Here is a 56,995-nt window from a genome sequence, read left to right on the forward strand (position 1 = left end):
CACCCAGTAGGAGCGCGGGACCGGGATCAGGGACACGAGGGCCTGGGCGATGCCGATGCAGACGGCGAGGCGCAGGCCGTAGCGCCAGGAATTGGCGGAGAGCACGACGTTGCGGGCGGTTCGGGCGGTGCGGATGCCGAGGGCCGCGGGGCGGCCCAGGCGGTCGTCGATGCCCCGGGGGTCCACGTCGGGGACCGTGACGACCTCGGCCGTGTGGCGCACGGCGTGGTCCACGGCCCGGGCCGTCTCCGTCACGGGAACGGGGAGGTCCAGGGCTATCGGGCCCGTGTAACCGGTCTCCACCGCGTGCGACAGGTGGCGGACCGTCTCCGGGATCTGGGGCGGCAGCGGCCGGCCTGCCAGCTGGGCGGCGGGGGCGGCCTCCACCACGGGGGTGACGGCGTTCAACTGGGCGAGCAGCCGGGTGAGTTCGCGGCTGCGGCCGTGGTGGCGGGCGCGCCGGGCCAGGATCAGGTCGTAGGACTGGTTGAGGGACTGGGTGACCGCCCGGCGGGCCTCGTCGTACTCCTCGGTCCGGTCCGTGCCGGAGACGGCGAGGAGCGCGGCGACGGTGCGGTAGGTGGCGGCCACCGCCGCGCGTTCGGGCACGCCGGAGCGCAACGGCCAGGCCAGCAGGGCGAGGAGGAGGACCAGCAGGCCGCCTCCCGTCATCAGGGCCGGGGCCAGCCACCAGGGGCGCGGGAGCGGCAGGCCCGCGCCGACCACGCAGTTCAGCAGGAGGAGCAGACCCGAGACCGAGGCCACCGCGCCGATCGTCGAGATCATCCCGGAGACCAGGGCGGTCGCGGTCACGACGGCGACCGCGTACCAGCCGTGGTCGTACACCAGCGCGCCCAGGGTCACGCCGATCGCGCCGAAGAGCTGCGGGACGGCGATGTTGAGGATGCGCATGCGGTAGGCGTCGGCGGTGTCGCCGATGACACCGGACAGGGCGCCCATGGAGGCGAGGGCGCCGTACGCCGGGTAGCCGGTGACGAGGCCGACCGCCAGGGGAACGCTCATGCCCGCGGCGGCGCGGGCCATGGCGGCCTTGTTGACGGGGGCCTGCTGGGGGCGGAGGTTCCTCACCAGCCAGCCGGGAGGGGTGAGACCGATGGGGAACTCGCGCGACATGGGGTCATTATCGCCGGTCGGCTCCGGACCGTCCGGAGTCGTCCCCGGCCCGCGTCCTGCTCCACCCGGCTCATCGGCGCTGGTAGAGGACGAGATCCACGACGAGGGCGCGGTGGTCGCTGCCGGTGACGCGCAGGAAGCGGGCGCCGGTCGCGGTGAAGTCCCGGGAGAGCAGTACGTGGTCGATCTGGGCGCCGATGACGGAGGCCGTGCGCGCGGGCCAGCTCGGGGTGCGGCCGTGGCCGGCGAGAGGGGCGGCATCGGACAGACCGGTGTCGAGGATGCGGCGGAAGGCCGCGTGGTCCTGGGTGGCGTTGAAGTCGCCGGCGAGGATGGTGGGTGTGTGCGGATCGGCGGCGGCGAAGGCGCGGAGCCTGCCGAGTTCACGGTGCCACAGGCCGACCTGCCGGGGCAGCGGGGGCATGGGGTGGGCGAGTTGGATGCGTACGGGGTGCCCGTGCACGTCGGCGACGGCGCCGGGCATGCCCATCGTGCCGCGGACGCCCGCGGTGGGCCGGAGCGGGAAGCGGCTGAGAATGAGGGAGCCGTGCGAGCCGGCCGCGCGGACCGCCCGGCGGTATCCGTACGTCCCCGCGAAGTCCTTTTCCAGGGTGGCCTGGCAGGTGTACTCGCACTCCTCGACGAAGACGACGTCGGGGCGGCGGTCGCGGATCCACGGGACCAGGGCGGGGGTGCCGCGGCCGAACTCCACGTTGGAGGTCAGCACCCGCAGCGTGGTGACCGGTGGACCGCCGGGTTCGCCGGTGCGGCCGTAGGGGTCCAGGTACCAGGCGAGCACGCCGAGTACGGCGACCCCGCACACCAGTCCCGGCCACCAGCGGGCGAGCAGCGCGCACAGCAGGGCGAAGACGGTCGGCACCAGCAGCCAGGGCAGGAACGCGAGGAGCTGGGGAACGGGGGTGACGCCGTCGGTGTCGGCGGCCCGGCAGCCGGCCACCACGCCGACTCCGGCCAGCAGCAGTCCGGCACACCAGGCGCCGAGCCTGCGTCCGGGGCGTCGGTTCACGGGCCGAGCCTACGACCCGCTGTGCGCCGGGCGCCAGGAGATCCCGAGTGCCCGATTCGACTCGCCCGCACCCTTCGCATGGGGTGGGCGGTGCGGATGCCGTCGAGCGTGGAGGCGCCGGCGCCGGCACCGGCTCACGCATCCACAGGCTGGGGACGGCGCGGCGCCGAGTCGGGTGCCGGGCCGTCAGGTCTGGGCACCAGGCGGACCGAACGCCGCAGCCGGCGGGTGTGCGGTGTGGGTGCCGGGCCGTCAGGCCTGGGCCCGGCTGGGTGTCTGGGCTGGGGCGGGAGCCGCGGGGGACACCGGTGTGCCGGACGTGTGCCCGATGCGCACCAGGCGGACCGAACGCCGCAGCCGGCGGGTCAGCCACGCGGTCAGCGCCACGGTGAGACCGAGGCCGAGCAGCAGCCAGGAGACCGTGCGCAGGGTGCCCGTGAGGGCGTCGTACACCGCACCTGCCGCCGGGTGGGGGACGTCCGCGGGCAGGCCGGCGAGGCTGAGGCCGCGGCCGACGGCGACGGCCAGGGCGAGCAGCCCGCCGCCCAGGGCCGTGCCCAGCGCGGTCGCGGTGACGGCGCGGCGGCGGTGGACCGCCAGGGCGATGCCGGTCGCGGCGAAGGCGACAGCCGCCACCGGCAGCCAGAATCCTGCGACTTCGAGCACGTGGAAACCCTTCCGGAGTGGGACCAGTTCGCCCGCCGGGAGCACGGAGACCGCGGTGTGCTCCACCGGGATCCGCGCAGCGAGCGGCACATGATCCCGGGTCAGCTGACGCTTGACCTGGTCGGTGACGGGGGCGAGGTCGACGGTGACCGGGCGCCGGGCGCTGTCGTCCCCCTCGTCGCGCAGGGCGCGCAGGACCGCGTCGTGGATGACCCGGTTGCCGGTGTCCCAGGCCAGCCGGAAGGCCTCGGTCTGGGTGAAGGAGCGCACCGCGTCGCGTACGAACGGCCGGACGGAGCCGCCCGCCGGGCGGACGTCCAGGTGCTGGTCCACCGCCCGCATGATGCCGTCCCCGACGGTGTCCGCCACGGCCTCCCGTACGTTCGGGTCGGCGGCGAGCGGTGCCATCGTGGTGACGTACCGGCCCGTGTCGGCGAGCCCGTACGCCGCCCAGGCCGCCAGCGCGCCGAACGGCACGAGGAAGCAGGAAAGGGCGAGCAGTGCGGCCGACAGGGCGCTGCGGAGACGTGGGGGCACGCTTCCAGGCAACGGCCTGCGGAGCGCGGGCGCGAGCGGAGCGCGTGCGTTCGGGCGACGGGCCTCACCCCTTGACGGAACTGGGGTTTCCGCTCTCCGGTGGAGGGTTCGCCCGAACGGGTGTTTCCTGGTGTGGGGGAAGGAGGCCGGCGCTGAGCCGGGTGAGGGAAGCGGGGAACACACGGAGCGTGGGCTCCGGCCGGGACCCACGCTCCGTCGTCGCGCCGGGCGCGCTCAGTGGATCCGGCGCCCGGAAGCGTCCTCACGCGTGTAGTAGCGGTAGAAGAATCCGGCGAACGTGCACCCCGCGATGACCAGCGAGATCAGTACGGTCCGCCAGACCGAGTGCGGCGACTGGATGTACAGGAAGCCGAACGCGACGCCGGCGAACGCCGACCACAGCAGCGCGTGCAATTCCCGCGACATCCGCGGAGCCAGCGTCAGCAGGGCGATGCACACCACCGCGAACACCAGCGCGCTGATCCAGCCGAGCAGCATGTTCCCGCCGGTGATGGGGCCGCCCTGGCGGTTGTCTGCCGCGACCCAGTAGCCGTAGAGCAGGCCCAGCGCCACCGGGACGGCGATGTGGCCGATGCGGTGGCTGCGCTCGTCGAAGATGTCGGGCGGACGGGCGCGCCCGTAGGAAGCCCGTTCGCCGATCTCCGGCCGGCCGCCGGGACGGGTCGTACCGCCGGGCGCGGGTGCCGCTTGAGCCATGAGAGCACTCCTCTCTCCCTGCCCCCGCCTTCCAGAGCACACCTGGGGACAGGGCCTGGCAAGTCGGCCAGGAGGGTGACGGGTGCCCGGATGCGGCCGGTCCTCTCCCGTGCTTCGCTGGGAGGCGCCGAGAAACATGGAGGGCTGCCCGCCGTGACGGACGTGGAGTACGGCCGGCGGCGTCAGCTGCTGCGTGTGCGCGGCCGGAACGCCGTCTGGAGCGGCAGGCCCTGCACATCCAGGACATCGCCGAGACCACCCGCCGCACCGTGCTGCGCCCGCTGCCGCCGCGCTGGGGCGGTCTGGAGCACGCCGGCGTCTATCTGGCGGCCGAGGCCGACGCCCGGGTCGGCGGCGACTTCTACGACATCCAGCCCGGCCCGCACGGCACCCGCCTGTTCGTCGGCGACGTCCAGGGCAAGGGCCTCGGCGCGGTGGAGACGGCCGCCGCGCTGCTCGGTACCTTCCGTGAGGCCGGATACCACGAGAGGGACCTCGCGACCGTCGCCGAACGCCTGGAGACCCGGATGCTGCGGCACTGCCTGCACACGGCCGCCCTCGGCCGCGACGACGGCGACCGGTTCGCCACCGCCGTGCTGATCGGCTTCCCCGAGGACCCCGTGGAAGCCGTCGAGGTCGTCAACTTCGGCCATGAGGCCCCGCTCGCCGTCGGCCCGCACGGCGTCCGCGAGCTGCCCAGCGGGGACGGTCTGCCGCTCGGCCTGGGCGAGCTCGCGGGCGGTCTGCCGTCCGTGCACCGGGTGCCGTTGGCCGCCGAGGAGACCCTGCTGCTGGTCACCGACGGTGTCACCGAGGCGCGCGGCAGAAGAAGCGGCTTCTATCCGCTGACCCCGGACATCGCCGACGCGTTCGCCGCAGAACCGGGCCGGACCGAGCCCAAACGGCTGGTCCGCCGGGTACGCGACGGCGTCCTGCGCCACAGCGGCGGCCGCCTGGGCGACGACACCACGGTGTTCGCCGTGCGGCGGATCCACGAGGCGGGCGAAGGCGGCGAAGGGGGACGTTTGCTGTCCTGAGGCGCCGGTTTGCAGCCGCAGCGGTTACGGTGCTGGCTGGAGAGCCGACCAGGGTCGGCAGGGGGGGAGGGACGATGCCCGGAACCGTGCTGCTGCTCGCGGCCTCGCCGCTGGGGCGGGGACGCCTGGTGGACGCGGCCGGTGTGCTGCCGGTGCTGGCCGCCGTCGCCCCCGCCGTGCTGTCCGGCACCGAGACCGCCAACGTCGTCGAGCTCGCCGACCCGTTGGAGCCGCAGGCCGTGCTCACACGTCTGCGCGCCGCCGCGGCCGCGCCCGGACCGCTGACCGTGTACATCGCCGGACAGCTCCAGCTGGACCGCCGGCAGCGGCTGCCGCACCTGGCGCTGGCGCGCACCACCGCCGCCACCGTCCGCTACACCGCGCTGCCCTGGCACTGGATCCGGGAGGAGCTGCGGCTGCGCTCCGCCGCGGACACGGCGCTCGTGGTGGATCTGCACGCGAATGCGGAGGCCTTCGGCCAGGTCGCCGAGCGGGGACTGGACTGCGGTCCCAACGCCGCCGTGTACGGACGCGTCGCGCCCGCGCCCGGCCGGCGGGGCCCGGCCGAGCCGGCGTACATGAAGGCCGTGGCGACGCTGTTGCGGAGCGGTCACCGTCCGCCGCTCGCGGCGTTGCACGAGCAGGCGTCGGCCCGGGTCGCCGAGGCAGGCGCGGGCCGGGACCTGGTGCTGGCCGTGCCCGGCGGCTTCGCCCCCGGGCACCCGCTCGCGCATCCGCCCACCGGTCCCGGCCGGCCGGACGGGCGCTCCCGGAACCCGGTCGCCGACCCCCACGCCGTCATCAGCGCGGCCGTGCAGGCCGGGCGGCACGGAGACGCCGATCTCATCGCGGCCCGGCACGAGCAGCTCGCCGTACGCGCCCAGGGCCCCGCCTCAGACGAGGCCCTGCACTGGGCCGAGGTCCGTGCGGACCTCGCCATGTTCGCGGGGGACGCCGTGCGCAGCTGCCGGGCGTGGCTCGCGGTCGCCGGGGTGCGGCTGGCCGCGGGGCAGCCGGTGGACTCGCCCGCCGTGGAGGCGGCCGTCGACCGGGCGCACCACCAGTGGACCCGGATCAAGGACGCGGTGCCGGCCCGCGAACTGGGTGCCGCACTCGCGGAGTTGCGGTTCAGGGTGCCGGGGCGCCGGCAGGGTGCGCTGGAGAACGTCCAGCGGCAGCTGCGGCAGCTCCAGGCGGCACCGTAGGCCACGGCACCCTAGGCCACGGTCCCCGTTCGGTGCGCGAAGGTCGGGTCAGGCCGCGGACAGCAGCGCCAGGGCCCCGGAGACGAGCGTGCGCACGCCCGGGGCGATCGTGGACAGATCGGGGGCGAAGTGCGGGCTGTGGTTGCTCGGCACGGCCGCGAACTTCTCCGGAAGGCTGTCGCCCGGGGCCCGGTCCCACACCTCGGCGGGCGTGGTGGTGACGAACCAGTACGAGTACGGGATCGAGCCGAGCGCCAGCTCGGGGAAGTCCTCGCTGCCCATCGCCGGGCCCGGGTCGAACACCGTGCCCGCGCCGAAGACCTCCCCGTGCACGGCGGCGACCGAGGCGTCGGTGGCCGCGTCGTTGACGGTCACCGGGAAGGTGTTGCCGACGGTGACCTCCGGCTCGCGCGGGCAGCCGGCGGCCAGGCACTCGCCGTGCGCGATGCGCCGGACGGCCCCGAGCATCCGCTGCCGGACGGCCTCCGACTGACTGCGCAGATTCAGCGAGATCCGCGCCTGGGACGGGATGATGTTGTGCCGGGTGCCGGCCTCGATGCGGCCCACGGTCAGCACCGCGGACTCGCCCGCGGCGATCTCCCGCGAGACGACGGTCTGCAGCCGGGTGACGAGATAGGCGGCGGTGACGACCGGATCCACGGTCGACTCCGGACGCGAACCGTGCCCGCCCCGCCCGTGCACCACGATGTCGACGTCCGTCGCGGCGGACATGATCAGCCCCGGTGAGTGCGGGTACAGGCCCGCCGGGCCGGGGGCGGCATGCTGTCCGAGCAGGACGTCGGGCCGCCCGAACCGCTCGTACAGCCCGTCCGCGAGCATCCGGGTCGCGCCCTGCCCGGTCTCCTCGGCGGGCTGTCCGAGGACCAGCAGGGTGCCGTTCCAGGCGTCCCGCCCGGAGGCCAGTGCGCCGGCGGCACCCGCCAGCCAGGTGACGTGCAGGTCGTGCCCGCAGGCGTGCATCACCCCGTCCGTCTGCGAGGCGTACGGCAGCCCGGTCTCCTCCGGCACCGGCAACGCGTCCATGTCGGCCCGCAGCAGCACGGTCGGGCCGTCACCGTTGCGCAGCCGGCCCACGACTCCGGTGCCGCCGACGCCCTCGGTGGTCTCGAACCCGGCGTCCTGCAGCCGGCCCGCCAGCGTCCCGGCGGTGCGGTGTTCGCGCAGCGACAGTTCGGGGTGGCGGTGCAGGTCCCGGTACAGGTCCTCCAGGTCCGTCACCGGGAGGTCGGAGGTCAGGTCCAGGGCGGTACGGGCGGCGGCAGAGGTCATGGCCGCAGCGTAGGCCTGCGGCGGGGCGGGCGGGAGGGGCCCTCGGGCGGATCCCGGCGAGCGGGGAACGGCTGCTTGCGGTACCGCCCGGGTCAGGGCCGCGCCGGTTGCGTGCCGGGCGCCGCCTGCCGGGCCGGGGCGGCCGGTCCGGTGTCCGCCGCGTGGGCCGGGCCCGCGTTCGCCGCGACGAGCAGGGCCGCCGTGGCGATCACCGCGGCGGCGACGGCCCTGCGTGCGTTGGTGTTTCCGTAGGGTGCGGATGTACGTCCGGGCACGGCGACCTCGCAACACAACAGCGACGTATTAAGCAGACTTAATCCGCCGTTTAACCTAGGGGCTGCGCCGGGTCAACGGCAAGAGGTGCCAAGGGAGTTGGGGGGACCACAGGATGCACGAGCGGGACGATCCGGCGGTCATCGGACGGCGCGTACAGCAACTGCGCACCCAGCGCGGGCTGACCCAGCGGCAGCTGGCGGAGCCCGCCTACACACCCGCCTACATCTCCACCCTGGAGGCGGGCCGGGTGCGGGCCTCCGACGAGGCGCTGCGGCACATCGCGGGCCGGCTCGGCGTGGCGTTCGAGGAGCTGGCCGTCGGCCGCCCCGCCCATCTCGCCACCGACCTGCGGCTGCGGCTCACCGAGGCCCACCGGGTCCTCGCCGACGGCCGGGCCGAGGAGGCCGCCGGCCGGTACGCGGCGCTGCTCACGGAGGCCGAGACGCACGGGCTGGGCGCCGAGCAGGCCGGCGCGCTGATCGGGCTCGGTGAGTGCGCCCTGGAGACCGGCGAACTGACGCGGGCCCGGGAGTGCTTCGAACGCGCCGAGGCGCACCTCGCGGACGCGTCCCTCCCGGTGCGCGTGCCGGCCGTCCGCGGTCGCGCGGTCGCGCACTATCTGGCGGGTGAACTCCGGTACGCCGTCTATCTGCTGGAGTCCGCCCTCGACGAGCTGAACCGTGGCGGACTGCACGACCCCGACGCGCTGCTGCTGCTCTACGCCAGCGTCATCGGCCCGTACATGGACATGGGGGCGCACGCCCGGGCAGCCCAGGCCGCCGAGTTCGCGCTCGCCCTCGCGCCGCAGGCGGGCGACCCCGCGCTCATCGCCCGGATGCACCGCTCGGTGGCCCGCACCCTGATCGCCGAGGGCCGGGTCGCCGAGGCCGACGCCTCCCTCGCCAAGGCCGCCGAGCTGTACCGCCGGCTGTGCCTGCGCACCGAGCTGGCCAACTGCCACTGGATGCGCGGCTACATCTGCGCCCAGAACGGCGAACTGGAGCGTGCCGAGGCCGAGTTGCGCCAGGCGCACACCATGCTCGCCGAGTCCCGGGCCGCCCTGTACCGCAGCCAGGCCGCCGTGGAACTGGCCGACGTGCTGCACCGCCGCGGGAAGTCCGCCGAGGCCGCCGCACTCCTCGAGGACGTCCTCGGGCACTTCTCCTCCGAGCGCGGCGCGGTGCACTCCGCCGCCGCCCACCGGCTCCTCGGCATCATCGCCGAGGACGCCAGGGACACCGAGGCCGCCGAGGAGCACTACGTCCGCGCGCTCAGCCTGCTGGAACGCGCGGGCGCCGCCGGCGACCTGGCCGACCTGTGCCGCCTCCTCGGCGACCTGCTGCGTCGCACGGGCCGCGTCGAGGCCGCCCTGGACGCCTACCGCACGGGTCTCGGCCACCGTAGGACCCCGGGCACGACGACGCTGGGTCCGGCGCCGGCCCAGCCACCGCTGTGAGACCTCCGGATCAGACCTGGGCCCGCCCCTGTCTGCGGATGTCCGCCAGGCGCATCGCGCCGATCTGGACGGCGGCCTGGGTGGCGTCGTTCGGTACGTCGCCCAGGCCGCCGTTGGTCAGGGCGAACGCGTCCTGGCCGACCCGGACGGCGGCCACGTCCAGCGTGAGCAGGGCCTGCCGGCCGTTCCGGTCGGTGGCGGCGAGGCGGACCCGCAGGCCCTGCCGCGCGTCCCCGACCTTCGGCAGCGGGGCATCGGTGACCTGGACGTCCTCCGTGATCCCGGTCTGCGTGGTGGCGGTGAACCGGGCGCAGCGCGCCGGCATGGTGCCGAGCCAGGCGAGCGCCTTGTCGACGTCGGCGGGGCGGCGGGCGGCGATCTGGTAGCGCAGCTGGGCGTCGGTGTCGGCGTCGTCCAGGCCGACGGCGACGCGGGCGGGAGCGCCGAGGAGTTCGTCGCTGTAGAGGGCGTCCAGCAGCGGCTGGCAGTCGCCCGCGCCGGTGGTCGCCTTCAGCAGCTGGTCCCGCCAGGTGGCCGCGCCCCGGGTGGCCGTCCAGGGGGCGCCGAGGTCGGTCTCGTGGATGAGTGCCGCCTGCGCCTGCTCGTCGGTGAGCGTGGAGCCGTCGCCCCGCCCGGGCGGCTTGCGCGTCGGGCTCGGCTTGTCGATCACCGGCAGCGGTGGGGTCGCGGTCTGCTGCTGGTGCAGGCCGAAGGCCGCGCAGCTGCCGATGGCGATGAGACCGGCGGCCATGAGGGTGAGCCGGAGGCGGCGGCGGGTGCGTATCGCGTCGGTCAACGACCTCATCGACATCATCGAGGTGCCTCCTGAGCTGCGGGCCGGTGCGGTGCCTGCTCTCACGCCACCACCGCCCCGACCGCCCCACCAGCGCTCCGGGCCGTCCGGGTGAGGGGCTCGCACAAATGCCTCGCCCCGTTGCTTCGCCGGCTGCTACGTTCGGCCTATGCAGCGCGCCCCGCAGTGTCCGAAGAGCACGACGACGCCGGAGACCGTCCCGGCGCGCTGACACCTGACCAGCATCGAAGCCCCGGGGCGAACGCCCCGGGGCTTGCGTCTGCGTGGGTGTTCGCCTCCCTCGGTGAGGAGCCCACCCATGAACGACGCACTCCCCGACCACCGCCGCCTCGGCCGCGAACTCGGCCTGTTCGACACCGATCCGCTGATGGGCGCCGGCCTGCCGTACTGGCTGCCCGACGGCGCGGTCGTCCGGCACACCCTGGAGGAGTACATCCGGGAGGCCGAACGCCGGGCCGGGTACCGGCACGTGTACTCGCCCGCGCTCGGCAAACGGGAGCTGTACGAGATCTCCGGACACTGGGACCACTACAGCGACGACATGTACCCGCCGATGAAACTCGGCGCCGAGGAAGTCGTCCTGCGTCCCAGCCTGTGCCCCCACCACGCCCTGATCTACCGCTCCCGCTCCCACAGCTACCGCGAACTCCCCTTGCGGGTCGCGGAGCTGGGCAGCATGCACCGCGCCGAACTCTCCGGCGTCCTGGGCGGCCTGACCCGCGTGCGCGCCATCCAGCTCAACGACGCCCACATCTTCTGCACCCTCGACCAGGCGGTCCAGGAGGCACGGGCGGCGCTGGAGCTGATCGCCCGCGCCTACGCCGACCTCGGCATCGAGGCCGTACGGCACCGCCTCTCGCTGCCCGGCGAGGGCGGCGAGTACGTCGCCGACCCCGCACTGTGGCGCCGGGCGACCGAACTGCTGCGGCAGGTGCTGGACGAATCGGGCATCGGCCACGAGGAGGCCGAGGGCGAGGCGGCCTTCTACGGCCCCAAGATCGACGTGCAGATCGCCGACCCGGCCGGCCGCGAGTCCACCCTGTCCACCGTGCAGATCGACTTCCACCAGCCGGCCCGCTTCGACCTGCACTACATCGGCGCGGACGGCGCGAAGCACCGCCCGGTGATGGTGCACCGCAGCATCATCGGCAGCGTCGAGCGGGCCGTCGCCCACCTGATCGAGGCGCACGCCGGTGCCCTCCCGGCCTGGCTGGCCCCCGTCCAGCTGGTCGTGCTGCCGGTCGCCGGGGAGCAGGTGGAGCAGGCGGCGGCGCTCGTCCGCGAGGCCCTCGCCCTGGGGCTGCGGGCCGAACTCGCCGGTCCCGAGGAGGGCACCCTGGGCGCCCGCATCCGCGCCGCGCGCCTGGTGCCGTACCAGGCGGTGATCGGCGCCCGTGAGGCCGGTGCGGGGCTGGCCGCCGTACGCCTGCGGGACGGGCGCAGGCCCGGCGGGCTGCCGGTGCCGGAGCTGCTGTCCCGGATCGCGCAGCGGGTGTCGGCGCGCGGCACCGCCCTGTGGGAGTGACCGTACTGATCTAAGGTCGGCGTGACGGAAGGAGTCCGCCGTGACCGGTCAGCCCAATCCCGTGATCATCGACTGCGACACCGGGGTCGACGACGCCCTCGCCCTGCTGCTGGCCGTGCGCCATCCGGGCCTCGATCTGCGGGCGGTGACCTGCGTGGCCGGGAACACGGACGTCGACGGCGTGGTCCGCAACACCCTGACCGTGCTGGAGCGGGCGGGCGCCCCGGACATCCCGGTGGGCCGGGGCGCCGAACGCCCGCTGATCGAACCGGCCCGCTCGGCACGGCACGTGCACGGTTCCGACGGCATGGGCGACCTGGGCCTGCCCGCGCCGACCCGGGCTCCGGCGGCGGTGGACGCCGTCACGCTGCTGCACCGCGAGATCCTGGCCTCGCCGCGTCCGGTCACCCTGATCCCGACCGCACCTCTGACGAACATCGCCCTGCTGCTGCGCACCCACCCGGAGGTGACCCGCAACATCGAGCGGATCGTCTTCATGGGCGGCGCGGTGGCCACCGGGAACGCCACGCCGGTCGCGGAGTTCAACGTCTGGCACGACCCGGAGGCGGCGGCGGTCCTGCTCACGGCCGGTGTACCGATCACGATGTACGGCCTGGACGTCTTCAGGCAGGTCGTCGTGCCCGCACCCGAGGTCCACCGGCTGCGCGCGAGCAGCGACCCCGGCACCCGCCTGGCCGGCGATCTCCTCGCCCACCGGCCGACCGCGCAGGGCGAGGCCCCGCAGGCGGAGGAGGCGGGCGGCCTCGGCGACGCGGGCGCGGTCTGCGCGGTCGCCGACCCGCAGGGCATCACCACCCGCCTCCTCCCGGTCGAGGTCTCCCTCGCCCCCGGCCCGACCCGGGGCCAGACGGTAGTCGACCGCCGCCCGCGCCCCGGCGAGTCCGAGATCCACGAGGGCAGGCGCGAACAGACCCTGGTCGACGTGGCGTTGGAGGTCGACGTGGACCGTTACGTGAAGCTGTACCTGGAGGCGGTGGAGCGCCCCTAGGCCGCGTTGCGCCACAACGGGCGCGTCCCCGCACCGAAGGTTCCCTTTCCGGGCAATGTGGACAGATTCTCTGTACTGTCGTCCTTTCCGAAGGGAGCCCGCATGGCGGACCGCTCGCCGGACCTCTCCTCCAAGAACCCCGACTGGTGGCGCCGGGCCGTCATCTACCAGGTGTACCCCCGCAGCTTCGCCGACGCGGACGGTGACGGCCTCGGTGACCTGCGCGGCATCACCCAGCGCCTGAACCACCTCGCCGCCCTCGGTGTCGACGCCCTGTGGCTGAGCCCCTTCTACCCCTCGGAACTGGCCGACGGCGGCTACGACGTCGCCGACCACCGGGACGTCGACCCGCGTCTGGGCACCCTGGACGACTTCGACGCGCTGGTCGCCGAGGCGCACCGGCTCGGTCTGAAGGTCGTCGTCGACGTCGTCCCGAACCACACCTCGCACCGGCACCCGTGGTTCCAGGAGGCCCTGCGCGCCGCCCCCGGCTCACCGGCCCGCGACCGCTACGTGTTCCGGCCGGGCCGGGGTGCGCACGGCGAACTCCCGCCCACGGACTGGCAGTCCGTCTTCGGCGGCAGCGCCTGGAAGCGGACGTCCGACGGCGAGTGGTTCCTGCACCTCTTCGCCCCCGAACAGCCCGACCTCAACTGGGACAACGAGGAGGTCCGCGGCGACTTCCGCAGGACCCTGCGCTTCTGGGCCGACCGGGGTGTCGACGGCTTCCGCGTCGACGTCGCGCACGGCCTCGCCAAGGACCTCACCGAACCGCTGCGGGACGTCGGCGACATCGGCGCCACGGGCGAGACGGCCCTGCCGCTCGTGGAGCCGGGCAGCCACCCGTACTGGGACCGCGACGAGGTCCACGAGATCTACCGGGACTGGCGCAAGGTCCTCGACGCCTACCGCCCGCCGCGCAGCGCCGTCGCCGAAGCCTGGGTCCCGGGCGCCCGCCGCGCGCTGTACGCCCGCCCGGACGAACTCGGCCAGGCGTTCAACTTCGAGTACCTGGAGACGCGTTGGGATGCCGGTGAGCTGCGCCGGGCCATCGCCGACGAGCTGGCCTGCGCGCAGGCCGCCGGTGCCGCCGCCACCTGGGTGCTGTCCAACCACGACGTCGTACGTCACGCCTCCCGCCTGATGCTCCCGCCCGGCACCGACCCCGCTGCCTGGCTGCTGTCCGGGGGCACCGCGCCCGCGATCGACGCGGAGGCGGGTCTGCGCCGGGCCCGCGCCGCCACCCTCCTCATGCTCGCGCTGCCCGGGTCGTCGTACCTCTACCAGGGCGAGGAACTCGGTCTGCCCGAGGTCGCCGACCTGCCCACCGAGGTGCTCCAGGATCCGATCTGGGAGCAGACCGGGCATGTCCGCAAGGGCCGCGACGGCTGCCGGGTGCCGCTGCCCTGGACGGCGGGCGGGCCGTCGTACGGCTTCGGGCCCGGTGGCGCCTGGCTGCCGCAGCCGCCGTCCTTCGCGGCGTACGCCGTCGAGGCGCAGACGGGGACGGAGGGCTCGACGCTGGAGCTGTACCGCGCCGCCCTGCGGCTGCGCCGCAAACTGCTGGAGGGCGAGACGCTGACGTGGGCGCCGGACGCCCCCGCCGGCGTCCTGGACTTCACCCGCTCCGGCAGCTGGCGCTGTGTGACCAACCTCGGCGGGGCGGCTGCGCCGCTGCCGCCGGGGGAGGTGCTGCTGGCGAGTACGCCGCTGCCCGACAGCCGGACCCTGCCTCCCGACACGACTGTCTGGCTCGCCTGAGCACCGCTGCCCGCCGTCCGATCGCGCGCGGCGTCGTCGTGGCTGGTCGCGGTTCCCTTCGCGGCGCGGTCAGCCGCCCGTCGGGCCGGGGCTGGGCGCTGCCGGAGCGTTGCCGCCGAGCAGTCCGCTCAGGTCGACCGGCGTCGACGTGGGGTTGGGCGGCGGAGTGAGCACCACCTCCGGCTGGCCGGCGGCCGGGGGCGGCGGGGTCAGGTCGGAGGCGGGCAGCTTCGGCGGGGTCGTCTGCTGGAAGATCGTCTGGTCGAAGTCGACGAAGCCGGTCTTCTCCATCACCGTCATGTGGTCCAGCACGGTGTTGTTGGCCTGGTCGGCGAGGGCACGCACCAGCGAGTTCTTGGTCGTGGACCGGATCTTCGAGATGGTGTTGAAGATCGCGCCGTGCGTCATCCGCAGGATGTTGGCGAAGTCGCTGTCGAACTTCTTCCCGCTGTCCGCCTTCAACTGGCTGACGAAGCCCTGCTGCTGGGGGCTCGGGAGGTCGGGCAGCGTGATGTTCAGCATCGGAGCGATCTTGCGGCAGGTGGTGTCCAGCGCCGCGTGCCCGTCGACCAGGTGCTTGCTGGCCGTGATGACGCCCGGTGTGCTGCCCTTCTGCAGCCCCATCTGGCCCACCGGGTACTCCCACAGACCGGCGGCCCGCACCTTCACCACGAAGTCCCGGTCCTGCTCGGTGAGCGGACCCCACTGGGTGTTGGCGATGACACGGTCCTGGGCGGTGGTGGCCTTCGTCAGACCGAGCATGCTCGGATAGGCGAGGGCCGCGAGCGTCATGGCCATCGCACCGCCCACGAAGAGAGTTCCCGTCGCGTTCCGCGAAAAGCGCACCGTGCCTCCTGCCCGGTCGTGGATCCCGCCCACGATGACGACGCGGGACGGTTCGGACGCACAGCAGTACGTACGGGGGAGCGGTTCGTCTCTGCGGTCCGGGTAAAGAAACATCAACAAGCGGGGCGGGCGGGCCGATTGCCAAGCTTTGGTGTACATGACAGATGGTTGGCGAAAGGTTGACCCGTCCTCGGGAGAAGGCGGACGAAAACCGGTCCTAGATTCGCCGCATGCCCCCACAGCCACCGCCCCGCATGCCCGCGTCCCGGCCCCCGGCTCCCGCCTCCCTTCCCGTCCTGCCCTACCGCAAGCCCACCAAGGGCCGCGACTACTGGGTCTTCGACGACGTCCTGCCCGAGGCCGACGCCGTACGTGAGCGGTGCCTGGCCAAGGACGACTGGGTCAAGGGCTACCCGTACACCTCCGAGACCTGGCCCGGCCTGCGCGCCATGCCCGGGCTGGAGCCCGGCGAACTCGCGCGGGTCGAGCGGCTGGTGAAGCAGGCCACCGGTGCGAAGGAACTGTGGGTGCAGCAGGCGCCCGGCGGCGGCACCCTGAACCACAACTGCGTCCAGGTCGTCGGAGAGGGCGAGAGCGAGCCCCGCCCGCACACCGACTCCCGCGCGCTGTGCCGGTACGCGGCCGTGCTCTACCTCAACCGCGGCGTGCCCAAGGACTGCGGCACCGCCTTCTACCGCCAGTCGCTGCCCGGCGGCCGGCTCGGCGGCAACATCGTCCAGGCCCCGCACAACAACCTCGTCGAGGCCCTGGGCACCCGGTTCGTGCCGGGTGACCACTTCGAGGAGGACGTCCGGGTGCCGCACAGGTACAACCGCCTGCTCCTCTACAACGCCAACCTCGTGCACAGCGCGACCGGCTACTGCGGCACCACCCTGGAGGAGAAGCGGATGACGGCGGTGTTCTTCTGGATGGCCTGACCGGGGTACGGCCGTTTGGGTGGCCCGACCGGCGTACGGCCGTTTCGTCAGGCGGTCACAGGACCAGCAGCAGCGTCACCAGGGCGGTGCAGCCGGCGCACACGGCGAGTGTGAGGGCCACGCAGCGGCGGCACAGCTCCTGGTAGCGGTGTTCGTACTCGGCACGCAGGGACGCGCAGCGCGCCGCGATGCGTTCCAGGTCGGCGCGGGCCCGGGCGAGGCTGTCGGCGGTGTAGCGGTGCTCGATCTCCTCGCGCTGCGCGGTGGTGAGCCATTCCAGCGGCCCGGTGAACTCCCGTGCCCGCTGCTCCGCCTCGGCGATCCGGGCCTGCCACAGCAGGTACCCCTCGACCTCGTTGGCGAGCGCGTCCCCGGCGCCCTGCCTCGCCGGACCGCTCACACCTGTCCTCGGCCGGTGGGCGACGGGGCGGCGAACGCGTGCTCCTGCATGGCGATGTCGGGGTGGTGCAGGTCGAAGGCCGGGGACTCGCTGCGGATCCGCGGCAGGGTGACGAAGTTGTGCCGCGGCGGCGGGCAGGACGTCGCCCACTCCAGCGAGCGGCCGAAGCCCCAGGGGTCGTCCACCTCGACCGGCTTGCCGTACTTGGCCGTCTTCCACACGTTGTAGAGGAACGGCAGCATCGACAGGCCGAGCAGGAACGAGGCGATCGTCGAGACCGTGTTCAGGGCGGTGAAGCCGTCGGCCGCCAGGTAGTCGGCGTAGCGGCGCGGCATGCCCTCGGCGCCCAGCCAGTGCTGGACGAGGAAGGTGCCGTGGAAGCCGATGAACAGCGTCCAGAAGGTGATCTTGCCGAGGCGCTCGTCCAGCATCTTGCCGGTCATCTTCGGCCACCAGAAGTGGAATCCGGCAAACATCGCGAACACCACGGTGCCGAAGACGACGTAGTGGAAGTGGGCCACCACGAAGTACGAGTCGGAGACGTGGAAGTCCATCGGCGGTGAGGCCAGGATGACACCGGTCAGACCACCGAAGAGGAAGGTGACGAGGAAGCCGGTCGCCCAGAGCATCGGCGTCTCGAAGGAGAGACTGCCCTTCCACATCGTGCCGATCCAGTTGAAGAACTTCACCCCGGTCGGTACGGCGATCAGGAACGTCATGAAGGAGAAGAACGGCAGCAGGACCCCGCCGGTGACGTACATGTGGTGGGCCCACACCGTCGCGGACAGACCGGCGATCGAGATGGTCGCCGCGATCAGGCCCATGTAGCCGAACATCGGCTTGCGGGAGAACACCGGGATGACCTCGGAGACGATGCCGAAGAACGGCAGCGCGATGATGTACACCTCCGGATGGCCGAAGAACCAGAAGAGGTGTTGCCACAGCAGCGCTCCGCCGTTGGCCGGATCGTAGACGTGGGCGCCGAAGATGCGGTCCGCCGCCAGGGCGAACAGCGCGGCGGCCAGCACCGGGAATGCGAGCAGGACCAGGACGGCGGTCAGCAGCACGTTCCACACGAAGATCGGCATGCGGAACATCGTCATGCCGGGGGCACGCATGCAGATGATCGTCGTGATGAAGTTGACCGAGCCGAGGATCGTGCCGAAGCCGGAGAAGGCCAGACCCAAGATCCACAGATTCGGACCCAGGCCGATGGAGAACCTCGCATCGGACAGGGGGGCGTAGGCGAACCAGCCGAAGTCGGCCGCGCCGTCCGGGGTGAGGAAGCCGCCCACCGCGATGAGCGAGCCGAACAGGTACAGCCAGTAGGCGAACATGTTCAGCCGCGGGAACGCCACGTCGGGCGCGCCGATCTGCAGCGGCATGATCCAGTTGGTGAAGCCGGCGAACAGGGGTGTCGCGAACATCAGCAGCATCACGGTGCCGTGCATCGTGAACAGCTGGTTGTACTGCTCCTTGGAGACGATCTGCAGGCCCGGCCGGGCCAGCTCGGCGCGGATGATCAGCGCCATCAGGCCGCCGGCCAGGAAGAACGCGAAGGACGTCCCCAGATACAGCGTGCCGATCGTCTTGTGGTCGGTGGTCGTCAGCCACTTCACCACGACGTTGCCCGGCTGCCTGCCCCTGAGCGGCACCTCGCGCTCGTAGGCGTCCTCGGGTGCAGCGGAACCATGGGGTTCGTTGAGGATGCTCACAACTCGTCCGTCTCCTGATGCTCGCGGTCCGCGCACGCCATGACGTCGGCTATCCGCCATCCTCGCTGCGGGACGGCGGATGCGGCGCCCTGAGCGGCCGACGCGCGGCCGAACGTGTGAGGGATGCACCCGAACGGCCCAGCAGCCCCGCTGCCTGGCCCTGACGGAGTCCGCGCACGCTTCGTGTGTGGGGCGGCGTGGGGCGCGGTACGGATGCAGGCATGAGCAGTATCGCCATTGTGGGCGCCGGGCCGGGGCTCGGGACCGCTGTCGCGCGGCGGTTCGGACGGGAGGGGTTCACGGTGGCCCTCGTCGCCCGGGACCGGGACCGGCTGGACGCGCTGGTGCGGGACCTCGGCGAGAGCGGCGTCGCCGCCCGGGGGTTCGCCGCCGACGTGCGCAGGCCTGAGGAACTGGCCGGCGCGCTGGAGCGGGCGGCGGGCGAGCTGGGGTCCGTGGAGGTGCTGCAGTACAGTCCGGTGCCGCACCGGGACTTCATGCGGCCGGTGCTGGAGACCCGGCACCGGGATCTCGTCGGGCCCATCGAGTTCTCCGTGTACGGGGCCGTCGCCGCCGTGCAGCAGGTGCTGCCGGGGATGCGCCGGCTGGGGCGCGGGACGATCCTGTTCGTCAACGGCGGGACCGCCGTCGTACCGCACACCGAGCGGGCCGGGACGTCCATCGCGTTCGCCGCCGAGAGCGCCTACGGCCATCTGCTGCACGAGCGGCTCGCGTCGGAGGGCATCCATGTGGCGCAGCTCGTGATTCCCGGGGCGATCACTCCGGGGCATGTCCGCAAGGATCCGGCCGTGCTCGCGGAGACGCTGTGGGGCCTGCACCGGGACCGGCGCGGCTTCCGGCACTTCGCCGACGACCTCGGCAGCTGAGCCGCACGGACCGGCTCGCTGACTGGGCACCGTCAACCTGCGGGGTGGGTGTTCGTAGGTCAATATGGGGATGCTGGCCGCATTGCTCTCTTCGAGGGGGCCTCCATGGCTGTCGATATCCCCGCGATCATCAAACCCGCCCGGCTCAGGAGCCGGGGCGGGCTGCTGGGTGAGTGCGCCGCCGAGTTCCTCGGGACCTTCGTGCTCATCTGCTTCGGTTGCGGTGTCGTCGCGATGGCGGTCGCCTCGCTGCCCGGTTCCGGCCGGGCGGCGACGCCCACCACGATCTTCCTGGCGGCCGGCGACTGGCTGCTGATCTGCTGGGGCTGGGGGTTCGCCGTCGTCTTCGGCGTGTACGTGGCCGGCGGCGTCAGCGGCGCCCACCTCAACCCGGCGGTGACACTGGCCATGGCGGTGCGCCGCGGTTTCTCCTGGGCCAAGGTCCTGCCGTACTGGTGCGCGCAGGTCGTAGGCGCGTTCACCGGCGCGGCGCTCGTCTACCTCGTCTACCACGATGCGATCAACGCGTACGACCAGATTGCGCCGGGACCGAAGGTGAACGGGCACACGAACGCGACCTTCTCCATCTTCGCCACCTTCCCGGCGGCGTACTTCCACGGCGGCATCTGGGGGCCGCTGATCGACCAGATCGTCGGCACGGCGTTCCTGCTCATGCTGATCGGGGCCGTCCTCGACCTGCGCAACCAGGCGGTGAAGGCCAACCTCGCGCCACTGGTCGTGGGATTCGTCGTCGTCGCCATCGGCATGTCCTACGGCGCCAACGCGGGCTATGCCATCAACCCGGCCCGCGACTTCGGGCCGCGCCTGCTCACCTACGCGGAGGGCTGGGGCAGTCTGGCGTTCCCGGGCAGCGTCTCCGGCACGTACAGCGGCTTCTGGTGGATCCCGATCGTCGGGCCGCTGATCGGCGGAGTGATCGGGATCATCGTGTACGACCTCTTCATCGGTGACGTCCTGCTGGTCCGGGCGGAGATGGCCGAGCTGCCGGAGCCGGGGCGGGCCACGCAGGTGCGCACCGCCGACGAGGAGTAGGCCTGCGGGCACTTCGGGGCCGGCCGGGCGGCCGGTGACGCGGTGGCGGCTGAACCGGCGTGTCACTCCGCCGTGGTGGGCGCCGGGCCGCATCGGCACCAGGGAGGCGGTCGGGCTCCGGTCGGGCTCAGCAGGGCGGCGGGCGCCTCCCGCGCCCTTCGGGCGTCCGTCGCCTTCCCCGTGCTCTCACAGCGGCCGGTTCGGCCAGTCCAGCAGGCGGGCGCCGATCACGGCCGTCTGGAGCATGTAGCGGTGCGCGGGGTCGGCCGGGTCCGCGCCGGTGAGTTTGTGGATGCGTTCCAGGCGGTAGGTGAGTGCGCGGACGCTCAGGGAGAGGCGGCGGGCGGCCTCGGCGGCCACGCAGCCGGAGTCGAAGTAGGCGCCGAGCGTGTCCAGCAGGGGTACGGCCCCGCCGCGGGCTTGGGCGAGCGGGCCGAGGGTGTGCGACACCAGGTCGACCAGGGCCTGCCGGTCCCTGGCGAGCACCGGGTAGACGAGCAGGTCGGCGGCGCGCAGCACCGGCCCGGGCAGTTGGAGCCGGTCCGCCATCTCCAGCGCGGCAAGGGCCTCCTCGTACGACTGCACGACCCCGCCGGCGCCGTGCTGCGGGCGGCCGATCGCGACCCGGCAGCCGTCCGTCGCCGCGTACGCCTGCTGGGCGAAGTGGAGGAGGATCTCGTCCTCGTCACCCGGCGCGACGCACAGCAGCCGGCCGTTCTTCGTGGTGAGCAGGATGCTGCGGGAGTCGAAGCGGGTGAGTACGGAGGCCTCGACCCGGCGGGCGACCGGGTTGCCCTCGACGTAGGCGGACGAGCACTCGGCGACGGCCACCGCGTGCGCCCGGGAGAGCCGGAGGCCGAAGCGTTCGGCCCGTTCGGCCAGGCGTCCCAGGTCGCTGCGGCCGTACAGCAGGTCGTCGATGAACTCCCGGCGCGCGGTCTCCTCGCGCCGCACGGCGATCCGTTGGGCGCGCTCGTAGCCCTCGGCGAACGCGTCGATCGCCTGTTCGACGGCGGCCAGTGTGGCCAGCCCGCTCTCGGCCGCGTGCGGGACGGCCGGCCAGCCGGCGCGGGTGGCGGCCAGGTGGGCGACCACGAGCTCGCGCAGGCCGTGCCCGGCCTCGGCCGCCTGCTCGCCCAGGGCGCGCCGGGCCTTCAGTTCCTCCCTGGTCAGCCGTCGGCCGGTGGCCGACACCTCGGCCAGCGTCCGGGCGAACCCGTCCAGATAGTCCTCGGACACATCACGTCTGTCGTGCCGATCCCCCATGCCGCCCCGTCCCCCGTGCCCCCGAGCGCCCGCGATCTTGACGCGCCGGTGACGCTTTCCTAGCGCATGTCCGGCATGAAGACCCTAGTGAACACTGCCTGAAACCGGCAATGCGCATGGGTGTCCGCTGCCGCACCATCCTCTGCGGGGAGCACTACGGAGGGTCGTGGTGCCGGGCACCGGAAGGTGCCCGGCCCAGGCCCGGCAGACCGCCGGCATCGCGGCCCCGGGGGGCTCCGTTTCCGTCGTCTGACGCAAGGACGTGTGTGTCATGGAAGTCCTCGGCGTGCTCGTCGCCGCCTGTCTCGTCGTCGTGCTGTTCGCGCTGCTGGCGTTCTCCCGGCTGTACCGCAAGGTCGACCAGAGCCAGGCCCTGATCGTGTCGAGGACGCGGCGGGTCGACGTGTCCTTCACGGGCCAGGTCGTGCTGCCGATCCTGCACAAGTCCGAGGTCATGGACATCTCGGTGAAGACCATCGAGATCAGCCGCTCCGGCCGGGACGGCCTGATCTGCCGGGACAACATCCGTGCCGACATCCGGATCCTGTTCTTCGTCAAGGTCAACAAGACCGTCCAGGACGTCATCAAGGTCGCCCAGTCCGTGGGCACCGAGCGCGCCAGCCACCAGGACACGCTGCAGGAGCTGTTCCACGCGAAGTTCTCCGAGGCGCTGAAGACCGTCGGCAAGCAGATGGACTTCACCGACCTCTACACCAAGCGCGAGGAACTGCGGTACCACATCATCGAGTTGATCGGCGTCGACCTCAACGGCTACCACCTGGAGGACGCGGCGATCGACTACCTGGAACAGACCCCGCTCACCCAGCTGGACCCGGCCAACGTCCTCGACGCCCAGGGCATCCGCAAGATCACCGAGCTGACGGCGATCGAGCACGTGCGTACCAACGAGGCCCAGCGCACGGAGCAGAAGGAGATCACACGGCAGAACGTCGACGCCCGCGAGGCCATCCTGGAGCTGGAGCGCCGGCAGGCGGACGCCGAGATCAAGCAGAAGCGGGAGATCGAGACCTCCCGCGCCCGCGAGGAGGCCGAGACCGCCCGCGTGGTGGAGGAGGAACGGCTGCGCGCCCAGGCCGCCTTCCTGCGCACCGAGGAACAGCTCGGCGTGCAGCGCGAGAACCAGGCCCGCGAGATCGCCGTCGCCGCGAAGAACCGCGAGCGGGTCATCGCCGTGGAGAGCGAGCGCATCGAGAAGGACCGGCTGCTCGAGGTCATCGCACGGGAACGGGAGACCCAACTGACCCGGATCTCCGCCGAGAAGGAGGTCGAGGCGGAGAAGCGGGAGATCGCCGAGGTCATCCGGGAGCGGGTGGCGGTGGATCGTACGGTCGCCGAGCAGGAGGAGTCCATCAAGAAGCTGCGCGTGGTCGAGGAGGCCGAGCGCGAGCGGCAGGCCCTCGTCATCGCCGCCGAGGCGGAGGCGCAGGAGAAGCTGGTCAAGGACATCAAGGCCGCGGAGGCCGCGGAACAGGCGGCCACGCACCGCGCCGCCGAGGAACTCACCCTGGCCGAGGCCCGGCTGAAGACCGCCGACCTCGACGCCCGGGCCAAGCTGCGGCTCGCCGAGGGCGTCCAGGCCGAGTCCGCCGCCGAGGGGCTCGCCGCCGTCCAGGTCCGCGACAAGGAGGCCGAGGTCACCGTGAAGGCCGGCCGTGCGGCGGCGGAGGCCACCGAGGCGCGGCTGCGGGCCGAGGCGGAGGGCGCCCAGGCCAAGGCGCTCGCGGAGGCCGAGGGTGCGCGGGCCAAGGGGCTCGCGGAGGCCGAGGGCGCACGGGCGGCGGCGGAGGCCACCGAGGCGCGGCTGAAGGCCGAGGCGGAAGGTGCGCGGGCCAAGGGTCTGGCCGAGGCCGAGGGGACCAGGGCGAAGGCGCTCGCGGAGGCCACCGCCATCGGCGAGAAGCTGAAGGCCGAGGCCGCCGGTCTGACCGAGAAGGCCGCCGCGATGGCCGCCCTCGACGAGGCCTCGCGCGGGCACGAGGAGTACCGGCTGCGGCTGCAGGCCGAGAAGGAGATCCGGCTGGCCGGCCTGGAGACCCAGCGGCAGGTGGCCGAGGCACAGGCGACCGTCCTCGCCACCGGTCTGGAGAACGCCGACATCGACATCGTCGGCGGGGAGTCCGTCTTCTTCGACCGGCTGGTGTCGGCGGTTTCGCTCGGCAAGGGAGTGGACGGTTTCGTCGACCACTCCCGCACCGCGCAGGCCCTGGTGAAGCCGTGGCTGGACGGGTCGAGCAGCTTCACGGAGGACCTGAGCGGGGTCCTCGGCTCCTTCGGCTCGGTGGACGTGCGGAACCTGACGGTGTCGGCCCTGCTGATGAAGCAGATCAGGGGCGGTGGCCCGGAGGCGGGGCAGCTCCAGAAACTCCTCGACCGGGCGAGCGAGTTGGGCCTCGCCGACACGCCGGTGACCGCCCTGAACGGGAGTGTGAGCCAGAACTGAGGCGGGCCCGCGCCCTGAAGGCGCGGGCCCCGCAGTTCCCCAGGGGCGCGGCACTGCGCGACATGCGGCTTCGCCGCGCACCCGCACCCCTCCCGCGGCGCACCCGCACCCGGCCCACGACGCACCCGCACCCGCACCCGGCCCACGACGACGCGCAGCCCCGTGCTGGCAGCCGCACCGCCACGAAAGGAAACCCCGCAATGGCCACCGCCGAGGCGCCGCAGGCCACCGTGGACGCCGGCACCTACGAGGTGCTGCGCGACCGGCTCACCGCGCAGGCCGCCGAGCTCGCCCGCAGGGCGGACGCACTCAACGCCCGCCGCGCCGAGGAGTTCGGTTCGGCGCGGCTGGACCTCGCGCGCACCGCCCGCCTCCGCACCGGGCACGCGTCCGTGCCGAGCGACATCGTTGCCGTGGGGAACGCGCTCCTCTTCGGCGGAACCGGCGGAACCGGCGGAGCCGCTGACGTACTGGCGCTGTACGGCCGCGACGGCGAGCGCCTGCCCGAGGGCGCCGTGCCGGGCCTGCTGGACGACCCGGCGTTCGAGCGGGAGTTCACCGCGCTGCACCGCTACTACCGGCAGGCCCGGCTGCTGCGGCTGCGCCGGGTCGACGGGCGGCTGCTGGCGGTGTTCCGCACCGGCGAGAAGGCCGACGACGTGCGCGTGCTGCGCTGGAGCGTCGCCGACGACGGCCGGGTGGCGTTCCTGGACGCGGGCGGCGACCGCGACGACGTCTTCCCGCCCGGCCAGGACGTCACCTGGACCGAGACCACCCGCGAGGATCACGTCCTCGGCCGTGACCCGTACATGGCGGTACCCGGCGGGCTGGGCGTGACGACCGTCGGCGGCTCCCTCACCGTGCGCACGCCGGACGGGGAGCCGCTGTACACCGAGCCGGTGCAGGAGCCGCTGCAGTCGCTCGCGGACGCCGCCCTCGCGCACGCGCGCGTGGGTCCGCTGGTGCTGCTGCGGGTGCGGCCCTACAAGGAGGACGCCGACCGGTACCTGGTGTTCGACACGCTGACCCGGACGGTGGTGCGGCTCGACGGGATCGGGCAGGCCTGCCGGCGGCTGCCCGAGGAGCAGGGGATCGTCTTCCCCGGCGGGTACTGCCTGGCCGGCGGTGCCCACAAGACGTACGAACTCGACGTGACCGGGCTGGAGTTCGAGCGTGAGGTGCGCGCGCCGAACGGCGAGGACGTGCTGTACGCCTTCCGGTCCCGGGCCGGGGGGCGCACGCTGCTGCTGTCGTACAACACGCTGCGCAAGGAGGTCGCGAACCCGCTGCCGTGCCGTGGCTGGGCCCTGTTCGGCGACGGCGCGCTCGCCGTGCTGCGCGCCGGGGACGAGCCCGCGCACACCCATCCGGTCCAGTGGTGGACCTCGCCGTACGTCTCCGACACGCACGCGGCCGCGCTGCGCACCGGCACCGGCGCGCTCGCCCGGGTCGGCAACGCCGACCTCGTGCGCGGCCTCGCCGACTGCCTGTCGGTGGCCCGGCTGGCCACCGACGGCATCGGGACCGGCGAGGGCTACCGGGCGCTGCTGGCCGCCTGCGTGCGGGCCGCCGACGCCCACCACTGGCTGGCGGAGCCCGAACTCGGCAGCCTCGGCGAGCCGCTGGACGCGCTGCGGGCGACCGCCGAACAGGTGCTGGGCGAGTTCGAGACCGTACGGGAGCTGACCCGGCAGGCCGCAGACGCCCTCGACGAGGCCGCCGAGCGACTCACCGCCGTGGTGCGCCGGCTGCGCGGCGAGGCTCCGCGCGAGGCCGCCGCCTGGGTGCGCGGGCTGACCGAACTCCGGCACGCGCACGGTCACTTGCTCACCCTTCGGGAGCTGCGGTACGTCGATGCCGCCCGGCTCGAGGAGCTCGCGGCGGCCGCCGAGGACGACCTCGCCGGGTTCGGGCGGCGGGCGGTGTCGTTCCTGGCGCGCGACGACGCCTTCGCCGCGCAGCAGGCAGAGGTCGAGCGGCTGGTCGGGGAGGCGGCGGCCGTCGGGACCGTGGCCGGCGGCGCACCCGTCGCCGCCCGGCTCGACGAGCTCGCCGACGGGCTGCGCACGGTCACCGAGGTCGTGACCGGCCTCGACATCGCCGACGCCACCGTCCGTACGGCCGTCCTGGAGCGGATCGCCGAGGTGCTGGGCGGCGTCAACCGGGCCCGCGCCACCCTCGACGGCCGCCGCCGCGCCCTGCAGGACAGCGAGGGGCGCGCCGAGTTCGCCGCCGAGACCGCGCTGCTCGCGCAGGCCGTCACCGCCGCCCTCGCCGCGTCCGGCACGCCCGAGGAATGTGACGACCAGCTCGCCGGCGTGCTGGCCCGGGTGGAGGACCTGGACGGCCGGTTCGCCGAGTTCGACGACTTCCTCGCCGAACTCGACGGCCGGCGCACCGAGGTCTACGAGGCGTTCGCCGCCCGCAAGCAGTCCCTCGCCGACGCCCGCGCCCGCCGCGCCGAACAGCTCGCCGAATCCGCCGGGCGGATGCTGCGGACGGTCGCCCGGCGCGCGGCCGTGCTCCCCGACGCCGACGCGGTCACCACCTACTTCGCCTCCGACCCACTGGTCGCCAAGGTCCGCCGCACCGCCGGGGAGCTGCGCACCCTCGGCGACAGCGTGCGTGCCGAGGAGCTCGACGGCCGCCTGAAGGCCGCGCGCCAGGAGGCCTCCCGCGCCCTGCGCGACCGCGCCGACCTCTACACCGAGGACGGGCGCACCCTGCTGCTCGGCGGCCACCGCTTCGCCGTCAACACCCAGCCGCTCGACCTCACCCTCGTCCCGCACGGCGACACCCTGGCCTTCGCCGTCACCGGCACCGACTACCGGGCCCCGGTCACCGACCCTGCATTCGCCGGGACCCGCCCCTACTGGGACCGCCGGCTGCCGTCCGAGTCGCCCGGGGTCTACCGTGCCGAGCACCTTGCGGCCCGGCTGCTCGCCGAGCACGGCGCGACCGGCCTCGCCGCCGCCGACGACCTGGGGGACCTGGTCCGCCGGGCGGCGCAGGAGGCGTACGACGAGGGCTACGAGCGGGGCGTCCACGACCATGACGCGACGCTCGTCCTGCGCGCCCTGCTCCCCCTGTACGAGGGCGCCGGCACCCTGCGCCACGAGCCGGCCGCCCGCGCCACCGCCCAGCTGTTCTGGGCGCACGGCACCACCGAGGAGACCCGCACCGCGTGGGCCCGGCGGGCGGTGTCACTGGCCCGGGCCCGGGACGCCTTCGGTGCCGTGCCGGCCATCGGGGAGCTGGAGCGGGAGCTGGCCGGGGCGATCGAGGCCTGGGACCCGTCGGCGGCGGGCGGGCCGGCCGCGGCGTACCTCTTCGACGAGCTCACGGGCGGCCCGGAGGGCTTCGTCCTCGGGGTCGCGGCGCGCACGCTGCTGGAGAAGTTCCGGCACGCGGGCGGCGGTTACCACGCGGACCTGGAGGGGCTGACCGGGCCGGCCGCGCGCCGGCAGGTGGTGCACGCCTGGCTCGGTGCGTTCGCCGCCGCCACCGGCACCGGAACCGGGCCCGGCGAACTGGCCGAGGCGGTCGCCGCCGAACTCTGCCCGGACCTGCCGCGCTACGACGGCGACGCCCCGCTCACCGCGACGGCCGAGGGCCTGCTCGGCGCGCACCCGCGCGTCGCCTCGGGCCGGCTGCCGCTGCGCCTGGACGAGTTCCTGTCCCGGACAGCACGTTTCGCGGCCGAGGAGGTGCCCGCATTCCGCGCCTACCAGCGCCGCCGCAGTGCTCTGGTGGCCGCCGAACGCGACCGGCTCCGCCTGGACGACCACCGCCCCCGGGTGATGTCGGCGTTCGTCCGCAACCGCCTCGTCGACGAGGTGTACCTGCCCCTGGTCGGCGACAGCCTGGCCCGGCAGCTCGGCACCACCGGCGAGTCGAAGCGCACCGACACCGGCGGTCTGCTCCTGCTGGTCTCCCCGCCCGGCTACGGCAAGACGACCCTCATGGAGTACGTCGCCGACCGGCTCGGCCTGATGCTGGTCAAGGTCAGCGGCCCGGCGCTCGGTCGCACCGTCACCTCGCTGGACCCGGCCGACGCGCCCGACGCCACCGCCCGCCGCGAGATCGAGAAGATCAACTTCGCGCTGGCGGCCGGCAACAACACCCTGCTCCACCTGGACGACATCCAGCACACCTCGCCCGAGCTGCTGCAGAAGTTCATCCCGCTGTGCGACGCCACCCGGCGGGTGGACGGCGTGCGGGACGGCGAGCCGCGCACCTACGACCTGCGCGGCAAGCGCTTCTCGGTCTGCATGACCGGCAACCCCTACACCGAGTCCGGCGACCGCTTCCGCATCCCCGACATGCTCGCCAACCGTGCCGACGTCTGGAACCTCGGCGACGTCCTCACCGGCAGGGAGGACGTCTTCGCGCTCAGCTTCGTCGAGAACGCCCTCACCGCCAACCCGGTCCTCGCCCCGCTCGCCACCCGTGACCGCGCCGACCTCGACCTGCTGGTCCGGCTGGCCGGCGCCGACCCCACGGCCCGTGCCGACCGGCTGAGCCGGCCGCTGCCGCCCGCCGAACTGGACGCCGCCGTAGCGGTGTTGAGGCATGTGATGACGGTCCGGGAGACGGTGCTGAGGGTCAACGCGGCCTACATCGCCTCCGCCGCCCAGTCGGAGGCCGCCCGCACGGAACCGCCGTTCCGCCTCCAGGGGTCCTACCGCGACATGAACAAGATCGCCCAGCGGCTGCGGCCGGTCATGAACGACGCCGAGCGCGAGGCCGTCGTCACCGACCACTACACGGCCGAGGCCCAGACCCTCACCTCGGGCGCCGAGGCCAACCTGCTGAAACTGGCCGAGCTGCGCGGCACGTCGACGAAGGAGCAGGCCGCCCGCTGGGCGGAGGTCAAGACCGCCCACGTCCGGGCCCGCACCCTCAACGGCCCGGGGGACGACCCCGTCACCCGCGCGGTGGCCGCCCTGGGCCTGCTCGCGGACCGGGTGGCGGCGGTGGAGTCCGCCATCACCCGTGCGCGGGGCGGCGGCGAGGAGCGCTGAATGGGGTACTTCCTGGCGCCGCTGTCGGCGGCGATCGCGTTCGTCGCCCTGACCACGGCGCTGCTGATCCGCCGGGACCGGCGGTCGGCCCGCCGCTACCGGGGGTGAGCGCCCGGGCCGGTGCTCAGAAGTCGATGTCCGAGTGCTGGAAACCCTCGCCCAGCAGGTAGATCGCGACGACCCACATCACCAGCGTGCCGAGGAACGCACCGGCCGCCGCCCACACCGCGGCCCGCCGACGCAGCAGCGCTCCGGCGACGCCGAGCAGCGCGGCGCCGGCGAGCGGCCCGCCGACGAGCGCCAGCCCCGAGTCCACCACCGACATCACGGAGGCGCGCTGCCCCCGGCAGCCGGTCGGCAGGCCGAAACAGGAGAGCGTGTCATGGCCGACGCGATACCACCCGTACAGCAGGGGCAGCAGCACGAGCGCGGTCGCCACCAGCCATGCGAGGACCGGGCCACGGTCGGGCGCGGAAGAGGAAGAGGTCACGCCGCCATCCTCGGGCGGCGCGGGCGCCCGGCACATCCGCTCTCGTACTCACCTGCCCCAGCAGCCGTTGTTCGGGAACAGCGGCTCGAACTGCACGCGGTCGTCGTCGGCGTCGAGGACCCGGTTGTAGTCGGTGCGGGTGACGCGGTACCAGACGTCGTCCTTCTTGCGGTTGCCGTTCACGTCGTCCAGGCGGACGCACCAGCGCTCCGGGCTCAGTTCCTTGCGGTAGGTCTCGGTGCCGTTCGGCACCTTGTGGCAGTTCTGGCGCCGCTCGAGGGTGTACCAGTGGCGGGTGTGGCGGTGGGTGCCGGAACCGGAGGTCGAGGAGTGGCCGACCCGGCTGGTGCTCGTCGTGCACTGTTTGACCATGTGCGGGCGGGTGGCCCGGATGGTCCTGGCAGGGACGTGGCGGAGCGTGTCCCGGAGGCCGTGGACGGGATGCGGATGGCTGTCGCACGCGGCGAGCAAGGTCAGCAGGGCCGTCACCGCGCCGGCCGCTCTCAGAGGTTTCCCGAACATGTGTCTCCCCCCGTCGTCGGGGGCGTAGCGTAACCGATCGCCCGGGGCGCCGCGGGTGCCCCCGGCCTCCTGCCCGCGGGGTTCCCGGCAGCCGTACGCCGCCGACGGGCAGGCGAGGACGCGAGGTGCCGCGGCGTCGGCCCTCAGCGGGCAGCGCGGCCGAGCGCAGCCCGCACGGCCCGGCCGTCCCCTCCACCGGTCAGGGATCCCGCCCGGCGTCGGTCGGGGCGCCCGGGTCGGGTCAGCCGAGGCACACCAGCACCAGACAGAGCTGGTTCGAGGAGGTCGACGTCGACGCCGGGGACGTGGTGGACGCGGCCGGGCCCCCGCCGGCGGGGGAGGAGGAGCCGCTGCCGGTCGTCGCGGACGATCCGTTTCCGGTGGCGGCGGGCGCCGGCTGTGCGGCCGTGCCGGAGCTGCCGGTGCTCGTACCGGAGGAGGACGGCCCGGTGCTCCGCGTCTGCGGTGCGGCCGGCGCGGCCGGGTGCGGGGCCACCGCGGCCGTGTACGGACGGCTCGCGGACCGTGCCGTGCGGGGCGCGGATGCCGGCGACTGCTGCCGGGGGGCGTTGGCGGCGGGCGTCCCTGCCGTCGGCGCGGCGGAGGTGTGCCGGTGCGTCGCGGCGGGCGGTGCCGGCGTGGACGGCGGCAGGCTGGGCGCGGCCGACGGATCTTCGGTGAGGCCCATGCTCCGGTTGTCCGGTGCGGCGGCCGCCTGGGCCCGGTCGCCGGTGCCGCGGTCCAGTGAGGCGAGCGTCAGACCGCCGCCGACGAGCGCGACGGCGGTCGCCACCACGGCCCGGCGCTGGCTCTTCTTCCAGCGGGCCCGCTGCCGGCGCCGGGCCGCGCGTCCCCGCGGGGCGGGCGGCGCGTCCGTGACGTCGGCGGGTGGCACGTCCGCGGCGTCGGCGGGCGGCACGGCGACGGGTTCCTCGGCGCCGAACCAGTGGTCGGCGGCGAGCGGTGCGGCGGCGACGTCGGTGACGGCGACGGTGGAGCGGGGTGGGGCTATGTCCGGGGCGTAGGCACCGCACCCGGGACAGACCAGGGCGCCGTTGAGGTGCCGACGGCACGAGGAGCAGTAGTCCATGTGTGGTCTTCCTGAGTACAGGGGGAGCGGCGATCAGTCACGCTAACGAGCCTTTCGAAAGGCTGTGTGCAGCCCGTGTGGTGCTCCTGCACAGATTCGTGGGGTTCTTTTCCCGTGTCCCGGCCGGGTCCGGGCCGCTCGCGTCGGCATAGTGGCGGGCGGCTCCGCACCGGAGCGGCAGGAGGAGAGGCATGCTCGGCACAGTGTTCCGCACCGGATCGCCCATCTGGATCGACCTCGGCAGCCCCGACACCGAACGGGCCGCCGCCTTCTACGGCGCCGTCTTCGGCTGGGAGTTCGTCTCCGCCGGCCCGGAAGGGGGCGGCTACGGCTTCTTCCAGAAGAACGGCGGCACGGTGGCCGGTCTGGGCCCGCTGACCGAACACGGGGCGAGCCCGGCCTGGATGACGTACTTCCGCACCGGCGACGCCCGGGCCACCGCCCGGGCCGTGACCCACGCCGGCGGCACGGTGCGCACCGCGCCCATGAGCATGGGGGAGGCCACCCTGGCCCAGTTCACCGACCCGCAGGGCGCGCAGTTCGCGGTGCTCCAGTCCGGGCGGGGCCTGCAGCGGGCGTCGGAGGAGGACGCGCTGGTGTGGGTGGAGCTGCACGCCGGCGACCCGGAGGCGGCCATCGGCTTCTACCGCGGGCTGTTCGGCTGGCGTGACCAGGAGATGCAGGCCCCGGGCATGACGTACCGGGTGCTGAGCATCAAGGACGGCGACCAGCAGGAGGGTTCCTTCGGTGGTGTGGCCCCGCTGCGGGACGACCGGGAGGACGCGCGCTGGGTGCCGTACTTCGCCGTGGCCGACGCGGACGCGATCGTCACGGCGGTGGGCGGCAACGGCGGAACCGTGCTGATGCCGGCGGCGAACATCCCCGGAGTCGGCCGTATCGCCTGGCTGGCCGATCCGGGGCAGGCGGTGTTCGCCGTGCTGAGGCCGGATCCGCGGCAGCCCTGACTCCCGCCGCCGGCACACGCCCCCGCAGGGTGGCGGCTCACGCTGTCTTCGGGCCCCGGGCCTTGCCCGTACCCGGCGTGGCGGGGCGCCGCCGCCCCCACGGTTTGAACACGGACAGCACGACGAGCCCGAGGTACAGCAGCAGCGCGAGGGCCGGCACGATCACGGTGTCGTAGCGGACGAATCCCAGGTGCATGGCCGCGATCGGGCCCGTCGGATGCCGGTCCACCGCGTGCACCGCGTCGTGCAGCCGGGCGGTGAGGGCGAAGACCGAGGCCACCGCGGCCGCGAGGGTCAGCCAGAACTTGACGGCGACCCAGTGGTACCGGAACAGGCCCCACGGCGTGCCGAGGGCCAGCACCACCCCGCTGACCAGGGCGAGCAGGCTCAACGGGACGACCAGCGCGTCGCCCAGCATCCCCATCGCCCGGTACGCGGTCCGCAGCGTGCCGGCGTCGTCCGTCGCCAGTGCCGTGGTCCCGAGGGTGAGCAGGCAGAGCATCAGCGCCAGCCAGCCGACCGAGGCGACCACATGCACGGCGGCCAGGCCCTTGCGGGCCGCCGGCGGCAACCGGCGTGCCGTTTCGGCGGAGCGGGACATGCGCACCTCACTTCCCTGGTCGTGCGCCGTACTGATGCGCGGCGCACGGCCAGGCTCCCCCGCCGGCCACCCCGGCGCGTCCGGCGGCGGAAGTAACGTCGGCTGCGCCGAGCCGAGTACGGCGCACACCGACCCGTCCCGCCGGTGGCCCGGCCTACGACCGTGTGGCCGTCCCGCGGGCCGTGCCGCCGCCCCGGCCTGCCCGCGCCGACCGGCCTGCTCCGGTCCCGGCGGGTGCCCGGACGGTTCGGTGCGGAGCGGTGCACATCCCCATCGGCGCACCGCAGTTCACCGCCGGGCCGGCCGTCGTCACCGTTCGCCGCCGGGCCGGCCGTCGTACCGTTCGCCGCCGGGCCGGCCGTCCTCACCGCACGGCGGCGCAGGCGGCAGGCGGTCGGCGAGGTACTCGTCGTTGTCGCCCGGCCGTACCGATCCCGCGCAGCGCCGCGATTCCCGGATGGGCCGCGGCGGCCGCATCGCGCTTTGTTCACCCACTGTTCGAACGCGCTTTCCGGTGCCCCCCGTGTGTCATCACATACGGTCCTGCTGCCGACGAGTGATCGCCGGGACCGGAGAAGCGCTGCGCGGCACTCGCGCGCGCCGAGGTGCCCGGGGTCCACGCCCGATCCCGGTGCACGGGGGATCGAGGGGCTCGCGGCGGACAAGCAGGACTCTTCAGGGGGGCTTCTCGTTGAGATCTCGCACGCGCCGCCGTTTCGCGGCGCTCACGTCGGCCGCATCGCTGGCGGCCGGCCTGCTCGGCGCGGCGGCGCCCGGCGCACATGCCGCGACGAATGATGTGACGGGTGGTCAGATCAGCCTCTACGGCGGCTCCGTGGGAGTGGCGACCGTCAACGCGGACGGGACCGGGCTGCGTTCCGTCCCCGACATCCCGAACTACGGATACACCCCGAACTGGGCTCCGGACGGCAGCAGGGTGGTGGCCGGCTGGAGCCGGCTGGCCACCGGCCGGGTCACCGGCACCAGCTCGATCGTCACCCTGCCGTGGGCCACCAAGGTGCGCTCCAGCGCGTCGTACGAGGACCCGACGTTCTGGCTGGACGGCCGGTACGTGGCGTTCAGCACCGGCGGCCAGCTCGCCTACGGCCCCTCGGACGGTTCCTGGGCCCCGGAGCCGCTGCTGACGAACACCCAGGAGCCGTCGACGGTCTGCGACATCCACCCGACGGCGAGCCCGAGCGGCACGCTCGCCTTCGAACGGCAGCACAACTACGGCTGCTACGACAGCCAGGGCATCTGGACCTACGACCCGTCCACCAAGGCACTGAAGAACATCATCGCGAGCGGCTCCTCGCCGGTGTTCTCCGCGGACGGCACCAAGCTGGTCTTCACGCGCTCGGTGGACGGATGGACCCAGCTGTTCACGGCCGACGCGGACGGCAGCGACGTCAAGCAGGTCACCACCGACACCTCCGACCACCTGTCCCCGACCTGGGACCCGGCGGGCGGACGGATCGCCTACGAGGCGCACAGTTCGCACACCGGCTGGTCGGACGACGTGCAGACGGTGCGGCTGCTCGACCTGGCGAGCGGTACGTCGACCCAGGTCACCGGGCAGGGCAAGGGTGCCAAGCCGGCCTGGCAGCCACTGCGCAAGAACAGCCTGATCCGGGTCTACGGCACCGGATCCGTCGGCACCGACGGTGCCGCCTCCCGCTGGACGTTCGACACCGTGGGCGCCCAGCACATCCCCGGGCTGCTCACCGCCAAGTCCGCGGTCCTCGTCAGCAAGGGCAACGCCACCTACTCGGCGCCGGCGATCGCGCTGGCCGCCGAGAAGCAGGGCCCGGTCCTGCTGACGTCCGGCAGCGGCCTGGACTCCGCCGCCGCCACGGAGCTCAAGCGCTCCCTGCCCAAGGGCAGCACGGTCTACCTGGACGGCGGCACCCGCATCCTCGGCTCCAAGGTGGCGGGCCAGGTGCAGGCGCTGGGCTACAAGCCGCTGCGGCTCGACGGCACCGACCTGTCCGCGCTGTCGGTCCGGGTCGCCAAGCAGGTCAGCGCGACCCCGAGCTGGATCTTCGTCGCCGACGGCAACGACTACCACGACCCGGTCGCGGCCTCGACGGCCGCCGGTGCGCTGGGGTACCACGGCACCGGCGTGGTCCTGCTGACGAACGGCAAGACCGTTCCCACCTCGGTGAAGAGCTACCTGAACGCCCTGGACCCGAAGGCCGTGAAAATGGTCACGGTCGGCTACAACGCCACCCGGGCGATGGAGCACGTGACCCTGAACAAGGCGTGGAGCTTCTGGACGATCGGCGGCAAGACCCATGAGGACGTGGCCGCCAACCTGGCCCGTTTCTGGTGGACTTCACCGACCCAGGCCGTCGTCGAGGACACCTGGACCTGGCAGAACGCCGTCGCGGGCGGCGCCGCCACCGCCACGTACGGCCCGATGCTCTGGTCCGGCGAGTCCACGCTCTCGGCACCGACCTCGTACTACCTGGGCCAGGAAGCCGCGAGCATCTGGGCGGTGCAGACCTTCGGCGGCAACACCTCGTACCCGCCGGCCAACCGCACCGCCATCGCCTCGGCGATCGCCGCGAGCAGCGCCTGGACGACCACGCACTGGGCGGCGAACGGCGATGTGCCCGCAACGGCCGCCCGTTCCTCCCGTCTCACGGCGCAGTCGTCCTCCGACGGCGTCCGCCCGGCCCCGGACCCCACCGTGCTCCCCGGCCGGCACCTCCCCGCCCGCGACGCCCACAGCGCCCGCTAGCCGGAACCCCCCGACACAGACCCCCGGGTCCTCGGCCCGGGGGTCTGCCGTATCCCCGCCGGAAGCCGGCCGGGGCCGCGCTGCGGGGTCCGGTGGCCGGGGCGCGGGCTAGGATCCGGGCATGGCGCTGACCATGAGCGACGTGGACCGGTTCGAGGCGTCCAGGCCCCGTCTGGAGGCCATCGCCTATCGCCTCCTCGGCTCGGCCGGCGAGGCCGAGGACGCCGTGCAGGAGACGTTCCTGCGCTGGCAGGCCGCCGACGTCGGCCGCATCGAGGTCCCCGAGGCGTGGCTGACGAAGGTGCTCACCAACCTGTGCCTCAACCAGCTCACCTCGGCCCGCGCGCGGCGCGAGACCTATGTGGGCCAATGGCTCCCCGAGCCGCTGCTCGCCGGTGACCCCATGCTGGGCCCGGCCGACACCGCCGAGCAGCGCGAATCGGTGTCGTACGCGGTCCTCGCCGTGCTGGAGCGCCTGTCTCCCGGTGAGCGTGCGGTGTACGTGCTGCGGGAGGCCTTCGACTACCCGCACCGGGAGATCGCCGAGATCCTCGACATCACCGAGGCCGCCAGCCAGCAGATCTTCCACCGCGCCAAGAAGCACGTCGCGGCCGGAAAAACCCGCACCGAGATCGACGAGGCCGCCGCCCGGCGGATCGTCGAGGAGTTCCTGGCGGCCGCCACCAGCGGCCGGACCGAGCCGCTGGTACGGCTGCTCACCCAGGACGCCATCGCGATCGGCGACGGCGGCGGGAAGATCCCGGCCCGCGCCAAGGCGTTCGAAGGAGCCCTCGCGGTCGCGACCTTCATGCGGGGCCTGTTCAAGCCCAGCAAGGCCAAGCAGGCCTACGTCGGCGGCTCGCCCGAGGTCTACGCCACGACCGCCAACGGAGAACCCGCCGTCGTGGCGGTCGTCGGCGGCCGCGTCGTCGGCGTCATGTGCCTGGAGGTCACCGAAGGGGGCATCGCCGCGTTCCGCAACCAGGTCAACCCCGACAAGCTGGAACGGGCGACCCGGCGGTGGGCGGCCGCCGACCACGGCGCGCCCCTGCTCACCGCCTTCTGACCGCCATGTGAGCTGCTTCACATCCCACTCCTGTCAGGAAACGGCGGGTCACCCGGTTCAAGGGGCGGAAAGCCCACGGCAAGGGCCGGGCCGCGCAGACAGGAGCAGGAAATGCAGCACCGCATCGTCGTCCTCGGAGCCGGATACGCCGGAGCCATCGCCGCCGGACGCCTCGCCAGGCGGCTGCGCCGCGAGGATGTCGCCATCACCCTCGTCAACGCCGAACCGGACTTCGTCGAACGCGTCCGGATGCACCAGCTCGCGGTCGGCCAGGACCTCACGCCCAGGCCCTTCAGCGCGATGTTCGCGGGCACCGGCGTCGCGCTGAAGCTCGCGAAGGTCACCGGTGTCGACGCGGACCGCAGGACCGTCGCCGTGCTCGGCGCGGACGGCAGCGAGGAGCTGACGTACGACACCCTCGTGTACGCCCTCGGCAGCGGCTGGAACGACCAGGGCGCCCCCGGTGTCGCCGGTCACGCCCACGAGATCGCCTCCCGCCCCGGAGCGCTCCGGCTGCGCGAGCGCCTGGCCCGCCTGGACGCCGGGCAGCCCGTGGTCGTGGTCGGCGGCGGTCTCACCGGTGTGGAGGCCGCGACCGAGATCGCCGAGGCCCGCCCGGACCTCGAGGTCGCCCTCGTCGCCCGCGGCGGACTGGGCGACTGGCTCTCGCCGAAGGGCCGCCGGCACCTGGTGAGGGTCTTTTGCAGGCTCGGCATCACCGCGCACGAACAGGCCACCGTGACCGCCGTGGAGGCCGACCGCGTCCGCACCGCCGGTGGCGGCTCGATCCCGGCCGCGGTCACCGTGTGGACCACGGGCTTCGCCGTCCACCCGATCGCCCGGGCCACCACCCTGGAAGTCTCGGCCGACGGACGGATCGTGGTCGACCGGACCATGCGCTCGGTCTCGCACCCGGACGTGTACGCCGTCGGCGACGCGGCCATGGTGGCGGGGCCCGGCGACAAGCCGCTGCGGATGTCCTGCGCCTCGGGCGTCCCCACCGCCTGGCAGGCCGCCGACGCCATCGCGGCGCGCCTGACCGGCGGGAGGCTGCCGAAGGTGCCGCTGCGCTACTTCAACCAGTGCATCTCGCTGGGCCGCAAGGAAGGTCTGATCCAGTACGTCACCGCCGACGACCGCGCCGTCCGGGCGGCCCTGACGGGACGGTTCGCCGCCGTCTACAAGGAACTGGTCTGCAAGGGCGCGGCCTGGGGAGTCGCCAACCCGGTCCTCGTGCCGGCCCGGCGCCGCCCCGTCGTCCCCACCCCGGCCCGGGCGGCCTCACCGGCCCGCTGAGGCCGAGGCGGCTCGTCACCACCCACCGCGAAACCCTCACGGGTGCCGGCCATCCGATTGCGTCACCGCCTTGACCGGTGACGTCGACTCTGCGACAGTCATCAGGGACGCACCTCGGGACAGGCCGCGACGCACCCCGGGGGGCACCCACTGCCTTCGCCCGGGCGGGCGCCGACGTGAACCGTTTCTGACACCACCTCATCACCCTCGTCGGGTGACCGGCGGGGGACCGCCGGGAACCGGAACGGAGTCCGATCATGGAAAGCCTGAACATCTCAGACGGTGCCGCCGCGGTCCGCCGGGCGCGCTTCGGGGCGCTGCCCGAGCGCATCCGCTTCGAGGACATGGTCGAGGAGAAGGCGGCCACGCCGGGCGACCCGGCCCGGTACGCCTACGACCCGGAGGCGTCGTGGAGGTCCTTCGCCTGCCTCGCCGCCGACCTGGGCCTCTGAGCCGGCGTCTTGTCCGTGTCACAGTCACCGGTCAGAATGGTGATGTGAACCTCGACCACGTCTTCGTCTGCGGAAACCCGGCCCTCGACTTCGCCGCGACGCTCCGAGCCCGCCGTTCGGCGCGCTTCGAGATGTTCGCGACGCCGGAAAGGCTGACGGCATGGTACGTGGAGTCCGGCCTCGTCGATGCGGTCTCGCCCGCCCGGCAGCCCGACGTCGAACAGGCCCAGACCGTACGGGAGGCCGTCTACCTGCTGGTGACGGCCCGTCGGCTCGGAGAGGACTACGACAGGGCGGCCCTGACGGTGGTGAACGACGCCGCACGCAGGCCGCCCGCGGTGCCGCAGCTCACCCTGTCGGGGCGATGGACGCAGGCGGCACCGGAAGAAGCCCTCTCCCTGGTCGCGCGGCACGCCATCGAGCTCCTGAGCGGACCGGACGTACCCCTGCTCAAGGAGTGCGGCAACCCGGAGTGCACCCGCACCTACATCGACCGCTCGCGGGGCATGCGCCGGCACTGGTGCGGGATGGAGTCCTGCGGCAACAAGATCAAGGCGGCCGCGTACCGGGCCCGCAGGAAGTCCGGGCCCGCGCCGGCCCACTGACCCGTCCGCGCCGGCACGCTTTACCCCGTGCGCACCTTCCGGACGCCCTGCGGCCATGCGCGCTGATCAGACTTCCTCCTCGCGCGCCATGGTGACGCGTGACAAGGAGGGGATCTGATGAACCGTCTGGGAATTGCGACCGCGGCCGCCACGGCCGTCGTGCTGTCCCTGGCCGGCACCGGAACGGCCGACGCCGGTACGCCGGACGCCGGGGCGCACGCCGGTACGCACACGCTCCAGGCACGCGACGACACCTACACCGCACACGCCGGGCGGACCTTGAGCGTCGGCGCGCGGCACGGCGTACTGGCCGACGACAGCGGCAGCCCGGCGACCCTCGTCGCGCACACGAAGACCGCCCACGGCACCCTCGCCCTCGCCCAGGACGGCTCGTTCCGCTACACACCCGACGCCGGCTATCACGGGACCGACATCTTCACCTACCGGATCAGCGACGCCGTACGGCTGTACCAGACCCATCTCAAGCCCCTGGCCGTCATCGGCGGGGTGCCGGTCACCGCCGGGGCGTACGGTTCGTCGCTGTACCCGGTGCCCGGTTCGAAGGACGAGTTCTACGGCCTCACCGACCGGGGCCCGAACGTCGACGCGCCGAACGGCGGAAAGGTGCTGCCGCTGCCGGACTTCGACCCCGCGATCGGGAGATTCCGACTGAAGGGCACCAGGGCCGTACTGGAACGGACCGTCCCGCTGCGTGCCGCCGACGGCACCCCGTACAACGGGCTCGTCAACTCCGAGGCGGGCACCGGCGAGAACCTCGTCGACCTGAGCGGCACGCCGCTGCCGCACTCGCCGTACGGGTACGACTCCGAGGGCCTGGTGGCCATGCGGGACGGCACCTTCTGGGTGTCGGACGAGTACGGGCCGTACATCACGCACTTCGGCCGTGACGGCCGGGCCATCGGGCGACTGTCCCCCTTCGACGGCTCACTGCCCGCCGAGTTGAGGAACCGCGTCCCCAACAAGGGCATGGAAGGCCTGACCGTGACCCCCGACGGCCACACGCTCGTCGGCATCATGCAGTCCGCGCTCCAGGCGCCCGACCTCCCCGGCAGCGTCAAGGTCAAGCACGTCCCCACGCTGCGCATCGTCACCTACGACCTGCGCACCCACGCCACGCACGAGTACGTGTACCTGCTCGACGACCCGAAGACGAACAGCGGCGCGGTCAGCGAGATCACCGCGCTGAGCAGCACCCGTTTCCTCGTCGACGAACGGGACGGCAACACCGAACCGGGTGCATACAAGAAGCTGTTCGCCATCGACCTCTCGGGCGCCACGGACGTCGGCCCGGCGTCCACGGTGGCCGGGGCCGCGTACGACGCGGCCAAGGGCGGGCTGCTCGTCGGCCCGGGCCGGCAGACGCTCGAGGCCTACGTCGGCGCCGGCACCACCGTCGCCGCCACGGCCGCCCTGCAGTCGGCCGGCATCACCCCCGTCGCCAAGAGCCTCGACCTCGACCTCGGCGGTCTGGTCAGCTCCCTCGACCCGACCGGCGGCTTCTTCGGCCACGACAAGATCGAGGGCGTCGCCACCACCGACGGCGGCCGCACGATCGTCGTGAGCAACGACAGCGACTTCGGTGTCGACGGCGTGTCCGACGCGACCCCCACCCCGCCCTACTCGCTGCACGCCAAGATCCTCCCGAACGGCGCCCAGGACGACGGCGAGTACCTGGCCGTCGACACCACCCGCCTGCCCGCGGCGACCAGCGACGCGACCGTGACGATCACCGTCAGGTGACCTTCCGGAGGGCGACGGCACGGACGTGCCGTCGCCGTCAAGGCGCCCCGGCGTGATCCCGGTGCCGGGCCGCACCGCCCTGCCGCCGCGGGCCGACGGCCCCCGGCGGCGCCGGTGCGGCAATGCCGCGCCCAGCCCGCTTACGGGTGCTTGCCGCCGCCCTTGCCCCCGCTCGCCTTGTGGGAGCCGCCGGGGTCGTTCCGGGAGGCCGTGCCGCCCGGGGTGGCGGCGTTCTCCTCGGTGCGGTTGCCGGAGGCGGGTCGGCCCTTGCCGCCCGCCCTGTCGGGCGGGGCCGTCACCCGGGCCGTCTGCTCGGCACAGTACGCGGCGACCTCGTCCTTGCCGCCGGCGGCCGCGACGAGCTGTGCCCAAGCCGTGGCACCGAGCGCCTTGCCCCGGTCCTTGACCTGCTCGTAGGCGCGGCAATGGGCTTCGGTGGCCCGGCCGTGCGCCGATCCGTACGCAGGTCCGAGGCCGTGGGAGGACGCCGACGGCGACACGTTCCCCGGCCGGGCCGGGGCGACGGCCGCCGGGTGCGAGGCCCGCCGGCCGGCACCGGCCCCGTCCGCGGACGAGCCGGCCGGACCGATGGCGGCCACGGCGACACCGCCCAGGGTGAGGCCGGCGAACACCACACCGAACGTCATCTTCGCGGTGCGCCCTGCACGCCGCTCCGCGGGCCGCCGCCAGTCGTCCCGCCGCCGGGTGCGCGCCCGGTGCGTGCCGGCGTCGCGGGCGGCCCGGAAGGCGGCGCGGGCCCGCTGCTCCGCCTCGTGGTCGAGACCGTGTCCGCGCAGGACGTCGGCCAGCACCGTCTCCAGCACGGCGGTGTCGCGCTCCCGCGGCCCGGGTACGGCGCCGCCAGGGTGCGCATGCCGACGGCCAGGAGTCAGGCCACCGCTCATTCGTTCACCCATGTCCGCTTCCGTTCCAGTTCGACGGGATCCAGTCGTCCGGTGAGCCCGGCGCCGGCGTCCGTGCGCCGGCCCGCTGCCGCTGGCGTTGTTCATGTCGACTCCCCCAGCGCGTGGGAGGTCTCATCCGTCACACCCGCGTCAGCGGCGCTGTCGAGGCCGAGCTGACAGGCGAGGCGTTTCAGACCGCGGTGGGCCGCGGTGCGCACCGCTCCCGGGCGCTTGCCGAGCACGCGCGCCGAGGCGGGGCCGTCCAGGCCTACGACGACACGGAGAAGGACGGCTTCGGCCTGGTCCCGCGGCAGTCTGCGCACCAGTTCCAGGGCCCGTTCGGTGGAGAGGGACTCCAGGGCCTGGTCGTGGGTGTCGTGCGGACCGGGCAGGTCCAGGACGTCCTGCTCGGTGCCGCCCGCCCGGGGCCGTACCCGCCGGCGGCGCAGATGGTCCAGTGCCCGGTGCCGCGCGATGGTCGCGGTCCAGCCGCGGAACCCGGCCCCGTCGCCCTTGAAACGCCCCAGGTCACGGCTGATCTCCAGCCAGGCGTCGGACGCCACGTCCTCCGCGTCGTCGCCGACGATCCCGTGCAGAAAGCCGAGCAGGCCCGGCTGCACGATCCGGTAGGCGACGGCGAAGGCGGCTTCGTCACCCTGCTGGGCCCGCGCGACCGCCGCGCCCAACTCCCCGTCGAGCGCCTGTGCGCGCCGGGGTTGCCGTGCCTGGCCCAAAACAGTCCTCGTTCGCACCGGGAACATCGGGAGTCGCTGTGGTCCGTCGTCCCCCTTGTGCACCGACGGCCTCATGGTGACCAGCGTCCGCCCCCACAGAAATGTCACAAGGCGCCGGTCGCCCCGCGCGTTCCCGCAGGTGTGCCGGGAGCCGGTCGGTCGAGCGCCGAACGGCGGCTTCGGCCCGTCCGCGTGACGTTTCGCGCCGGCCGTGCGCTGCATGGATGCCGGGTCCGCGCGGGGCGGCCGGTGCATCGGCTCTGCCGGCTGCCGGCTCCCGAACCCCCGCCCTCGGACCCCTCTGCGTGCCGCCCCTGACTCCCCCCGGGTGCGTCACGGAGAGGGACGGCGGGAGGCCGGAACCCCTCCACTGCCCGGGTTCCGGCCTCCCCCCACTGGTGCCCCGGCTGCCGCTCGCGCAGTGGCCGTGTGATGCTTCGGCCGCCCGCTGCGCTCCCTGTGCATGAGTGCGCAACTGCATCTGCGAGCGATACCGTCCCCGGCGCTGCGGAACAGCGCGGCCTGGCTCGAGCGGCAGTTCGAGGACGACGTGGAGGCCCACCGTGGCCGGTCCGGCCGGCATTGCGAGGAGGTGCTGGACGAGCGCTATGCCGACCAGGCGCACATCTACGCCGGTGCCTGCCGGCCGCATGCCGAGGACCGGCCCCAGGCCCAGGTGGTGCTCGGCGGCCGGCCGGTGCGCCGCCCCGATCCCGACCAGCCGCCGTTCCTGGTGCTGACGGCGGCCCAGGCGCGCCGTGTGGCCGTGTTCCTGACGACGGCCGACTTCGACACGCTGTGGTTCCTCGCCCGCGGCGCGCTGCTGCCGCGCTACGGCGGGCTCAGCGGGGAACCCGAGGCCCGGCGTGCGTTCGCCGCGGGGCACCGGGAACTGACGGCGTTCTACGTGCGGACGGCCGAGTGCGGGGAGGCGGTGGTGAAGCGGCTGTCGTCCGGGGACGGGCGGTTCGCCCGCCTCATGCCCGGTTGAGCCAGCCCTCCTGCCTGCGGCCGGCCGGGCGCCGAAGGCGGCGCCGCACAGTGCTCCGCCCCGCCGGACGGCCGACGGGGCGGAGCGGAAGGAGCCGGTGTGCTGCCGGCTTTCCGTCGACTACTTGGTGAAGGCCGCGACGCCGTTCGGGGTGCCGAGGCCCGTCGGGCCGTCGTAGCCCTTGCCGGCCTTGCACAGGTAACCGCCGCAGGACCCGTTGGAGCCGTCGGTGACGTCGTTCAGCTTGTCCGGGTGGGCGTAGGGGTAGGAAGCCGGGACGTCACCGGCTCCCGGGGTGCCCGCGAGGGCGTAGACACCGGCGATGAACGGCGAGGAGGCGCTGGTGCCGCCGTACACGTTCCAGCCGTTCGCCTGGTAGGTGTCGTACACGGCGAGACCGGTGGCCGGGTCGGCGACGGCCGCGACGTCGGCGACGGCGCGCTTGCCGCAGTCGGTGTCCTTCTGCCAGGACGGCTTGGCACCGTACTGCGAGCAGCCCGAGCCCGCGCCGTTCCCGCCCGCGGAGGTGCCCCAGACGGACTCGGAGTAGCCGCGGGTGCTGCTGTCCTTCTTGAGCGAGGTCCCCCCGACGGAGGTCACGTACGGTGAGGCGGCCGGGTACTCGACGCCGTAGCCGCTGTCACCGGAGCTGACGGTGATGGCCACGCCGGGGTGCTTGAAGTACTTGTCGTCCGCCGAGGTGTCGTTGGCCTCCTCGCTGCCGCCGTAGCTGTTGGAGACGTACTTGGCGCCCTGCTTGACGGCCTGGTTCACGGCCGCACCGAGGTCGTCCATGTTGGCGGACTTGGCCTCGACGAGCAGGATGTGGCACTGCGGGCAGGCCGCGCTGACCATGTCCACGTCGAGGGAGATCTCGCCCGCCCAACCGGAGTCGGGCGCCGGGTAGTTGGTGCCGCCATCCTGGTCGATCTTCTTGAAGCAGCCGTTGCCCGTGCTGCACTCCGGCAGGCCGTACTGGGACCGGTAGGCCGCCAGGTCCTTCTCGGCGTTCGGGTCGTCGTTGGCGTCGACGATCGCGACGGTGGCGCCCTTGCCGCCGTCCTTGGGGAGGTTGTAGGCGGCCTGCAGATCGGCCGGCCCGAAGCCCTTGGGGGTGTCGTGACGGCCGAGGGACTTCTGCGCCTTCATGTCCGTGCGCTCGACCGCTTCGCACGCCATGTAACCGGGTTTGCTCGGCTCCGAACAGAGCCGGTGGGTGTGCACCGTGGAGGCGGTGGGGGACGCGGTGGCCGTCGTCGCGAAGGCCGCCGAGTGGGAGGCGGCCAGGCCGGCGGTGATCAGAGCCGCTGCGGACAGGGCCGCGGGGGCGCCGCGGCGTATCGGGTTCCTTCTGCGATGAGAACGCAAAGAACTGCCCTCCGTGGGGGGATGGGGGCGTCACGACGGCGGCCGGAGTGAATGGCAAGAACATGACAAACGCCCCGTTGGGGGTGGCCGTGTGGCGCCGGGTTCCGGGCATGCTGGTGATGTGCCACCCCGGTCAGTGGTGGCTAGTGACGAGGCTATTGACTGTTTGCCGAAGAGAACAGGGCCAGTTGGTAAAAACCTTCGGCTCGACCCATGGGCGTCTGCGGGTACCTTGTGCAGCCATGGAGCTGGAAGACGGCACCCTCAACGGCCTGATGTCGCTGGGCCTGGCCCGGTACGAGGCGCGGGTCTACCTCACCCTCATCAGGCGTGGTTCCTACACCGCCGGCGAGGTGGCCCGGGAGGCCGACGTGCCGCGCCAACGCGTCTACGACGTCCTGGACGCCCTCGTACGGCGGCAGTTGGTCTCGGCCCACCGCGGGCGGGTGGCCACCTACTCCGCCGTCCCGCCCGAGTTGGCCCTCGCCCGGCTGATGACGGTGCAACGGGAGTCCGTCGACCGGCTGGAGCGGGTCTCGCAGGGGCTGGCCGGCATCCTGCAGCCGCTGTGGTCCCAGGGGCGGGAGCACACCGATCCGCTGGACTACATCGAGATCCTGCGCGACCCGAAGGCGATCTCCGAGCGCTTCGCCGACATCCAGCGGCAGGCCCGCCGCGAACTCCTCACCTTCTGCAAACCGCCGTTCGTCGCCCCCGCGGAGAACGCCGAGGGAATCGCGGTGGTCCGCCGGCTCCACGCCGCGGGAGGCACGGTCCGGGCGATCTACCTCGACGACGCCCTGGGTGATCCCGAGACGGCGGAGCACGTCCGGCGCTTCGCCGCCGCGGGGGAGGAGGCCCGCTTCGCCACCGAGCTGCCGCTGAAGCTCGTCGTCGCCGACGCTTCCCTCGTCCTGTGCGACATGCCCGACCCGGTGGCCGGTGCCGGCTCCACCACCACGCTGTTCATCGAGCACCCGGCCCTCGCGGGCTGCCTGCGCCTCGCCTTCGACACGGTGTGGAGGAACGCGGCACCCGGGACGGGACAGGGCCCGCGGACGTGAGCGGCCCGTCCGGCCGAGGCGCACTCTCTCCCCGGGCCTGACCAGGCGCCGCAGCGGGCCCCACCGACATGAACTAGTCCACTTCGACGGCCCGGACGGCTGTTACTCACTTTCGGGTGACGGCATGCCCGGAGCAGGTGCCGGTGGCCCAGGGCCGCTGTCACAGTGGGCCGGTGCTGGGGCGCCGCCACCGCCTGACGCACGGTCAGCAGCCCATTTCGGGAAATATATGGACGTTGCAGTCGTCAGTAACCGGAATATGTTGAAACAGTAATGACAGCCACATCTCCCCCACATACCGGACGCCCGGGTTGCAGAGTGTGAGTGCGCGGCCAGCCGGCCGCCAACCGCACAACGCATCCCTGCCGGCCCGTGACGACGTGTCGCTCGCGGCGCCTACGCAGGATGCTCCGGACCTCTGTAGGGGGATCCTCGTGACCGTTTCCGCTTCTGTGCGTCGCATGACCGCCGTCGCCGCCGTGGCGGCCGCCGCAGTGGGTGCCGTTGCACTGCCGGCGGCCGCCGCCGACCACCCGGCGCCGCGTCCGCACCACAACACGGTCTACATCAGCGATGTTCAGGCCCGCTCCGGTTGGGAGCACTCCAACTGGGCCCTGAACAAGGAGTGGGTGGACATCACCAACCGGTCCCGCCGGGACGTCAACCTCGACGGCTGGACCCTCTCCGACAGGGACGGCCACACCTACACCTTCCACCACTACCGCCTCGCCGGCCGGTCGTCCGTACGCGTCCACACCGGCTACGGCCGCGACAGCCGTACCGACCTGTTCCAGGACCGCCACAGGTCCGTATGGGACAGCGCCGACACGGCGACCCTGCGCAACGACCACGGCTGGCTCGTCGACGACGCCTCCTGGGGGCGGCGCTTCTACCGCTGACCCGGCGTCACCGGCGCGCTCCGGCCGTGTCGGGTGGTGTGGCACTGTCCCGGGAGAGTGACCGCACCACCCATGCGCCCCGCACGATCGCGCCGGTCCAACGGGCCGGCCCACTGACCGGCCGGCCCCGCTGACGAGGCCCACGGCTCCGGCACCCGGGGAGCCGTGGGCCTGCGCGCCACCCACGATCGGCCTTCCCGCAGGCTCCGGGAAGGCCTCACGCGGCCGGCCGGGGCACGTTCCGTACGGCGAGCAGCGCCACGTCGTCGTCGTTGGCGGGCGGCCGCGCCCGTGCCAGCAACTGGTCCGTGAAGGGCTCGAGGGGGCGGTGGGCCAGGGCTGCGGCATGGCGGCGCAGGCGCTCCAGGCCCTCGTCCAGGCTGTGGCCCGGGGACTCGATCAGACCGTCGGTGTAGAGCAGCAGGGTTGCCCCGGGCGGCAGTTCCGCCGTCGCGTCCGGACGCGGCCGCTCCGGCGCGACGCCCAGCAGGAGCCCGTGGCCGTCGGTCAGGTAGCGCGCCACGCCCTCGTGGGTGACCAGCAGCGGAGGCGGATGGCCGGCATTGGTCCAGGACAGCTCGCAGCCACCGTCGTCGTTCACCGTCATGCGGGCGAAGACCAGTGTCGCCATGGAGACTTCGGCGATGTCCGGGGTCGCGTGGTCGAGCCACTCCACGATCTTGCTCGGCGGTCTCTGCTGGGACAGGGCGTACGCGCGGAGCATGTTGCGCAGCTGGGCCATGCCGGCCGCCGCGTCCAGGTCGTGGCCCACGACGTCGCCGATGACGAGGGCGGTCGCGCCGTCCGCCAGGGTGAAGGCGTCGTACCAGTCGCCGCCGACCTCGGAGGCGTCCGGCGCGGGCAGATAACGAGCGGTCATGCTGCGGCCGGGCGTACGCGGCAGCTTCGGCAGCAGATGGCGCTGCATGGTCTCGGCGACCTTGCGCTGACGCTGGTAGAGGCGGGCGTTCTCGAGCGCGAGACTGGCCCGGCGGGCGATGTCCTCCAGCAGGGCGACATCGGTGGCGTCGAACCGTTCGGGCTGGTCGGAGCGGCCGAGGGTGAGGGCACCCAGCACGTCGTGCAGGCTGCGGAGGGGGACCACGACCGCCGAGTGCATTCCCGTCTCCTCGAACAGGCGCCGCTGCTCGACCGCGATGCCGGAGTCGGGCGGGCCGTGGTAGGTCTCGGGTCCGGCGAGGGAGGACGCCGCACCGCGCAGGGCGCGGGACAGGGGCATCGGGGACTCCTGCGGCACCGGCGGCATGGGCCCCTGAAGATCGTCCCGGAACACCACGGTGCCACCCTCGGCATGGGCGACGGCGAAGCGCCACACCTCGTCCCGCTCGGTGATCAGGTCGATGACGGCCCAGTCGGCGAGGCGGGGCACCACGAGACTGACCAGGCGGCGCAACGCCTCGTCGATGTCCAGGGTGGACGTCAGCAAAGTGGTCGTCTCGGCGAGCAGCGCGAGCCGCTCCAGTTCCGGCAGCCGCCCGCTGACCGGCGGCCGCTGGGCGGGCCGCCCCGAACGTCCCGCGGAGTGGAAGAGGACGAGCGTGGCCGACGGACTGATCCCGAGGTCGCACGGAGTGACCAGCCAGGCCACGGGCAGCAGCGTGCCGTCGCCGCACTCCAGCCACTCGCCGCCACCCTGTTCCGTGCGGCCGGCGATCATGCTCGCCCGGATCCGGCACTGCGCTCTCGGTACGGGTTCCCCCCAGCGGGTGCGGTGCAGCAGGTCGTGGGCGTCCTTGCCGACCAGGGCGGAGGCCGGGCGGCCCAGCAGTTGTTCACCGCGCGTGTTGACGGCGACGATCAGGCCCTGCGCGTCCGTCAGGTAGGCGCCCGTGCCGAGGGCGTCCAGGGCACTGGCGACCGGGTTCTGCGCGCCACCCTGGCCTGCCATGGCCTGCCTCCCCTCACTGGCGGGAATGCGTCGTACACCCCCCTGCTCTCACTGGGTTCCCCCGGGGATACGGGTGATGCCCGGGGCGAGAAGGAGCACGGTCGATTCGCCCAGCCGGGTATCCGGGTGGCACGCGCCACCCGTAGGTCCCCCCCGTCAGCAGAGGGGGACCCTACGGTGCGGCGTGACGACGCTCCGGCGGGGTGTACCGCTGCCAGATGCGCCGGGAGTCCTCCAGCGGATACGGGCCGTCGGTGGGCGGCGTGTCCCAGGTGCGGGTGGTGGGGCGTTCGGGGGTGTACCGGGGCCAGCCCGGGTCACCGGTCACGGCGAAGGACGTCCAGGCGCTGCGCAGACGCCGGGAGAGGCCGGCGAAGTCCGGGGGCGGCGGGGAGCCGAGGAGCCGGGCGGCGGGGCGGGTCGTGGCGTTGCCGAAGACGAAGGGGACGTCGATGCCGTGGCCGGCGCCGAGAGCGGGTCCGGACCAGGTGAAGTCGTAGAGCCAGGTGCGTCCGCCCGCGCGGGCGTGCGCCTCGGCGACCCAGGTGGTCGGCATCCGGACGAGCGCGTCGGACAGCATCACGGTGAACAGGTCGGCGTCACTCGTGCCGGGGTGGGCCTGGCGGTAGGCGGCGGCCGCCCCCTTGTCGAGGCCGACTGCTTCGGCGACGAGCCCGAGGTCGACTCCCGGCGGCGGGAGCGGGCCCTGGCCGCGGAACTCCTCATGGGTGAACCCGCAGATCAGGTCCACGTCCCGGCCCGCGCCGGCCCGGAGAGCGGTCCACGGCGGTCCCGTCACCAGGTCGCCGTCGACGACGGGGCCGAAGGCGGTGAACCCGTCTCCCGGGCGCAGCGGTGCGTCCTGGACGGCGAGGATCGCCTCCGGCGGCAGGGCCGCGAAGGCCTCCGGGGTCGCCGGAACGCCGGCGGCCGCCGCGACGGCCGTGGTGACGGCCTCGGCCTCGGCAGCGGTGCGGATGCCGGAGGGGATGCTCTGGGCGATCGCCCGCCGGAACAGACCCCGCGCGGCCGGCGCGGCCGTGAGCAGGGCGACGGAGGCCGCGCCGGCGGACTGGCCGAAGACCGTGACGTCGGCCGGGTCGCCGCCGAACGCCGTGATGTTGTCCCGCACCCACTCCAGGGCGGCGACCTGGTCGCGCAGCCCGCGATTGTCCGCGACCCCGGGCAGATGCCCGAACCCCTCGAAACCGACACGGTAGTTGAAGCTGACCACGACGACGCCGGAGCCGGCCAGAACGCCGGCGTCGTACTGGGGCATGCTCGCCGCCCCGTGCTTCCACAGGCCGCCGTAGACCCACACCATGACCGGCAGGCCGGTGGTGGCCGGGTCGGGGGTCCACACGTTCAGCGTCAGGCAGTCCAGCCCGTCGCCGGGCCGCCAGGCGGGCGGAGCACCCGGCGCCGGGGCGAGTTGAGGCGGAGCCGTGCCGAAGGCGACGGCTTCCCTGACGCCGTCCCAGCCCGGCGCGGGCATCGGCGGCCGGAATCTCAGCGGTCCCTCGGGCGCTGCCGCGAAGGGAATACCGAGAAACCGCGCGATCCCGTTCTGGGACACACCCTTGACCGCGCCGGCCGAGGTCACCGCAACCGGATCCATCGGTCCCCCGTTCAACGTCGTCGACGATCTCCGCGCAGGCGGTGACGCGAGTCTACGGAGAGTGCCGCGGATGAGGCAGTCGCCCGCCGCGCTGAAGTGGGGCTTTCCCAGTAGGGTGAGGTTCAGGACGTGCTCATCGGCCGCCTTCCGCTGCCGGCCTCTCCGTCGCCTCCCCTCTGCGTCCGCTGCTGGTCGTGGCGTGACATTCCCAACGCGGCTCGGGCACTGAATTCCCGTGCAATGCGGAGTTCCGGACAAGTGCTAGAGAGGCGATCATGGCCTTTGCCACTGCCAAGGACGGCACCGAGATCTACTTCAAGGACTGGGGATCGGGGCAACCGGTGGTCTTTTCCCACGGCTGGCCGCTCATCGCGGACGCGTGGGATCCGCAAGTGAAGCTGATGGCGGACAACGGCTTCCGGGCCGTGGCCCACGACCGACGCGGGGGCGGACGCTCCGGCCAGCCGTGGACGGGGAACGACCTGGACACGTACGCCGACGACCTGGCATCGGTCATCGAGACCCTCGATCTCCGGGATGCCATCCTGGTCGGTCACTCGACCGGTGGCGGAGAGGTCACGCGCTACCTCGGCCGGCACGGCTCGAGCCGTGTCGCCAAGGCGGTTCTGCTCAGCGCGATCCCGCCGTTGATGCTCAAGACGGAGGCGAACCCGGAGGGGCTCCCGATCGACGTCTTCGACGAGATCCGGCAAGGCGTGCTGACGGACCGCTCCCAGTACTACAAGGACCTCAGCGCCCCGTTCTACGGGGCCAACCGCGAAGGCTCGACCGTCTCGCAGGGAACACGCGACGAGTTCTGGCTGTGGAGCATGACGGTGGGCATCAAGAGTGCCTATGACTGCATCAGGGCGTTCTCCGAGACCGACCTCACCGAGGATCTCAAGAAGATCGACGTTCCCACGCTGATCGTTCACGGCGACGATGACCAGATCGTGCCCATTGTGGCCGCCGGTGAGAAATCGTCGAAGCTCGTCAAGGACGCGACCTTCAAGATTTACCCCGGTGCTCCGCACGGCCTGTCGATGGTGCCCGCGTTCGCGGGGCGTTTCGACGCCGATCTCCTCGAATTCGCACGCGGTTGACCGAGCACACGCTTTACCGCTCACCGCACTCCTGGCGGCTGAAGACACTCGCTGCGGATGTCCACCTTTTCCCAGTTCTGGTGATTTACATTCGTTGTCAAACAGCGTGAGGGGTAATGTGAAAAGCGTGATCGAAGCGCTGCGCAACCCGCGGCGCCATCTCGTGCTCGGCGCAGTGCTGACCGTCGCGCTCGTCGCGCAGTCGGCTGTGCTCATCACCCAGCAGATGCAGATCGACGACCTACAGGCACAGCCCGTCGACCAAGGCCTCGTGGCCGGCCCTCCCGGTCCGTCGGGCCCTTCCGGCCCTCCGGGCCCGTCCGGCCCGCCCGGCCCGGCGGGACGGGACGGGCGGGACGGCACGGACGGGCAGGACGGGACGAACGGCAAGGACGGCAAGGACGGCACAAACGGGAAGGACGCCGTGGCCGGGTCGTCGTCATCGTCCGGGAGCCCTTCAGAAGGGGGAAGCAGCAGCAGGGCCCTCCCGCGCAACTCCTCCGTGACGCCCTAGAAGAGCGTTGGCCGCGATTCGCCACAGCGTGAGGAAAATGTGAGTAGCGTAAAAGATGCGCTGCGTAACCCGCAGCGCCGTCATGTGCTCGGCGCAGTGCTGACCATCGCATTCATCGCGCAGTCAGCCGCGCTCGTCGTCCACCAGAACCAGATCGACGCACTGCAGGCACGGCGCATCGTCCTGCAGGCGAACGGCACCGAGCGCGGCCCGTCCGGCCCGCCCGGCCCGCCCGGTCCCTCGGGGACCCCCGGCCCCACCGGCCCGAGGGGACCGGTGGGACGGACGGGGAGGCACGGCCATCGCGGCAGGCACGGTCACCCCGGAAGGCGGGGGAAGAACGGCGAGAACGGGCGGACCATCCGCCCCGGGTCATCGGCGGACGAACTGAATGGGGACGACTGGTGATTCATGGCTGATACGTCCCCGCATGTCCCCCGCACCCGAGGACTCGGTGCGGGGGACATCTCTGTCTGAGGCACCGGGACGGGCCTGGTCACCGCATCCCTAGGGATGGTCCTTGGCCAGTGCCTGTTGCCCTGTGCTCCGGGCGAAACCGGCCAGCTCCTCGAAGGTCCAGCTGAGCCGACCGCTGCGCAGATCGTCCGCGACGGCGCGGATCCAGTTCAGCTCCGCCGCGGTCATCGCACGCAGATACTCGTCCTCGAGCATGGTCACCCGCGGCAGGCCGTGGACGTCGGTCTGCTCCGCCAGGGACCTGTCGTGCGCGTCGAGGCGCTGCGCGAGTGCCGCCGCGCGCTGTTCCAGCACATCGAGGGCCTCCTCCGGGGCGAGCATGAGGACGAAGGACAGCGCTGCGGGGAACTGGGGGAACTCCTGTTTCGGCGCGGCCAGCATCTCGTCGAGCCACACGCGCATGGTCGAGCGCCCCGCGTCGGTCAGCTCGTACACCGTCCGCTCGGGGTACTGCTGGTCGCGGCCCGTCTCCCGGACCGTGACCAGGCCCGCGGCGAGGAGCCGGTCGATCGTCCGGTAGAGGCTCGCGCGCTGGCCGACATTGACCACCTGGTCCTTTCCCCACTGCTTGATCAACCTCTGGATTCCGTACGGGTGCAGCGGCTGGAAGTGCAGCAGGGCCAGCACGGTCAGGGCCAGCGGGGAGCTGCGTGGTGGGGTGTCCATGCCCGCATATTACCCACGGTGAAACTAGTTGACATGAGACTAGTTGCGCTGCAACTATCAACTCAGTGGGAGAGAGCCCAGCACGAGCGAACGGAGACCCCGGAGATGACCACCACCAGCACGGAGACGACCGCCGCCACCGAGCGCATCCACGCCGACCACACGGTGACCAAGCGACTGGGCAACTGGACCCGCGCCGGACACGTCCAGGTGCGCGCCCGCCGGGGCCTGGCGGTGATCGACCTGCGCTCCCCCGACCTGCCCGACGACCTGGAGCTGCGGCTGGAACTCCAGCGCGCCACGGTCAAGCTGCTGGTTCCGGACGACGCCGTCGTCGACCACTGGGACCTGCACTGGACCGCCCGCGGCAAGGTCAAGGACGCACAGGGCGGCACCGCCGGGAAACACCTGCCCGCCACCGCCCGCCGGATCCGGCTGACCGGCGCCGCGACCGACAGCGAGGTCCGCGTGCACCGCGGCGGCACAGCGATCCTCAGCGCCATGTGCTCCCGCGCCTACCTGGAGGACCTGCGGCGCGCCCACGCGACGGGCGGTCACCCGACGGTCGACGACCCGGCACGCGCGCACGGGCACTGACCTCCCATCCGGGCGCGGGAAAGAGGCGGACACATGAGCGCGATCAGGACGGCGGCCGTCGTCGGAGGCGGCATCGCCGGACCGGTGACGGCCCTCGCACTGCGAAGGGCGGGCATCGAGGCGACCGTCTACGAGGCCTACGAGAACACGGCGGACGGCCTCGGCGGCGCCCTGATGGTCGCACCCAACGGGCTCAGCGCCCTCGAAGTCGTGGGTGTGCAGCAGGGATTGGCCGGTCAGCCGATCCACCGCATGGTGATGACCGACGGACACGGCCGGCGGATGGGCGAGTTCGGCGGGCTGACGGGCCTGCCGCCGAGTCAGGTGATGTGGCGCGCCGACCTGTACCGGGCGGTGCGCGAGCGGGCCGCCGCGGTGGGCGTGCCGACCGTGTACGGCAAGCGGCTGACCGGGGCCGTGGAAACCCCGGCGGGCATCACCGCCGAGTTCGCCGACGGGACCCGGGTGACCGCGGACGTGCTGGTCGGGGCCGACGGCATCCGGTCCACGGTCCGCCGGCTGATCGACCCGGCAGCGCCGGGCCCCCGGTACACCGGACTGCTCGGTTTCGGCGCGCACTCGAAGACGGAGGTCCCCCGTGCGCGGCCGGACGCCATGTACTTCGCCTTCGGCGAGCGAGCGTTCCTCGGCTACTGGCCGGTGCCCGGCGCAGGCACCGCCTGGTTCGCCAACCTGCCGTACGACGAGCCGCTCGGCGCGGAGCAGGCCCGCGCGACTCCGTCGGCCGCGTGGATGCGGATCCTTCGGGAGAAGTTCGCCGAGGACGTACCCGGCCGCGATCTGCTCCGGGGTACCGGCGACGACGAACTCCTCACGTTCGGAGGGCTGGAGATCCTGCCGTCGGTGCCGAAGTGGTACCGCGGCCGGATGGTCCTGGTCGGCGACGCGGCCCACGCGCCGTCCTCAAGCTCCGGCCAGGGCGCGTCCCTCGCGGTGGAGAGCGCGGTGCAGCTGGCGCGGTGTCTGCGGGACGTCCCCGACGCGGGCGCCGCGTTCGCCACGTACGAGCAGCTGAGGCGGGGCAGGGTGGAGAAGGTGGCGGCCCAGGCCGCGAAGACCAACAGCCAGAAGGCGATGGGTCCGGCCGCGACGAAGATCATGGCCTTGCTGATGCCGCTGGCGACGCGGACGTTCATGAAGCCGGAGAAGATGTTCGGCTGGACGCACCGCTACCGGATCGACTGGGACGCGCCGGTGACGAACCGACCGCGGAGTGCGGCAGGCGGTACCGGATCGAGCCGGTGACCGACCGGACACCCTGGTCCGCTTCATCGCCCCCCGGCTCACCTTTCACGGGGCCAGGGGGCGCGCAGCGAGATCAGTCGGCCAGCCGGTTGATGGCAGCGGCGGCGATGCCTTCCATGTAGCCGGGGTCGTCGCTGGGCTGGCCGGAGAGCTCGACCACGCCGAAGCGGTGACCGCTGCGGATCACCGCGACACCACCGGCCACCTGTCCGTCGCCGCTGAAGGCCGGGTACCAACTGCCCTCGCCCGCCCTGACGGTGATCAGGTGCCCCTTGCCGTAGTACCAGTGGCCGGCCGGCTCGTCCTGGCAGCTGCGCACCAGCCTGTCGAGCCGCTTCTCGTAGGAGGCCGCCGACGTGTTCGTGGAAGTGTTCGCGACGGATTCGGTCAGCACGGTGTCGTGGGTGTCGAAGGTCCAGGTCACGTCTGCGTACGCGCCGGCCTTCCCCTGGGTCAGCGCGCGCATGGTCTCCTCGCCGGAGCACGCCGAGAGCGCTTGGTTCCCGGTCGTGTGCACCGTCGCGCCGACCGGGCTCAGGCCCTGCTGGAAGAAGTCCTCCCGCTGCAGCAGGTTGCCGGAGCCGAAGCCGGACCGAGCGGCAGCGGCGCTGGGCGCGGTCGCCGGCCGGCTCGCAGAGCTCGTGTCGCCGGCGGCGGCAGCGGGAAGCGCGCCGATGCCGACCGCGATCAGGGCGGCGCCGACGGAGGCGGCCACCTGCGCGGTACGACCGCGGCGCGAGAACGTCCTGCCGACTGCTCGGTTGTCGAACATCTCATCTCCTGTCTGTCGCGACGCGGTTCGCGTCGTCGTACACCAGGGAGATGCAGCGGGTGCGGGAGATGTTGGATGCCGATCCGCCGCGATCGGTGTGAGCCACCTCACCTGTGCCATCGAGGCCGGGGCGGTCTCAGAGCCGCGTCAAGGCCGCCCGGACGATCCGCGTCATCGCAGTCGTGTCCAGGCAGGCGTCGACCTCCAGGACCCCGTAGTGGGAGCCGTTCCGGAGTATGGCGATGCCACCGCACGGCTCCTTGCCCCGTGGGGCGGTCCCCGTGGTGTTCAGGTCACCTTCGTAGGAACCCATCCAGCCCGCGGTGACACTCGGAGCGACATCGATCGTGTGCGTCGGCCCGTAGACCCAGTGACCGGCCGGTTCCTCCTGGCACGGGACCTCCTCCAACAGCAGTCGCTGGGCGAAGTTCTGAGCCAGTGCCGGGCTTTGGGCGGCGGCGGCGACCTCGCGCGCGACCTGGTCGTCGATGTTCACGGCCAGGGTGGGGTCGCTGCCGTCCGCGCCCTTGGTCGTCATCAACCCGCGGAAGTGTGCGTCCGGCCCTCCCAGGGTCTCTTCGAGGGTCTTCTCCCCGGTGCAGGCGGCGTTGGCGTAGTTGCCGTCTCCGACACGGTCCCGCACGTAGATGCGCTTGGAGATCCCGACCTTCCGGAACTCGGCCGCTGCCAACAGGTGCCGGGCCGTCATGGGTCCGTGGGCGGGCTTCGGCGTCGGAGAGCCGGTGTGTGGCGAGGACGCGGCAGCGCCCGGCGCCGCCGCCGGGGTGGCCGGAGCGGAGCGAGCGGGCAGGACGAACCGGCCGGTCAGCAGGCCGAGTACGACGGCTGCCGCCAGGATGACGACGATGGTCCGAGCTCGCACGCAGATGCCTCTTGACAGGGATGTCTCAGAAGCCGCCGCTGAGGCGGTCCCGCATGAAGCGACGGGCCTGATGGATACGGTCCTTGACGGTGCCCAGGGGAGCACCGGTGATCTCGGCGACCTGAAGATAGGTCAGGTCCCCCAGATCGCGGAGCACGAACGATTCCACCAGGGCGGGATGCCGCTCCTCGAGCGCGGTCAGCGACTCCATCAGGTCCAGACGGGTTCCCGCGATGACGCTCGTCGTCCGGGGGTCGGCGCTCTCGGGCAGGTGCGCATGGCTGTCCTCCGCGCGCCGGCGCATCGAGCGGTAGGTGGACCTGGCGGCGTTCGAGGCGATCACGGTCACCCACCCGAGGAACGAGCCGCGCCCGCTGTACTCGTGCAGATGGGTGCTGACGGACAGCAGGGCGTCCTGCGCGGCCTCCTCCGCGTCGGCGTGGTGCGGAAGAAACCTGGAGCAGCGGCGCATGACCAGGGGACGCAGCCTGATGAGGAGGCGGTCCAAGGACGCCCGGTCACCCGCCTGGGCCGACGCCACGAGCTGTGTCAGCCCGTCCTCTTCGATCACCTGCTGCCCCCGTTCACGCCTGG

The 56,995-nt window shown here is 73.0% G+C and carries 48 protein-coding genes and 2 pseudogenes (1 of these 50 cut by a window edge); 26 read left to right on the forward strand and 24 right to left on the reverse strand.

The features are described 5' to 3' along the window. From ABZ919_RS10795 to ABZ919_RS10810, 4 genes are all read right to left on the reverse strand, one after another. Positions 1–1,134, reverse strand: partial view of an FUSC family protein gene (locus tag ABZ919_RS10795; protein WP_361245340.1) — the 5' portion only. Its footprint begins 816 nt before the window's first position; only the first 1,134 of its 1,950 coding nucleotides appear in the window; it begins with the start codon at positions 1,132–1,134; the stop codon falls past the left edge of the window. A gap of 70 nt (positions 1,135–1,204) precedes the next feature. Beyond that, entirely contained in the window at positions 1,205–2,161 is a 957-nt protein-coding gene (locus tag ABZ919_RS10800; RefSeq protein ID WP_361245343.1) for an endonuclease/exonuclease/phosphatase family protein, read from the reverse strand. Between the two features lie 252 nt (positions 2,162–2,413). Next, positions 2,414–3,364, reverse strand: a complete 951-nt coding sequence (locus ABZ919_RS10805; protein ID WP_361245345.1) for a hypothetical protein — start codon at positions 3,362–3,364, stop codon at positions 2,414–2,416. Between the two features lie 234 nt (positions 3,365–3,598). Beyond that, positions 3,599–4,081, reverse strand: coding sequence for a hypothetical protein (locus ABZ919_RS10810; RefSeq protein WP_361245348.1), 483 nt, complete (start codon positions 4,079–4,081; stop codon positions 3,599–3,601). Between the two features lie 218 nt (positions 4,082–4,299). Here ABZ919_RS10810 and ABZ919_RS10815 point away from each other — a divergent pair. Both ABZ919_RS10815 and ABZ919_RS10820 read left to right on the forward strand, forming a co-directional pair. After that, positions 4,300–5,118: pseudogene (locus tag ABZ919_RS10815) on the forward strand (PP2C family protein-serine/threonine phosphatase); the annotation flags it as partial. Between the two features lie 74 nt (positions 5,119–5,192). Continuing rightward, a complete protein-coding gene (locus ABZ919_RS10820) occupies positions 5,193–6,323 on the forward strand; it encodes a hypothetical protein (RefSeq protein WP_361245351.1) in 1,131 nt (376 codons plus the stop codon). Between the two features lie 48 nt (positions 6,324–6,371). Here the strand turns inward: ABZ919_RS10820 and ABZ919_RS10825 are convergent, their stop codons facing one another. Together ABZ919_RS10825 and ABZ919_RS10830 are read right to left on the reverse strand one after the other, a co-directional pair. Then, positions 6,372–7,613, reverse strand: coding sequence for an amidohydrolase (locus ABZ919_RS10825; RefSeq protein ID WP_361245354.1), 1,242 nt, complete (start codon positions 7,611–7,613; stop codon positions 6,372–6,374). 92 nt (positions 7,614–7,705) lie between these two features. Beyond that, positions 7,706–7,888 (reverse strand): hypothetical protein, encoded by a 183-nt coding sequence (locus ABZ919_RS10830; protein ID WP_361245357.1) that lies wholly within the window; start codon positions 7,886–7,888, stop codon positions 7,706–7,708. A gap of 113 nt (positions 7,889–8,001) precedes the next feature. On the opposite strand from ABZ919_RS10830, the gene ABZ919_RS10835 reads away from it, so the two are divergent. Further along, a complete protein-coding gene (locus ABZ919_RS10835) occupies positions 8,002–9,345 on the forward strand; it encodes a tetratricopeptide repeat protein (RefSeq protein WP_361245360.1) in 1,344 nt (447 codons plus the stop codon). 10 nt (positions 9,346–9,355) lie between these two features. Here the strand turns inward: ABZ919_RS10835 and ABZ919_RS10840 are convergent, their stop codons facing one another. Beyond that, the gene (locus ABZ919_RS10840; RefSeq protein WP_361245363.1) at positions 9,356–10,141 is read right to left on the reverse strand and encodes a hypothetical protein; all 786 of its coding nucleotides are present in this window, start codon (positions 10,139–10,141) and stop codon (positions 9,356–9,358) included. 316 nt (positions 10,142–10,457) lie between these two features. Between ABZ919_RS10840 and thrS the strand changes: the two genes are divergently transcribed. From thrS to ABZ919_RS10855, 3 genes are all read left to right on the forward strand, one after another. Beyond that, complete coding sequence (gene thrS / locus ABZ919_RS10845; protein WP_361245366.1) at positions 10,458–11,684, forward strand: threonine--tRNA ligase; 1,227 nt, start codon at positions 10,458–10,460, stop codon at positions 11,682–11,684. 40 nt (positions 11,685–11,724) lie between these two features. Beyond that, positions 11,725–12,693 carry a nucleoside hydrolase gene (locus ABZ919_RS10850; RefSeq protein ID WP_361245369.1) on the forward strand — a complete coding sequence of 323 codons (969 nt, stop codon included), beginning with the start codon at positions 11,725–11,727 and terminating at the stop codon, positions 12,691–12,693. A gap of 102 nt (positions 12,694–12,795) precedes the next feature. Further along, a complete protein-coding gene (locus ABZ919_RS10855; protein ID WP_361245373.1) occupies positions 12,796–14,454 on the forward strand; it encodes a glycoside hydrolase family 13 protein in 1,659 nt (552 codons plus the stop codon). Between the two features lie 69 nt (positions 14,455–14,523). On the opposite strand, the gene ABZ919_RS10860 is transcribed toward ABZ919_RS10855, so the two are convergent. Then, positions 14,524–15,264 (reverse strand): DUF4142 domain-containing protein, encoded by a 741-nt coding sequence (locus ABZ919_RS10860; RefSeq protein ID WP_361245761.1) that lies wholly within the window; start codon positions 15,262–15,264, stop codon positions 14,524–14,526. Positions 15,265–15,530: 266 nt separating this feature from the next. On the opposite strand from ABZ919_RS10860, the gene ABZ919_RS10865 reads away from it, so the two are divergent. Next, positions 15,531–16,238: a DUF6445 family protein gene (locus ABZ919_RS10865; protein WP_361245376.1), complete on the forward strand. Its 708-nt coding sequence runs from the start codon at positions 15,531–15,533 to the stop codon at positions 16,236–16,238. A 55-nt stretch (positions 16,239–16,293) separates the two neighbouring features. Here the strand turns inward: ABZ919_RS10865 and ABZ919_RS10870 are convergent, their stop codons facing one another. After that, positions 16,294–16,638 (reverse strand): cytochrome C oxidase subunit I, encoded by a 345-nt coding sequence (locus ABZ919_RS10870; RefSeq protein ID WP_361245379.1) that lies wholly within the window; start codon positions 16,636–16,638, stop codon positions 16,294–16,296. 53 nt (positions 16,639–16,691) lie between these two features. Beyond that, positions 16,692–18,353: pseudogene (gene ctaD / locus ABZ919_RS10875) on the reverse strand (cytochrome c oxidase subunit I); the annotation flags it as partial. Between the two features lie 221 nt (positions 18,354–18,574). Here ctaD and ABZ919_RS10880 point away from each other — a divergent pair. Both ABZ919_RS10880 and ABZ919_RS10885 read left to right on the forward strand, forming a co-directional pair. Beyond that, entirely contained in the window at positions 18,575–19,240 is a 666-nt protein-coding gene (locus ABZ919_RS10880) for an SDR family NAD(P)-dependent oxidoreductase (RefSeq protein WP_361245382.1), read from the forward strand. A 105-nt stretch (positions 19,241–19,345) separates the two neighbouring features. After that, a complete protein-coding gene (locus ABZ919_RS10885) occupies positions 19,346–20,293 on the forward strand; it encodes an MIP family channel protein (RefSeq protein ID WP_361245385.1) in 948 nt (315 codons plus the stop codon). A 186-nt stretch (positions 20,294–20,479) separates the two neighbouring features. On the opposite strand, the gene ABZ919_RS10890 is transcribed toward ABZ919_RS10885, so the two are convergent. After that, positions 20,480–21,559, reverse strand: coding sequence for a helix-turn-helix domain-containing protein (locus tag ABZ919_RS10890; RefSeq protein WP_361245387.1), 1,080 nt, complete (start codon positions 21,557–21,559; stop codon positions 20,480–20,482). Positions 21,560–21,830: 271 nt separating this feature from the next. Here ABZ919_RS10890 and ABZ919_RS10895 point away from each other — a divergent pair, with 271 nt between their 5' ends. Continuing rightward, a complete protein-coding gene (locus ABZ919_RS10895; protein WP_361245390.1) occupies positions 21,831–24,020 on the forward strand; it encodes a flotillin family protein in 2,190 nt (729 codons plus the stop codon). Between the two features lie 200 nt (positions 24,021–24,220). Then, on the forward strand, positions 24,221–29,044 hold the full coding sequence (locus tag ABZ919_RS10900; protein WP_361245393.1) for a DNA repair ATPase: 4,824 nt from the start codon (positions 24,221–24,223) through the stop codon (positions 29,042–29,044). 124 nt (positions 29,045–29,168) lie between these two features. Here ABZ919_RS10900 and ABZ919_RS10905 read toward each other — a convergent pair whose 3' ends face one another. The 3 genes from ABZ919_RS10905 to ABZ919_RS10915 form a co-directional block, all read right to left on the reverse strand. Continuing rightward, the gene (locus ABZ919_RS10905; RefSeq protein ID WP_361245396.1) at positions 29,169–29,534 is read right to left on the reverse strand and encodes a hypothetical protein; all 366 of its coding nucleotides are present in this window, start codon (positions 29,532–29,534) and stop codon (positions 29,169–29,171) included. Positions 29,535–29,582: 48 nt separating this feature from the next. Continuing rightward, the gene (locus tag ABZ919_RS10910; protein ID WP_361245399.1) at positions 29,583–30,056 is read right to left on the reverse strand and encodes a hypothetical protein; all 474 of its coding nucleotides are present in this window, start codon (positions 30,054–30,056) and stop codon (positions 29,583–29,585) included. A gap of 241 nt (positions 30,057–30,297) precedes the next feature. Further along, complete coding sequence (locus ABZ919_RS10915; protein WP_361245401.1) at positions 30,298–31,146, reverse strand: hypothetical protein; 849 nt, start codon at positions 31,144–31,146, stop codon at positions 30,298–30,300. A 191-nt stretch (positions 31,147–31,337) separates the two neighbouring features. On the opposite strand from ABZ919_RS10915, the gene ABZ919_RS10920 reads away from it, so the two are divergent. Then, entirely contained in the window at positions 31,338–32,111 is a 774-nt protein-coding gene (locus ABZ919_RS10920) for a VOC family protein (protein WP_361245404.1), read from the forward strand. Positions 32,112–32,148: 37 nt separating this feature from the next. Here ABZ919_RS10920 and ABZ919_RS10925 read toward each other — a convergent pair whose 3' ends face one another. Continuing rightward, positions 32,149–32,712 carry a DUF2269 domain-containing protein gene (locus tag ABZ919_RS10925; RefSeq protein ID WP_361245407.1) on the reverse strand — a complete coding sequence of 188 codons (564 nt, stop codon included), beginning with the start codon at positions 32,710–32,712 and terminating at the stop codon, positions 32,149–32,151. A 691-nt stretch (positions 32,713–33,403) separates the two neighbouring features. On the opposite strand from ABZ919_RS10925, the gene ABZ919_RS10930 reads away from it, so the two are divergent. From ABZ919_RS10930 to ABZ919_RS10955, 6 genes are all read left to right on the forward strand, one after another. Beyond that, on the forward strand, positions 33,404–35,455 hold the full coding sequence (locus ABZ919_RS10930) for a cell wall-binding repeat-containing protein (protein WP_361245410.1): 2,052 nt from the start codon (positions 33,404–33,406) through the stop codon (positions 35,453–35,455). A gap of 121 nt (positions 35,456–35,576) precedes the next feature. After that, positions 35,577–36,521 (forward strand): RNA polymerase sigma factor SigJ, encoded by a 945-nt coding sequence (sigJ, locus tag ABZ919_RS10935; protein ID WP_361245412.1) that lies wholly within the window; start codon positions 35,577–35,579, stop codon positions 36,519–36,521. Between the two features lie 111 nt (positions 36,522–36,632). Then, the gene (locus ABZ919_RS10940) at positions 36,633–37,817 is read left to right on the forward strand and encodes an FAD-dependent oxidoreductase (RefSeq protein ID WP_361245415.1); all 1,185 of its coding nucleotides are present in this window, start codon (positions 36,633–36,635) and stop codon (positions 37,815–37,817) included. Positions 37,818–38,074: 257 nt separating this feature from the next. Beyond that, positions 38,075–38,269 carry a hypothetical protein gene (locus ABZ919_RS10945; RefSeq protein WP_361245418.1) on the forward strand — a complete coding sequence of 65 codons (195 nt, stop codon included), beginning with the start codon at positions 38,075–38,077 and terminating at the stop codon, positions 38,267–38,269. Between the two features lie 44 nt (positions 38,270–38,313). After that, positions 38,314–38,874, forward strand: coding sequence for a CGNR zinc finger domain-containing protein (locus tag ABZ919_RS10950; protein ID WP_361245421.1), 561 nt, complete (start codon positions 38,314–38,316; stop codon positions 38,872–38,874). 117 nt (positions 38,875–38,991) lie between these two features. Continuing rightward, positions 38,992–40,635: an esterase-like activity of phytase family protein gene (locus ABZ919_RS10955; protein ID WP_361245424.1), complete on the forward strand. Its 1,644-nt coding sequence runs from the start codon at positions 38,992–38,994 to the stop codon at positions 40,633–40,635. A gap of 140 nt (positions 40,636–40,775) precedes the next feature. Here the strand turns inward: ABZ919_RS10955 and ABZ919_RS10960 are convergent, their stop codons facing one another. Both ABZ919_RS10960 and ABZ919_RS10965 read right to left on the reverse strand, forming a co-directional pair. Continuing rightward, the gene (locus ABZ919_RS10960; RefSeq protein ID WP_361245427.1) at positions 40,776–41,552 is read right to left on the reverse strand and encodes a hypothetical protein; all 777 of its coding nucleotides are present in this window, start codon (positions 41,550–41,552) and stop codon (positions 40,776–40,778) included. An 89-nt stretch (positions 41,553–41,641) separates the two neighbouring features. Continuing rightward, the gene (locus ABZ919_RS10965) at positions 41,642–42,274 is read right to left on the reverse strand and encodes an RNA polymerase sigma factor (protein WP_361245430.1); all 633 of its coding nucleotides are present in this window, start codon (positions 42,272–42,274) and stop codon (positions 41,642–41,644) included. A 463-nt stretch (positions 42,275–42,737) separates the two neighbouring features. Between ABZ919_RS10965 and ABZ919_RS10970 the strand changes: the two genes are divergently transcribed. After that, a complete protein-coding gene (locus tag ABZ919_RS10970) occupies positions 42,738–43,265 on the forward strand; it encodes a DUF1877 family protein (RefSeq protein ID WP_361245433.1) in 528 nt (175 codons plus the stop codon). Positions 43,266–43,385: 120 nt separating this feature from the next. Here ABZ919_RS10970 and ABZ919_RS10975 read toward each other — a convergent pair whose 3' ends face one another. Continuing rightward, complete coding sequence (locus tag ABZ919_RS10975; protein ID WP_361245436.1) at positions 43,386–44,633, reverse strand: S53 family peptidase; 1,248 nt, start codon at positions 44,631–44,633, stop codon at positions 43,386–43,388. Between the two features lie 242 nt (positions 44,634–44,875). Here ABZ919_RS10975 and ABZ919_RS10980 point away from each other — a divergent pair, with 242 nt between their 5' ends. Next, on the forward strand, positions 44,876–45,697 hold the full coding sequence (locus tag ABZ919_RS10980; protein ID WP_361245439.1) for a helix-turn-helix domain-containing protein: 822 nt from the start codon (positions 44,876–44,878) through the stop codon (positions 45,695–45,697). A gap of 461 nt (positions 45,698–46,158) precedes the next feature. Next, positions 46,159–46,596 carry a lamin tail domain-containing protein gene (locus tag ABZ919_RS10985; protein ID WP_361245442.1) on the forward strand — a complete coding sequence of 146 codons (438 nt, stop codon included), beginning with the start codon at positions 46,159–46,161 and terminating at the stop codon, positions 46,594–46,596. Positions 46,597–46,813: 217 nt separating this feature from the next. Here ABZ919_RS10985 and ABZ919_RS10990 read toward each other — a convergent pair whose 3' ends face one another. Then, positions 46,814–48,505, reverse strand: coding sequence for a SpoIIE family protein phosphatase (locus ABZ919_RS10990; RefSeq protein ID WP_361245445.1), 1,692 nt, complete (start codon positions 48,503–48,505; stop codon positions 46,814–46,816). Positions 48,506–48,677: 172 nt separating this feature from the next. After that, positions 48,678–50,108 (reverse strand): carboxylesterase family protein, encoded by a 1,431-nt coding sequence (locus ABZ919_RS10995; RefSeq protein WP_361245448.1) that lies wholly within the window; start codon positions 50,106–50,108, stop codon positions 48,678–48,680. Positions 50,109–50,398: 290 nt separating this feature from the next. On the opposite strand from ABZ919_RS10995, the gene ABZ919_RS11000 reads away from it, so the two are divergent. From ABZ919_RS11000 to ABZ919_RS11010, 3 genes are all read left to right on the forward strand, one after another. Continuing rightward, positions 50,399–51,226, forward strand: coding sequence for an alpha/beta hydrolase (locus ABZ919_RS11000; RefSeq protein ID WP_361245451.1), 828 nt, complete (start codon positions 50,399–50,401; stop codon positions 51,224–51,226). 127 nt (positions 51,227–51,353) lie between these two features. Continuing rightward, complete coding sequence (locus ABZ919_RS11005) at positions 51,354–51,740, forward strand: hypothetical protein (protein ID WP_361245454.1); 387 nt, start codon at positions 51,354–51,356, stop codon at positions 51,738–51,740. A gap of 39 nt (positions 51,741–51,779) precedes the next feature. After that, the gene (locus ABZ919_RS11010) at positions 51,780–52,148 is read left to right on the forward strand and encodes a hypothetical protein (protein WP_361245456.1); all 369 of its coding nucleotides are present in this window, start codon (positions 51,780–51,782) and stop codon (positions 52,146–52,148) included. A gap of 99 nt (positions 52,149–52,247) precedes the next feature. On the opposite strand, the gene ABZ919_RS11015 is transcribed toward ABZ919_RS11010, so the two are convergent. Next, a complete protein-coding gene (locus tag ABZ919_RS11015; protein ID WP_361245459.1) occupies positions 52,248–52,883 on the reverse strand; it encodes a PadR family transcriptional regulator in 636 nt (211 codons plus the stop codon). A gap of 105 nt (positions 52,884–52,988) precedes the next feature. On the opposite strand from ABZ919_RS11015, the gene ABZ919_RS11020 reads away from it, so the two are divergent. Both ABZ919_RS11020 and ABZ919_RS11025 read left to right on the forward strand, forming a co-directional pair. Beyond that, complete coding sequence (locus tag ABZ919_RS11020) at positions 52,989–53,480, forward strand: hypothetical protein (RefSeq protein WP_361245462.1); 492 nt, start codon at positions 52,989–52,991, stop codon at positions 53,478–53,480. 33 nt (positions 53,481–53,513) lie between these two features. Beyond that, positions 53,514–54,746 carry an NAD(P)/FAD-dependent oxidoreductase gene (locus ABZ919_RS11025; RefSeq protein ID WP_361245465.1) on the forward strand — a complete coding sequence of 411 codons (1,233 nt, stop codon included), beginning with the start codon at positions 53,514–53,516 and terminating at the stop codon, positions 54,744–54,746. Positions 54,747–54,819: 73 nt separating this feature from the next. Here the strand turns inward: ABZ919_RS11025 and ABZ919_RS11030 are convergent, their stop codons facing one another. From ABZ919_RS11030 to ABZ919_RS11040, 3 genes are all read right to left on the reverse strand, one after another. Continuing rightward, positions 54,820–55,518: a hypothetical protein gene (locus ABZ919_RS11030; RefSeq protein WP_361245468.1), complete on the reverse strand. Its 699-nt coding sequence runs from the start codon at positions 55,516–55,518 to the stop codon at positions 54,820–54,822. 136 nt (positions 55,519–55,654) lie between these two features. Next, the gene (locus ABZ919_RS11035) at positions 55,655–56,401 is read right to left on the reverse strand and encodes a hypothetical protein (RefSeq protein ID WP_361245471.1); all 747 of its coding nucleotides are present in this window, start codon (positions 56,399–56,401) and stop codon (positions 55,655–55,657) included. A 25-nt stretch (positions 56,402–56,426) separates the two neighbouring features. After that, entirely contained in the window at positions 56,427–56,972 is a 546-nt protein-coding gene (locus ABZ919_RS11040; RefSeq protein WP_361245474.1) for an RNA polymerase sigma factor, read from the reverse strand. Positions 56,973–56,995 lie beyond the last annotated feature (23 nt).

This window comes from Streptomyces sp. NPDC046759, assembly GCF_040645475.1.
GTDB lineage: Bacteria > Actinomycetota > Actinomycetes > Streptomycetales > Streptomycetaceae > Streptomyces.

What these genes read in the sequence shown, in the direction of transcription:
- ABZ919_RS10945 (WP_361245418.1), top strand. Translation starts at nt 38,075, where the DNA reads ATGGAAAGCCTGAACATCTCAGACGGTGCCGCCGCGGTCCGCCGGGCG.
- ABZ919_RS11000 (WP_361245451.1), top strand. Translation starts at nt 50,399, where the DNA reads ATGGCCTTTGCCACTGCCAAGGACGGCACCGAGATCTACTTCAAGGAC.
- ABZ919_RS10835 (WP_361245360.1), top strand. Translation starts at nt 8,002, where the DNA reads ATGCACGAGCGGGACGATCCGGCGGTCATCGGACGGCGCGTACAGCAA.
- ABZ919_RS10825 (WP_361245354.1), bottom strand. Translation starts at nt 7,613, where the DNA reads ATGACCTCTGCCGCCGCCCGTACCGCCCTGGACCTGACCTCCGACCTC.
- ABZ919_RS10980 (WP_361245439.1), top strand. Translation starts at nt 44,876, where the DNA reads ATGGAGCTGGAAGACGGCACCCTCAACGGCCTGATGTCGCTGGGCCTG.
- ABZ919_RS10985 (WP_361245442.1), top strand. Translation starts at nt 46,159, where the DNA reads ATGACCGCCGTCGCCGCCGTGGCGGCCGCCGCAGTGGGTGCCGTTGCA.
- ABZ919_RS10900 (WP_361245393.1), top strand. Translation starts at nt 24,221, where the DNA reads ATGGCCACCGCCGAGGCGCCGCAGGCCACCGTGGACGCCGGCACCTAC.
- ABZ919_RS10990 (WP_361245445.1), bottom strand. Translation starts at nt 48,505, where the DNA reads ATGGCAGGCCAGGGTGGCGCGCAGAACCCGGTCGCCAGTGCCCTGGAC.
- ABZ919_RS10970 (WP_361245433.1), top strand. Translation starts at nt 42,738, where the DNA reads ATGAGTGCGCAACTGCATCTGCGAGCGATACCGTCCCCGGCGCTGCGG.
- ABZ919_RS10895 (WP_361245390.1), top strand. Translation starts at nt 21,831, where the DNA reads ATGGAAGTCCTCGGCGTGCTCGTCGCCGCCTGTCTCGTCGTCGTGCTG.
- ABZ919_RS10960 (WP_361245427.1), bottom strand. Translation starts at nt 41,552, where the DNA reads ATGGGTGAACGAATGAGCGGTGGCCTGACTCCTGGCCGTCGGCATGCG.
- ABZ919_RS10820 (WP_361245351.1), top strand. Translation starts at nt 5,193, where the DNA reads ATGCCCGGAACCGTGCTGCTGCTCGCGGCCTCGCCGCTGGGGCGGGGA.
- ABZ919_RS10940 (WP_361245415.1), top strand. Translation starts at nt 36,633, where the DNA reads ATGCAGCACCGCATCGTCGTCCTCGGAGCCGGATACGCCGGAGCCATC.
- ABZ919_RS10920 (WP_361245404.1), top strand. Translation starts at nt 31,338, where the DNA reads ATGCTCGGCACAGTGTTCCGCACCGGATCGCCCATCTGGATCGACCTC.
- ABZ919_RS10880 (WP_361245382.1), top strand. Translation starts at nt 18,575, where the DNA reads ATGAGCAGTATCGCCATTGTGGGCGCCGGGCCGGGGCTCGGGACCGCT.
- ABZ919_RS10925 (WP_361245407.1), bottom strand. Translation starts at nt 32,712, where the DNA reads ATGTCCCGCTCCGCCGAAACGGCACGCCGGTTGCCGCCGGCGGCCCGC.
- thrS (WP_361245366.1), top strand. Translation starts at nt 10,458, where the DNA reads ATGAACGACGCACTCCCCGACCACCGCCGCCTCGGCCGCGAACTCGGC.
- ABZ919_RS10810 (WP_361245348.1), bottom strand. Translation starts at nt 4,081, where the DNA reads ATGGCTCAAGCGGCACCCGCGCCCGGCGGTACGACCCGTCCCGGCGGC.
- ABZ919_RS10955 (WP_361245424.1), top strand. Translation starts at nt 38,992, where the DNA reads ATGAACCGTCTGGGAATTGCGACCGCGGCCGCCACGGCCGTCGTGCTG.
- ABZ919_RS10865 (WP_361245376.1), top strand. Translation starts at nt 15,531, where the DNA reads ATGCCCCCACAGCCACCGCCCCGCATGCCCGCGTCCCGGCCCCCGGCT.
- ABZ919_RS11025 (WP_361245465.1), top strand. Translation starts at nt 53,514, where the DNA reads ATGAGCGCGATCAGGACGGCGGCCGTCGTCGGAGGCGGCATCGCCGGA.
- ABZ919_RS10885 (WP_361245385.1), top strand. Translation starts at nt 19,346, where the DNA reads ATGGCTGTCGATATCCCCGCGATCATCAAACCCGCCCGGCTCAGGAGC.
- ABZ919_RS10910 (WP_361245399.1), bottom strand. Translation starts at nt 30,056, where the DNA reads ATGTTCGGGAAACCTCTGAGAGCGGCCGGCGCGGTGACGGCCCTGCTG.
- ABZ919_RS11020 (WP_361245462.1), top strand. Translation starts at nt 52,989, where the DNA reads ATGACCACCACCAGCACGGAGACGACCGCCGCCACCGAGCGCATCCAC.
- ABZ919_RS11030 (WP_361245468.1), bottom strand. Translation starts at nt 55,518, where the DNA reads ATGTTCGACAACCGAGCAGTCGGCAGGACGTTCTCGCGCCGCGGTCGT.
- ABZ919_RS10855 (WP_361245373.1), top strand. Translation starts at nt 12,796, where the DNA reads ATGGCGGACCGCTCGCCGGACCTCTCCTCCAAGAACCCCGACTGGTGG.
- ABZ919_RS11015 (WP_361245459.1), bottom strand. Translation starts at nt 52,883, where the DNA reads ATGGACACCCCACCACGCAGCTCCCCGCTGGCCCTGACCGTGCTGGCC.
- ABZ919_RS10915 (WP_361245401.1), bottom strand. Translation starts at nt 31,146, where the DNA reads ATGGACTACTGCTCCTCGTGCCGTCGGCACCTCAACGGCGCCCTGGTC.
- sigJ (WP_361245412.1), top strand. Translation starts at nt 35,577, where the DNA reads ATGGCGCTGACCATGAGCGACGTGGACCGGTTCGAGGCGTCCAGGCCC.
- ABZ919_RS10890 (WP_361245387.1), bottom strand. Translation starts at nt 21,559, where the DNA reads ATGGGGGATCGGCACGACAGACGTGATGTGTCCGAGGACTATCTGGAC.